Here is a 53552-nt window from a genome sequence, read left to right as displayed (position 1 = left end):
CGCTCAGCGCGGTGGCCGAACGCGTCGGCTACGGCTCCGAATACGCCTTCGCGAACGCCTTCAAACGCGCGTTCACCGTCCCGCCGGGCCAGTACCGCCGCAAGCCCGCACTTCACGCTTCGCCATCACCCCGCTGACCGCCCAGAGCCCGCTGTCGCGGCCGAAGGACTTCAGTCGGTTCTCTGCAGGCTCGTCGCGGGGCGGGGGAGCAGCTCGCGGACGGTCACCCATACAGCGCCTGACCTCCCAGGGAACCGGGCCGTCACCACGTTCACCCGCGACCATCACTGCGACATCTGGGCCGGGGCCACCGGCTGAGAGCGCTGCGGCCTCACGGGAGAGGCACGACGATGCCTCCAGCGTGACGGCCGTCCTCGGCCTCGTCCAGCATGGGGACCGACATCGTCGAGCGGCAGGCGGCGGCCACCCCGCTCGGGCGGCTGGCCGCACCGGAGGAGGTGGCGGCCGCGGCGGTCTGGCTCTGCTCGGACGCCGCGACCTACGTCACCGGGATCGCGATGTCGATCGACGGCGGGCGACGTGCCTGAACCCGGAGCCCGCCGCCGGTCAGCCGGCGGACATGCCGCAGTCGATGGCGATCGACTGGCCCGTGATGTGCCGGGACGCGTCCGAGCACAGGAAGGCGAACGTCTCGGCGACGTCCTGCGGGTCGATCAGGACGCCCGACGGGTGCAGCGCCGCCGCCTGCTCCTCGGTGAACATGCCGCCCTGGATCGCCTGGGCGAGCAGCGCGGTGCGGACCACCCCGGGGCAGACCGCGTTGATCCGGATGCCCTGCTTCACGTACTCGATGGCGGCGGTGCGGGTCATCGACACGACGCCGCCCTTGGTCGCCGAGTAGTCCGAGATGCCGAGCGGCAGGCCCACCAGCCCGGCCACGGACGCCATGTTGACGATCGTGCCGCCGCCCTGCGCGAGCATCTGCCGGATCTCGTACTTCATGGACAGCCAGACGCCCTTGAGGTTCACCGCGACGAGCTTGTCCCACGCCTCCTCGGTGATCTCGTGCAGCGCCGAGCCCTGCTCCTCGATACCCGCGTTGTTGACCGCGCAGTCGAGACGGCCGAAGGAGCGCACGGCGGCGGCGACCGCCGCCTCGACGTCGGCCCCGGAGGTGATGTCGGCCCGGACGAAGACCGCCTCGCCGCCGTCCGCCTCGATCGCGGCGACGGTCTCCTTGCCGCCCTCCTCGTTGACGTCGGCGACCACCACGCGCGCGCCGCGCGCGGCGAACAGGCGCGCCGTCGCGGCACCGATGCCCTGCGCGGCACCGGTGATCAGCGCGGACTTGCCTTCGAGCACTTCACTCATGTCGCTCTCCTTCTCCAGGGGAAGACCGGGCGGCGGATCGCCGCCCGTCCGGTACACGGGGCGGGACGGTCCCGCCGGGCGCGGTCGCTCAGGAGCGGGCCGCGGTCTGGGCCAGGACGTGCTCGACCACGGTGATCAGCACGCGCTTCGCCGACTCCCGGTCGCGCACGTCGCACATCAGCAGCGGAACGCGGTCCTCGAGGTCGAGCGCGATGCGGACGTCCTCGGGGTCCTTGCGCTCGGCGCCGTCGAAGCAGTTCACCGCGACGACGAAGGGAGTGCGGCGGTCCTCGAAGTAGTCGACCGCGGCGAAGCTGTCGGCGAGGCGGCGCACGTCGGCGAGCACCACCGCGCCGAGCGCGCCGAGCGCCAGCTCGTCCCACATGAACCAGAACCGGTGCTGGCCGGGCGTCCCGAACAGGTAGAGCACCAGGTCGTCGGGGAGCGTGATGCGGCCGAAGTCCATCGCCACGGTGGTGCTGATCTTCCCGTCGACGCCGCTGGTGTCGTCGACGCCGACGCTCCGGTCGGTGAGGATCTCCTCGGTGCGCAGCGGCCGGATCTCGCTGATCGAGCCGACCATCGTGGTCTTGCCGACCCCGAACCCGCCCGCGACGAGGATCTTCGCGGCGATCGGCCGCCGGCCGCCGGCCGGGGCCGGGTCACGGACGGCGGCGTCAGAGTGCACGTAGTCCATTGAGCAGTTTCCTTAGTACGAGCTCGTCAGGGATGTCGCCGGTGCTGGTCGGCCGCAGCGCCCTGAGCAGGTTCTCGTCGCGCAGGTCGTCGACCAGGACGCGGACGACCCCGACGGGCAGGTCGATCTCGGAGGTCAGGTCGGCGAACGTGATCGGGCGGCGGCACAGGGCCAGCAGGGTGCGGTGCTCGGGGTCCAGCCGCATCCGCCGCGACACCGGGACGCCCGTCGCCTCCAGCACGGAGATCAGGTCGAGGCCGTCCTCGCGGAACCGGGTCCTGCCCCGGGTGACGGTGTAGGGCCGCACGACCGGCCCCGCGTCGTCGTCAAGCCAGCGGTCGCTGCTCACCGGGGTCTCATCTCGTACTCGGACCCGACAGCCGGGCGATCGCCGGGGGCCGCTCGGCGATCCGCTCGGCGAGTTCGGTCATCTCGTAGGCGATCGTGCCGGCGTCCGCGTGCGGCGGGCCGACCAGGGCGAGGCACGCGTGCTCCCCGGCCGGCACCATGAACACCAGGTAGGTGTCCATCTCGATGAAGGTCTGCAGCAGCCGCCCGCCGCCGAACCTGCGGCACGCCCCGCGCGCGAGGCCCTGGACGCCCGCGACCAGCGCGGACAGGTGCTCGGAGTTCTCCCGGCCGAACCGGGTGGAGGACGCCACCAGCAGCCCGTCGTTGGACAGGACGACCGCGCCGCGCACCGGGCCGGCGCGCAGCACCATGTCGTCGAGCAGCCGCTGCACTTCCCGGTCCGTCATCGGCGCCGGCGTCATCGGTTCTCCTCACCCTCGTCGGGCCGGACGGGCCCGGACGTCTCGACCCGTCCGCGCCGCCATCCGCTCTGCATGGACGTCATGACCGAGCGGGCGCGCTCCGGCGAGCGCCCGGTGCCGCGTCCCGGCGGCCGCTGCTGCTCGCCGCTGTCGCGGGGGGACGGGGGCGTGTCGCGCAACTGCGGCGCGAGATTGGCGCGGCGGACGCGGCGCGGCATGCCCGCGTGGGTGCCGCCGATCTGCGAGCCCGGCGCGTCCGGCACCGGTCCGGGAGGCGGCGGGGCGGCGGGCGGGGGAGCGGACGGTCCCTCTCCGGGGCCCGGCTCCTCTCCGCCGAACCGGTGCCGTCCGCCGGAGTCCTGCGCGTGGCCCGGCGGGACGTGCCCGGCGACCGGCAGGGGCCCGGTCCCGGTGACCGGAATGGGGCCGGTACCCGTGACGGGCACGGGGCCGGTTCCGGTGACGGGCAACGGGCCGGTTCCGGTGAACCCGCCGGTCCCTGCGGCGGGCTGCGCCGGGTAGGCGCCCGGGTCCTGCGGCCCGGGGTGGGCGGCCGCCATGGCCGGGGCGTTCGCGTGGGCGGGGTCCGCGCCGGGCGCGTCCGCGGCGCGGGCGTCCTCGGGGGCGTCCCGGCCGATCCTGTCCGCGGGGACCACGAGCGAGTGCGGCAGCAGCACGATCGTCTTGATGCCGCCGTAGGCGTTCGGCTCCAGCACCACCCTGATCCCGTGCCGGTACGCCAGGCTGGTGACCACGAACAGCCCGAGCTGGTCGCCGTCGGCCAGGTCGAACTCCGGCTCGCGGGACAGCCGCCGGTTGATGGCCGCGAGCTTCTCGGGCGCCATGCCGAGGCCGCGGTCCTGGATCTCCACCACGAAGCCCTGCCCGACGAGCCCGGCGTCCACCTCGACCGGCGTGTTCGGCGGCGAGAAGGCGGCGGCGTTCTCGATCAGCTCGGCCATCAGGTGGATGACGTCGGCGACCGCGGCGCCGACGATCCCCTCCTGCGCCGAGGTCACCACGTCCACGCGGGAGTAGTCCTCGATCTCGCCGACGGCGCCGCGCAGCACGTCCACGATGCCGACGGGGTGGCGCCAGCCGCGGCCGGGCGCGGCGCCGGACAGGATGACCAGGCCCTCGGCCTGCCGCCGCATGCGGGTGGTCAGGTGGTCGATGGCGAACAGGTCGGCGAGCGCCTCCGGGTCGGACGCCTTGCGCTCCAGCGTGTCGAGCATGGCCAGCTGGCGGTGCAGCAGCGACTGGTTGCGCCGGGCCATGTTCTGGAACACCTGGTTGACCGCCTTGCGCAGGTCGGCCTGGCCGACGGCGGCCGCGACCGCGGTGCGCTGGACGCTGGAGAACGCGTCGGCGACGTTGGCCACCTCGGCCGTTTTGCCGACCTCGAGCGGCGGCGCCTCGACGGCCACGTCCACCTCGTCCCCGCGGCTGAGCCTGCCGACCAGGCCCGGCAGCCGCTCCTCCGCCAGCGTCCGCGCGGCGCTCTGCAGGCCGAGCAGGTCGCGGCCGATGCGGCGGGCGAACCGGATCACGAGGAACAGCGTCAGCAGGACCGCGACCAGCCCGAGGCCCCCGACGAGGCCGAGCCGCCACAGCGTCCGGTCCGAGGTCTTCTTGGCGTCGCCGGCCAGCACGGTCCGGGACTTCAGCAGCGCGCCGTCCAGCGCGCCGATGAACCCCTTCGACTCCTGCTCCCACGTGGCGGGCGGGATCGTCAGCCGGCCCTTGGGACCGGCCGCGAGGATGCGGTCCTCCACCGAGGTGAAGGCGGTGGCCGGCGGGGAGGCCAGCGCCTGCCGGAAGGGGGCGCCGTTGGCGGGCGTGAAGTCCGACAGGCTCGTCGTCTCCAGGTAGCGCCGCTCGTACACCAGCTGGTTGATCGCGGCGTACTCGGCGGGGGTCATCTTGCCGCCGCCGACGAGGACGCCGCCGACGAGCGTCGCCTCCCGGCCGCTCAGCTCGATCGCCCGCGACATGCCGGTCAGGTGGTACGCCTGCTGGTAGCCGTTGTCGGCGACCAGCAGGTAGATGAACCGGAAGTGGGAGTCGATGATGTCGTTGTAGGCGTTGAACGCGTCGAGCTTGGTCAGCGCGCCGGAGTCGACCTCGCCGCGGACCTTCGCGATCGTGTTGAGCTTGCCGATCAGCACCGACAGCCGCTGCTTCATCGGCCCGGTCAGGGTGCCGCGGAACCTGCCGGAGTCCGCGGCCTTGTTCATCTGGACGATCGTCCCGTCGACCTTCTTGCGGACGGCGTCCAGCGACGTGCGCGGCAGCCGGCCGCGGCCGGCCAGCCACACCACCGACTCCTGGCGCTCCTGGGCGACGGTCACCAGCATCGGCTGCACGGCGTCGCCGTAGACCTCGTTGGCGGTGTCGATGTTGCGCTGGTGGAGCGCTTCGGACGCGGTGCTCTGCGCCGCGAAGACCCACAGCGTGATCAGCGAGACGACCGGGACGACGAGCATGCCGTACAGCGACAACCGGAACGAGCGCCGGCGCGCGGCCCTCACTGGCCGCAACGGAGGTGAGCGGGGCGGACGCGGCTGTTCAGCTCATTCATGTTCGTTTCTCTCAAGCGTCGGTGACGGTCCGGTCGGGACGAGGTCCGTGACACCATAGCCATCACTTTGATCTTGCGCGGCGTTTTCGGGTCATATTTCACACTCTGGTGGATTTGGCTGAGGGCGGGTGCGCGGGGTGGCACGATGTCACCGCGTCAACCGCCCAGGAGGAGAAGCCACATGACACCGCGCGACGCGTCGACCGACCGGCTGGACTGGCTGATCGACGGGTTCGTCAAACGCGTACCCCAGGTGACCAGGGCCGTCGTGCAGTCCGCGGACGGCCTGCTGATGGGGGCGTCCTCCGGCATCACCCCCGACGACGCCGAACACCTGTCCGCCCTGGCCGCCGGGCTGCAGAGCCTCGCGCGGGGCGCGCGGCTCCAGTTCGGCGCGAACGAGGTCCATCAGACGATCATCGAGATGAGCGACGCCTTCCTCTTCGTCACCGCGGCCGGCGAGGGCGCGTCGCTGACCGTGCTGAGCAGCGCCGACGTCGACCCCGCCCAGATCAGCTACGAGATGACCCTCCTGGTCAACCAGGTCGGCGAGCACCTCTCCTCCAGGCCCCGCCTGAACTGAGTGGGTCATCTCATGCCCGCGGGATTCCCGGGGAGCCTCTGAGTGCGGCGGCAGGGCTTCTGGTAATGCCGTCGAATGGCCTCGGCCGAATTTCATGAGCGGCCGGGTCGGCTTGCGTGGCCTTGCCGCACACTTATCGGCGATTTTCGCCAAGGAAATGCTTGTGCGCGTCTTATCCGAGCCGAGGGGAAGACGCGAATCGGGCCGGCATGCCGTGCGGGGGGAGCGCCCCGCGTCGGATTGTCGGACCCGGATGGCAGGCTGGGCGCCTCCTGTGACGGATGCGATGGATGGGAGGGCTCGTTGGCCCGCTGGCATGAGGTCGCCGAATCGGCGCCGGAGTTCGCCGCCCAGGTCAGGGACGCTTTCGAGGCGCACAAGCACAAGACCCTGGCGACGCTGCGGAAGGACGGTACGCCGCGGGTCAGCGGCATCGAGGCGTACTTCGTCGGGGACGACCTGTGGTTCGGGTCGATGCCCGGCGCGCTGAAGGCCCGGGACCTGCAGCGCGACCCGCGCTTCGCGCTGCACGGGCCGCCGGTCATCCTGAGCGCCGACGACCCCGCGACGGCGCCGGGCGACGCGAAGGTGACCGGCCGCGCGGTGGAGGTCGCCGACCGCGAGCGGATCGGCGCGATGCTGACCGCGCGGGGGCTGGCCCCGGACTCCTTCAGCGAGTCCCACTTCTTCACGGCGGACATCGCTGAGGTCGTCCTCACCCGGATCGAGGGCCCCGCCATGGTCATGGATCTCTGGCGGCCCGACCAGGGCCTGCGGACCCTCCGCCGCGCCTGAGGGAAAGACCATCCTGGTGGACACCGGGGTCGGGAACGACCGGGAGCGCCCGCAGATCCCGCAGTTCGCCGGGCTGAGGACGGATTATCCGGCCCGCCTGCGCGAGGCCGGCGTCGCGCCGGAGGACGTCGACGTCGTCGTCAACACGCACATCCACTACGACCACGTCGGCTGGAACACCGAACTGCGCCATCCCGGCCCACTGGCCAGGGCACGGAGCCGCCGAGGTCCGCAAGGACGGTGACGGCTTCGCCATCACCGCGTGGGCCGCGTTCCCTCGCGGCTGACGCGGCGGGCCGCCCAGACGGTGCGCTCGGTGCGCACCGCCAGATCGTCCCGGCGCAGGATGCCGTGCGGGCCGCCGGTGTCGAGGAGCCGGTCGAGCGCGGTGAGGTCCTCGGGGGAGAGCGTGCCGGCGACGGCGTCGCGGATGCGCTGTAGGACACCGAGGGCGTAGCGGCCGATCACCTCGCTCCGCGCGCCTGCGATGTCCACGGTGATGGTGCGTTCGCCCTCGACCGTGAAGCCGGCGGCGGCCAGCATCGGGCCCCAGTCGGCGCCGCGGTGGGGCATGTGCTCGGCTTGGAGGCGGTCGGCGGCGGCGTGGGCGCGTTCTTCCAGGCCGGGGCTGCCCTCGGGAGCGTTCTCGGGCAGGAAGCGGGGGTGGCCGGCCAGTTCGACGACGGCGAACAGGCCGCCGGGCGCGAGGGCGTCGTGGACGGCGCGCAGCGCGTGGTCGGGGTTCGCCATGTGGTGCATCGAGGCCGACGCCCATACCAGGTCCGGTGAGCCGAGGTCGGGCCAGACGGCTTCGTCGAGGTCGGCCCGCACGGTGCGCACGCGCTCGTCGACGCCGCGGGCGCGCGCCTTGGTGTGCAGGCGCTGAAGGTGTTCGGCGGACGCGTCGACGGCGGTGACGTGCGCGTCGGGGAAGCGGTCGAGGAGGGCGAAGGTCCCCGCGCCCGTGCCGCAGCCCAGGTCCACGATGCGGCGTGGGCTGCTCCGCAGCGGCAGCCATGCGGTGATGGACGCGGTGTGTTCGGCGAGGACCTCGGCGTCCAGGTCGAGGATCTCCGCCAGGCCGTCGGATCCGTGGTCGTGGTGGTGATCGTGCGAAGGGCCATGGTGGGTGGCGTGCGTGTGTGGTCGGTTCATTCTCTTCACACTAAGACGGTCATGCGTCTCCGGCACAAAACCTTGCCGTACAGGCAAGACGTTGGCCGTTGTCGCTGCCCGAGGCGCAAGAGGCCGCCGCTGCGCAGGCCGTGACGTGGCCCCGCCATCATTCGGGAGCGCGCTGAGCGCTGCCGCCGCCGGCGTCGCGCTGGTGGCCGCGGCGGGCGTCGCGGTCGAAGATGCCCAGGATCTCGCAAGGGCCCGAGTCCGCTCCGATGGCGTGCGGCGTCATCGTGGGGAACTCGGCCGCCTGGTTCGTCTCGAGGCGGATGCGGCTGTGGCCGAGCATGAGGACCGCCGTGCCGGACAGGACGACGAGCCATTCGTGCCCCGGGTGAGCGCGCATGCGCGCCGGGTTCTCGTGAGGTGGCTCGGTCATGCGCTGCCGCACCACGCTCATCCCGGGGCTGGCCTTGATGGTCCAGCGCATCTGGTTGTGGACGCTGTCGATCGTCGGGCTGGTGACCACGTCGTCGGTGGCGGTCTCCACCAGCTGATCCAGCGTGGTGTCCAGCGCGCGGGCGAGGGTGACCAGCTGGTCCAGCGCGAGGCGGCGCCGGCCGTTCTCGATGCGGCTCAGCGAGGACTGGCTGAGGTGCGCGCGGCCGGCCAGCTCCTCCAGGGACCAGCCCTGCGCCACCCTCAAGGCGCGGATGCGCTTGCGTACGAGGCTGTCCAGATCTCCATCTTCTTGCGTCATAGGCAACATCGTATGCCTGAAATGCAAGCCGGCCTTAGCGTCGTCTGCGGACGGTCCGCGACGCCCGAGGCCATGCCCGGGCGCCGACCTCCTCCTTCGCTCGGCGACCGGCACTGCTCCGGCGCCGACTCGGCACGCCCGTTTCGAGAGGAACCCATGAGCATGAACCAGACCGCGCAGGCCGCACCGGCCGGCGGCGGAGACGTCCCCGACGCGCGCCGGCTGCGCACGATCCTGATCGCCGTGTCCCTCGCCCTGATGGCGGTCATCGCCTCGGTGACCGGGCTCAACGTCGCGCAGACCCACATGGCCGTGGAATTCGGCGCTTCCCAGAGCACGATCTTGTGGATCATCAACGTCTACACCCTCGCCCTGGCCGCGCTGCTGCTGCCGCTCGGCGCCCTGGGCGACCGGCTGGGCCGCAAGCCCATGCTCGTCGCCGGCCTGGGCGTCTTCGGCATCGCCACCGTCGTCGCGGGCCTGGCCCCGACGGCGGAGGTGATGCTCGCCGCGCGCGTGGCCGGCGGCGCCGGCGCCGCGATGATCATGCCGATCACGCTCGCCGTCATCACCTCGACCTTCCCCGAAGAACGTCGCGGCAAGGCGATCGGGGTGTGGACCGGTGTCGCCGGAGGCGGCGGCGTCCTGGGCATGTTCCTGGCCGCGCTCCTCGTCGACGTCGCCGACTGGCGCTGGCTGTTCGCCCTGCCGGCGGTCCTGGTCCTCGCGGCGCTGGCCATGACGCTGACATCGGTTCCCAACTCCCGCGAAACCTCCGCTCACCGTTTCGACACGGCCGGGGCGGCGGCCTCGGCGGTCGCCGCGGTCGGGCTCATCTTCGTCCTGCAGGAAGGCCCCGAACGCGGCTGGACCGCCCCCGCGACGCTGATCGGGCTCGCCGTCGGCCTCATCGCCGCCATCGGCTTCGTGGCCTGGGAGCTGCACCGCCGCGACGCCTCGCTGCTGGACGTGCGGCTGTTCCGGAAGAGGGGCCTGGCGGGCGGCTCGATGACGCTGCTGGTGGTCTTCGGCGTCCAGGCGGGCATCGGCGTGGTCCTCTTCCCGTTCTTCCAGGCCGTGCTCGGCTGGTCGGGCCTGCTGTCCACGGTCGCGATGATGCCGATGGCCGTCATGATGATGACGGCCTCCGGCCTGGCCCCCGCGCTCGCCGCACGTATCGGCGCCCGCGCGACCATGGCGGTGGGCATCGGGGCGGCCGGCGCCGGCATGGCGCTCATGGCCCTGTTCGTCTCCGCCGGCGGCGGCTATCCGCCCCTCCTGCCCGGCCTGCTCGCCATGGGCCTCGGCATGGGCCTGTCGATGACCCCGTCCACGGAGGCCATCACCGCCTCCCTGCCGCGCGAGAAGCAGGGCGTCGCCTCCGCCCTCAACGACGTCACCCGCGAATTCGGCACCGCGCTCGGCGTCGCGCTGCTCGGCGCCCTCGTGTCCGCCGGCTACCGCGACGCCATCGACGAGAGGCTGCACGGCGTCCCTCAGGGCGCCGCGGACACCGCCCGGCAAGGCGTCGCCAACGCCGTCGAGGCGGCGGGCAGCGCAGGTCCGCACGCACAGGACCTGATCCACGCGGCCCGGCAGTCCTTCGTCGACGGCTGGCAGCAGGCCATGTGGGCAGGCGCGGCCATCATGGGCGTCCTGTTCTTCTCCATCGCCCTTCGCGGTCCCGAGAGCACACCCGCCGCGGTCGCGGACGAGACGGAACCCGCCGAGGGCGGCGCCGCGCGATGACCGCACAGGAGCCGGGCGTCAGGTGATGGTGCGCCTCATGTCACGGTGAGCCCGCCAGGGCGCCGCACGCTGACGGGGTTCTGCTCGGGGGCCGAGGTAGCAGCACCGCGACCCGGTCCGCACGTGTGCGCGCAGCTCGGCACCGAGGGCCGGGTCGGCGGCGGCGACGCGGTCGAGGGCACGCCGGATCGCCTTCCCGACGGCGATCCGGGCTCGTTCCTCGTCGTCGGCGAACCGGCGCGTTCGGCCGCCCAGACCCGTCGCCGACGCCAGCTCCGCGATGAGCCAGTCCCGCTCGCGCAGGAGTTCTGCGGCGCGGTCCGGATCGCCGGCCAGGTCGGCACGGTCGGCCTGGTCCTGCAACTCGGCCAGCCGCTTCTTGTACTGCCGTTTCGCGGCCTCGTCCAGCAGCGGCTGTCCTGCCGGAACAGGGCTCGCCGCGCCCTGCCCGGCCGCGAGTTCGACCGCGGGTATTTCCTGGCCCGGGTTGGCCATCAGCACCGCCAAGTGCTCCAGGCCCACGCAGTGGTCGACGGTTGCGGTCCGCCCACCCAGCTCGATGTGCCAGCGCCTGCCGTCGCGCCGGCACACCACCGGCGCCGCTCGGCCGGGTGCGCCGGGTGCGCCGGGTGCGTCGGGTGCGTCGGCGGCGCCGTCCTGGAGGCGTACGGTGCCTCGTTCGGTGCCGGGCGGCAGCGGCATGTGCAGTTCCGCGGCCTCTTTCACCGCTGCGGCCAGCTCTGCGTCGGCTTCGGCCAGGTCTTGCGACCTGCCCGGGAGCGCGAGCGCCTGGGCGAGACGGGCCCTCGACAGCGCGGTGGCGGGCCGGTGCCCGAGCGACAGGTTCTCCTGGAGGGCCGCGCGCAGGTGCCCGGCGGCGGCGTCCGCGTCGCCGGTGACCAGCGCGGCCGTCCCCAGGCAGTGGTGCAGCGAGCCCAGGCAGGTGATCCCGTGCCCCGCGATCACCGGGAGGCGGGCGTACGGCGCCATCAGGGCCGCCGCCTCGACCGCGACCGCGGGGTCCCTGAGCAGCCAGGCCGTCTCGGTCACGCAGTACATCGTCAGCAGCCAGGTCGCCGCCTGCGGAAGGGCCGCCAGACCGCGGCCGCTCAGTCGGGCGAGCATGCTCGTGGCCAGGGGGCGGTCGCCTCCCGAGGCCGCGGCGAGCGCCAGGGACGCGTACGTGGAGTAGTCGGTCTCGCTGAGAGTGGGCGAGTCCACCAGGTCCGACAGCATGGGCCGGAGTTCGGCGATGCGGCCCTGGAACCAGCGGATCGTGCCGAGCTGCCCGCCGTACCACGCCCGGGCGTTGACGCCCGCGGCCGTGGCGCCGCGCTCGGCCCGCTCGTCGGCCAGGGCGCCGGCCGCCGCGAGCCGGCCCGCGCGGATGCCGAGCATCACCTCGATCACCTCCACCACGGCCCGGACGGCCCGATGGTCATGGATCGCGAGATGCTCCCGCAGCTCCGCCAGGCTGCGGGCGGCGTGCGGGTGGGCGTCGAGGAAGAGGTCGACGGTGTGCAGCAGCAGACCCACCAGCAGGTCGCCGGGACGGCCCGTCCCGGACGCCTCGCCGATCAGCTCCTGGGCCAGCTCCAGCCGCAGCGGCCCGTGCCCGGGGCCCATGGCGCAGTAGTGCGCCAGCGTGAGGGCCTCCACTCGCGCCACGCCGTCCCCGGAAGCGCGGGCCTCGGCGACCCGCGCGAGCATCGGGCCGGGCTCTCCGGTGCGGTACGCCTGCTCGGCGGTCAGCCTGATGCGCAGGCGCAGCGCCAGCACGGACCGGGGGTCCAGGCGGCCCAGCGCCGCGCGTTGCCGGGTCCGGGTCGCCGCCGCGTCCGCCACGGTGCGCTGCTCCTGCGCCCAGAGCCCGCCCAGGCCGAGCGCCGCACGGGCCAGCATCTCCGGGTCGCCGCCGCGTTCCGCCTGGCGGTAGGCCGCCGCGAAGCGGCCGCGGGCCGTCCACGGGTCGCCGTCCACCAGCAGCGCGTGTTCGGCCGCCAGTAAGGCCGCCGTCCCGGTTTCCGTACCGCCGTCGTCCAGGTCGCCGTTGCTTGCGACGACCGGACGCGGCCCTGGCGATGTCCTCACAGCCCTACCCCCGGTGCGAGACCGCTGACGTCTAGGGCACGGCGACGATCCCGCCCGGGTTCAGTCCGCGGCCCGGTCGGATGTGACCGGAACCGGCACGGGCCGGGGCGCGGCGCGCAGCGCGCGGACGTCGGGAACGCTGTACGCGGCGGCCGCGGCCAGCAGCGCGACGGCCGCGCAGCCGCCGAGGACGACCGGCGTGCCCAGCAGCTCGGCGGCGGGGCCCGCGCCGACCATCGCGACCGGCACCAGGACGGTGCCGATGAGGGCGATGAAGGACTGGACGCGGCTGATGTGCTCCTCGGGCAGCCACGCGCCCAGCGCCGACTGGTACACGACCAGTTCCAGCGTGCCCCCGGCGCCGCAGACCACGGCGGCGGCGGCGACCAGCGGGAACGGCAGCCCCGCGGCCATGGCGCCCAGCAGCGCCGCCTCCGGCAGCATGACCAGGCAGCAGACCAGGCCGGGGCGTTGCGGGCGGACCAGCACCGCGGTGATCGACCCCACGGCGAGCCCCGCGCCCAGCGCGCTGCCGAAGAGCCCCCAGGTCACCGCCCCGTCATAGCGGTCGGCCGCCCACACCGGCCCGAGCACGGTGATCGAGGCCGCCCACAGGCCCGAGGACGTCGCCGAGAGCAGCGCGATGGCCGCGACCCAGCGCAGGCCGACGAGCACCCGCCAGCCCTCGGCGATCTCGGTGCGGAAGCGGGCGGCGGGACGCGGCCGGACGGGCGGCACCGCCAGGCCGCCGAACAGCAGGCCCGACAGCAGGAACGAGGCCGCGTCCCACGCCAGCACCCAGCCGGGGCCGCTGAAGGCGATCACGACGCCGGCGATCGGCGGCCCGCCGATCGCGACCATGTTGTTCGAGATCTGCGCCAGGCCGTTGGCGTCGGGCAGCGCCTCCTTGTCCACCAGCTGCGGCAGCAGGCCCCGCGCGGCGGGACCGAAGAACGCCACGATGGCGCCTTGGAGTAGTTGCAAGGCCGCCAGCGACGGCACCGACGCCGACCCGGTCAGCACCAGGACGGCCACGGTGCCCTGGACGGCGGCGCTGGCGTACTGGCAGCAGGCCAGCACCGTCCGGCGCGGGTACCGGTCCGCGACGACGCCGCCGACCGGGGACATCGCCATGAACACGATCGGGCCGCCCACCAGGACGAGGCCGATCCCGGTGGCGCCGCCGCCGATGCCCAGCACGGCGTAGGCGGCGGCGATCGGCGCGACCGTCGACCCGGTCACCGAGACCCAGCGGGCCGCGAAGTAGCGCCTCCATGCCGGGTTCCCGCGTGCCAGGGCGAGGGCCCCGGCCAGTCGGCGGGGGAGGTGCGGGGTGGTCCTCACCGGCTGCTCCCTGGATCGGCGTTCACGGTGGTCACCTCTCTGCGCGGCGGACGTGGGAGGGCCCCGGTCCCATCGTCGCGCGATGGGACCGGGGCCGTCGGAGAACGGGCCGGTCAGGCCGACTGCAGCTCGGCGGCCGGGAGGCTGGTCCTGGTCGCTGTGCGCAGCGCGTGGTTGTCCTGCATCCCCTTGTCGCAGCTGGTCTCGGGGATGATGGCGCCGGAGCGGGCGGCCTCCAGGTAGGCGTCGACGTCGGTCTCCTCGAGGCCGAGGCCGAGCGCCGGGCCGGCCAGCCGCAGGCTGGTGGCGGCGCGTTCGGTGGGCTGTGCCATGGTGCGTTTCCTTTCTGGACGTTCGGTCCGGCGGTGTTACCGGGCCGAAGCAGCGATCGCGACGATGAGCCGCTGGCCGTTCTCCACGGGAACGACCGAGGTGGTGAGCCATCCGGGGGCGACGACCATGACGCCGCGCGCGGGGCGGGCCAGGACCGCCCGGCCCCAGGGCAGGCCGGGCACGGCCGTCTGGTCGCTGGCGGGCCGGGGGTCGGCCAGCGCCAGGCATCCCGACTCGTGGGCGGCGGGCGCCGGGGTCGCGGCGAGGTAGCACCAGCCCGCCCATTCGGCGGGCCGGGCCTCCGCGGGGACGCCGTGGCCGGCCTCCCAGACCTGCACGGTGACGTCCACCGCGCCGGCGGCGCCCGCGCGGCCGGCCGCCGCGTCCATCGCCTCGGCGAACAGCCGGGCGAGGCCGCGCGGGTCGTCCAGGACCTCGTCCGCCGCGACCTCCCGGCAGGCGGCGCCGCCGGCGGCGCCGGGCGGGGCCGCGGCCGTCAGGCCCGGCCGGACGATGCCGTCCAGGTCGACGTTGCCGACGAGGACGCTGGTCCCCCACAGCAGCCGGACGGGCGGGGAGCCGGCCGCGCCGGGCTCGATGAGCGTGGAGGCGGTCATGACATGCCCGCCCAGTCCTTGTCGTAGGCGACGTTCCAGGCGACGCAGATGCGCCGTCCGCCGCCGGTGAGGGTGGCCTGCACCGAGTGCGGCAGCCAGCCGGGGAAAGCCACCATCCGGCCGGGCACCGGCTCGACCCGGTAGACGCCCTGGGAGGCGAAGCGGGCCACCGCGGCGGGCCGCGGGTCCAGCAGCTGCAGGTACCCGGCCTCGCCGGTGTCGCCGCCGTCGCCGGACTCGACGTAGAACACCCCGGACCAGGCGGAGTCGTGGTGGGTGTGCGGGCGCAGGCTGCCGCCCTCGGCGTAGACCACCGTCCACGCCTCGGCGATCACCTCCTGGGCGACCTCGTCGGCGGCCTCGCCCAGGGTGGCGCGGGTGAGCGCGCTGACGGCGTCGACGATCCGGCCCTTGAACCAGTCCACGACGGGGTCGTCCCACTGCAGGATGTCCTGGTTGGCCTTCGTGGCGGTGATGACCCCGAAGTTGGACGCCTCGGGATCGGTGCCGGTGCGTTCCAGGATGAGGTCGCGGAAGGCGGGCAGGCGCTCGCCCGCCGAGGCGATGTCGGCGACGTAGAGCGGGCTGCCCCAGGCCGCGAACGGCGCGAAGCGCTCGGGGCGCCGCGCGGGCGCGGGCGCGGGTGCTGTGAGGGTCATGCGGTCTCCTGCAGTCGGCGGACGAACGCGCGTCCGATGTCGGTCAGGTCGGCGGCGGCCCGGTCGAGCAGGTCCAGGCAGCCGGCCCGGTACACCGCCAGGTGCGCGAGGCGGCCGGGCGGCGCGTCGCCGCACGCGCGGTACATGCGCGTCAGTGCGGTCGCGACGTGCGCGGCGCCCAGCACCTCGGCCGGCGAGCGGTCCGCGGTGCCGGACGGGAGCGTGCGGCGGGGGGCACCGGGCCGCTGGAGCCGCCACACCTCCTCGATCAGGTAGAGCCACTGGTGCGCCGTCTCGTGGAGGAGCTGCTCGCGGACCTCCAGCGGCGAGTCGAAGGCGGCGCGGGCCAGCAGGACGTGCTGCGGCCACGCCTTGGACGAGGCGGAGATCGCGCCGCCGTCGGGGTCCAGCAGCGCGTACCGGACCGGCAGGTCCAGCAGCGGCCGCCACGCCGGGACGGCGGCGGCGAGGCCGGCGCGGGCCTGCGCGACCTGGCCGCGCTGGATCCGGGTGAGCGGCCGGGCGGGCATCGCCGGCCCGTCGACCAGCGTCAGCGCCCGCGCCGGGGCGAGCCAGCCCTCCAGCGTCCGCTCCGACAGTCCCCGGGTCCGGCCCTGCCGCTCGGCCAGGACGTGCCGGGCCGCCGCGGCCGCCGCCAGCAGCCGCCGCGAGCGGAACCCGTCGTCCACGAAGGGCAGGCCGCCGAGGTCGGCGAGCGGATCGGTGCAGGTGATCGCGGGCGCGGTGCCGTTCATCGGATCTCCTCGGTGGTGAGGGCGTGGCCGGTCAGCGCGGGGTGCTCGTCCAGCGGGCGGCCGTCGAGACCGGCCACGAGGAGCCCGACGCCGGCGCGGCGGCCGACCTGGAGGCACGGCAGCCGGCGTTCGGCTCCGGGCACGGGCGTCCAGTACCGGGCGGGAGGGGGCGTCATCGCCGCGAGCACGTCCGGCCCGCAGGAGACGCCGCCATAGGCGTCGTGGCCGAACCGCGGGTGCCCGATGTCGAAGTCGTCGATGAGGACGACACCGGTGCGGATCGCCGCCAGCTCGCGCGGCAGCGGCCACGCGCCCCAGTGCGCGTCCAGGAAGTAGAGGGGCCGGTCGAACGCGTCCGCCGCGTCCGCGACCAGGGCGGGGGAGTCCTGGCAGGTGACCGTGACGTTCGGCAGGTCGCGCACCCGGTGCGCGGTGAACCGCGCGTACCAGGGGTCGATGTCGCACGTCATGACCGGCAGGCCGGGGTAGCGGCGCCCCAGGTAGGAGGCGGTGTCCCCGAGGTGGCAGCCGGTCTCGACGACCGCGTCGCACCGGTAGGCGTCGATCAGGTCGTCGACCAGCAGGGCGACGGTGACATCGAAGCCGAACGGCCCCCCGCCGCCGGCCAGCCGCTCCTGACCGGCGCGGACCGTCCGGTAGAACACCCGCAGGACGTCGTCGGTGCCGTCCGGCGGGGCCATGAGCACCCGTGCGCTCGTGCCCGCGCCGCACGGCACCGGGGCCTCGCTGCTCGGCTTGCGCGCCGACTCCGCCATGGGCTCCTCCACGGATCTCCCGATCCGGGGGCGCCTTCCCGCCGGACCTGTCACCCAGAAGGCGTTCCAGCCCGGTTCCATGACGGCGTTCCAGCCCGTTCCACCCGTGCCATGGAGCCGCTGCGAGACTCCCGCTGCTGGAGGGGTGCCCGTGCTGTGCCGGTCAGGGCCCTAAGGAGAGAGTCGGCTCAACGTCGGCGGCGCTCGCCGCTCAGCCGTCGGCGGCCTGGACCGCGGCGGCGATCGGCTCGAGCTCCGCGATCAGCTCGTCGAGTTCGTCGGCGCCGAGTACGTCGTAGGGCGGCGTCGCCAGCTCGTCGGTGAGAGCCTCGATCCGCTCTTTGGTCCGCCGGCCGGCCTCGGTGAACCCGCCGTCGGCGTCCACGAGGCCGCGCCCGCGCAGCCCGTCGACGACGGCGGCCAGGTGCGCCTTGGGCAGGTGGTGGAGCCGGCCGAACTCCTCCGCCCTCATCCCGAGGGAGAGAGCGAGGAGGACGTGGGCCTCGGTGCCGCCGATGCCATGCGCGACGAGGGCGGCGTTGTGGCCGTCCCCGCGGTGCTCCCGCAGCAGCGTCGTCGCGTGCCAGAGCCTGGGCACCGGCGCCTGGGGCACGTCGAGCGCCCGGAGCCCGGCGTACAGCACCCGGCCCTCCTTCGGCGCGCTGACCGCTGCCCGCGTGGCGAGGTCGGCGGCCCGCGCCAGGCCGGGGGAGTCGGCGAGCTCCCCGATCATCTGCCGCAGCGCGGCGGCGCTGCCGCGCTCGCGCACGGCGATCGCCTCCTGCGGGGTGGTCTTCCCCCAGACCCACGGGATGTGCCGCGCCACCTCGCCGTCGGCGAAGTTGTAGAAGACCGCGTGCACCACCTCGGCCGGCGCCAGGCCCAGCGGCGCGGCCCGGCCGGCGAAGTATCCGTCCCAGTAGTCGCGCATGCCGAGGGCGAGGAAAGCCTCGTTCGGCACCTCGGAGAAGGTGACGGTGGCGATCGGCTCGATGAGCTCGAAGATTCGGTGGACCTTGGTCTGCGGGTGCGTCATCGTCGGCATCTCCTGTGGTCGTGACTGCGCCCTCGCGGGCAGCCTCTCACCCTGGCTACGAACGACCCGGCCCGGATCCGACAACTCGTCGCCACCTGATTCTGGAATTCTGCGCGCTTCCTGATGTAGACGTCCTGTCAGCCCGGAACCAGCGTCGTGGACGATCGGGCCGGCGAACCCTCGGCGCCGCGCGGAACGGAGATCGGTCAGTGAAACTCGACGTGCAGTTGGACGGGCGGCCGGACGAGGCCGCGGAGCGCGCCCGCGCACTGATCGCCGCCGGGGTGGACGGCCTGTTCAGGCACCGGACCCCGTTTCCGCATCGACACGGCACCGCATCCGGAAGGACCCCATGCGCTGCACATTGACCGTGATCTACACCGACCGGCTCGAGGAGTGCCGTGCGTTCTACGCCGGGCTCGGCTTGCGCCTGCACCCGGAACGGCATGGTTCCGGTCCGGCCCACTACGCCGCCGTCCTGGACGACGGCATGGTGTTCGAGCTTTACCCGGCCGGCGCACGCGAGCCGACCGGCGGACTGCGCCTGGGTTTCACCACCGGGGCGACGCCGACGCTGGAGCCGGGGCGGCACGTCCTGCACGACCCGGACGGCCGCGCCGTCGAGGTGGTCGTCGCGGCCGTCCGGTGACATCCGGACCCGGCGCCGGCCTCGCCCACCTTCGGCGGGAGCCGGGGGTCACGCCGGCGGAGGGGCGAGTTTGGCGGCGACGGCGTCGAGCACCCAGTCCAGCCCGGTCGCGAAGGACGTCTCGGCGTCCACCTCCGTGCCGTCGTGCACGAACCTGGCCAGCGCCGGGAACCGGCCCGTGTCCAGCATCCTGCTCAGATGCGGGCCAGCGGCGCGCTGCCAGTCGCGCTTGGACAGGCCCGTGGCGCGCTCGGCGCGCAGGTTCGCGATCTCGCGCCTGATCGCGCCGGTGAGGTAGGCGCTGACGGTCTCGACGGAGCGCGTGACGGTGTCGAGGTCGGCGACGCCGTCGAGGGCGGCCAGCGTGGCCTCGGCCACGGCGAGGGCGTTGGGGCCCAGGGTCGGACGGCCGCCGAGCAGGTCGGCCAGCCATGGGTGGCGGAGGGCGGCCTCCCTGGTGCGGTGGGCGCGGTCGCGCAGCGCCTCCCGCCAGTCACCGGGCCGCTCCTCGGGGAGGATCTCGCCGTAGACCTCGTCCAGCATGAGGTCGAACAGCTCCTCCTTGGACGAGATGTACCCGTACAGCCGCATCGGGCCGGTGTCCAGCCGGGCGGCGACCTTGCGCAGCGACACCGCCTCCAGCCCGCCCTCATCGGCGAGCGCGATGGCGGCGGCGACCATCCGCTCCCGGTCGAGCGGGGCGGGGCGGGTCGGCGGCTCCGGGCGGTCCCACACAGTCATGCCTACACCGTACAGTTGCGATACAGCGTACGAGATCAAAACAGTGTATCGACATGAGACGCCGTATCGCCGTGGTCGGGGCCGGGCCCGCGGGGCTGACCTTCGCCCGCGTGCTGCACCGCCACGAGCACCCCGTCACCGTCCTGGAACGCGATCCCGCCCCCGACGCACGTCCCCCGGGCGGCACGCTGGACCTGCGCGAAGGACTGGGCCAGCTCGCGCTGGACAAGGCGGGACTGCTGGCGGAGTTCGAGACCCTGTCGCGTCCCGAGGGGCAGGCCATGCGCATCCTGGACACCGACGGGACCGTCCTGCGCGACTGGCGGCCCCGCCCGGACGACCGGGCCAATCCCGAGATCGACCGCGGGCAGCTCCGTGACCTGCTGCTCGGTCCCCTGGACGTCCAGTGGGGACGCCGCGTGACGGAGGTGGTGCCGGTCCCCGGGGACGGCGTGCTGGTCCACTTCACGGACGGGCGGCAGGAGACGTTCGACCTCGTCGTCGGCGCGGACGGAGCCTGGTCCCGGGTCCGCCCCGCGCTCTCGCCCGCGACACCGCACTACACCGGCGTCACCGCGGTCGAGACCTCCCTTGACGACGTCGACGCCCGCCACCCCGACCTCGCCCGCCTGGTCGGCGACGGTTCCGTGGCCGTGTACGGCGCGACCGCGCCCTCGTCGCCCAGCGCAACAGCGGCGGCCACGTGAAGGTGTACGCCCAGTTCCGCGCGCCGGTGGACTGGCACGCGGATCTGGATCCGGCCGATGTCGAGGCCCTGCGGTCGAGCCTGCTGGCTCTGTTCGACGGCTGGGCCGCTCCCGTCCTGGAGCTTCTCCACCACGGCACTGCCTTCGTCCATCGCCCCCTCTACGTCCTGCCCGCGCACCACACCTGGGGCCACGTCCCTGGGGTGACGCTCCTGGGGGACGCCGCCCACCTGATGCCTCCTCTGGGGGTGGGCGCGAACCTCGCGATGCTGGAAGGCGCCGAACTCGCCGAGGCCGTCGCCACCTGTCCCGGAGATCTGGACGAGGCCGTCCGCGCCTTCGAGGAACGGATGTGGGCACGGGCCGGCAGGTGGGCGACGATGACGATGGCCGGTCTCGAACGCCTCGTGAGCCCGGACCCCGCCGAAGCCATCGCCCTCTTCGACGAGGTCCAGCCGTCCTGACCGCCGCCCCCTCCAGAACCCCCGAAGGCGAAGCCTGCACAGGTTCCCGTCCGTCTCGGTTGACGCATGCCGATATGGGCATATGATTGCGGTCATGGCACGAGCAGCGACGACGTCGGACGTCTTCAACGCGATCGCCGAGCCGCAGCGCCGGGAGATCCTGGTGCTGCTGCGGGCGGGCGAGCGGCCGGTGACCGAGTTGGCCCGGGAACTGGGCATGACCCAGCCGGGGGCGTCCAAGCACCTGCGGGTGCTCCGGGAGGTCGGGCTGGTGCGGGACCGCAAGGCGGGCAAGCAGCGCCTGTACGGCCTGGACGCCCGCGGGCTGCGGCCGGTCCATGAGTGGACCGGCGGGTTCGAGCGGTTCTGGAACGAGAGCTTCGACCGCCTGGACGCCTACGTGCAGGACCTCAAGCAGGCAAGGCAGGAGGGGGAGTAGCGAATGACGGGACGAGGAGCGCCGGCGCGATCCGCGACGGCCGACCGCGAGGTCGTGATCTCCCGGGTCATCGACGCCCCGCGCGAGCTGGTGTTCGAGGCGTTCACCGAGGTGCGGCACCTGTCGCGGTGGTGGGGGCCGGACGGGTTCACCACCACCACGCGGGCGTTCGAGTTCCGCGTGGGCGGGGAGTGGGACTTCGTCATGCACGGGCCGGACGGGACGGACTTCCAGGAATGGATCTCCTGGACCGAGATCGCCCCGCCGGAGCGGATCGCGCTGCTGCACGGTGAGTCCCGCGGCGATCCGAACGCCTTCGAGTCGGTCCTGACGTTCGCGCCCGACGGCGCGGCGACCCGGATCGAGATGCGCACGGTGTTCCCCACCAAGGAGCTGCGCGACGAGGCGGTCGAGAAGTACCACGCCGTCGAGGGCGGCCGGCAGACCCTGGGCAACCTGGCCGCCTACATCACCGAGATCGTTTCGAAGGGAGCCGAGGACTGATGGCCGGAAAGGTGTTCTTCAGCGTCTCGATGTCGCTGGACGGGTTCATCGCGCCCGAGTCCAGCGAGGAGCTGATGGGGCGGCAGTGGATGGAGCTGCAGCAGTGGATCTTCCCGCAGCGGTTCTTCCGCGAGAACCTGAAGCTCGGCGGGGGCGGTGAGGAAGGGCGCGACAACGACATCGTGCGGGAGACGTTCGAGCGCACCGGCGCGAGCGTGATGGGCAAGCGCATGTTCGACGCCGGCGAGCGGATGTGGCCGGAGGAGGCGCCGTTCCACACGCCGGTCTTCGTCGTGACGCACGAGAAGCGCGACCCCTGGGAGCGGCCGGGCGGGACCACCTTCCACTTCGTCGACGAGGGCATCGAGACGGCGCTCGACCAGGCCCGCGAGGCCGCCGGCGACCGCGACGTCCGCATCGCGGGCGGCGGCGCGACGATCCTGCAGTACGTGAACGCCGGCCTGGTCGACGAGTTCACGATCGCGCTGTCGCCCGTGCTTTTCGGCGCCGGAATCCGCCTGTTCGAGGGCGTGGACGCCGCCCGCGTGGCCCTGGAGCAGGTCCGCTCGGAGCCCTCCGCGAAGGTGACGCACCTGACCTACACCGTCCGAAAGCGGTAACCACCTCGGCCTCAACGTTTTCGCCGAGGTCAGCGGCACGGTGACTAGGGGGCCTCGACTATCTCTCCTCGTCCCGTCGGCGGTCATGCAGCGACGGCCGGTAGATCACCTCGACGTACATGATCCGCCCGTTGACGACGTCGAGGTTGAGCATGCCCTTCGCACGAGGTCGCGCTCGCCCTCCTCCTCCAGCAAAGCCACCAGCTCGGTGACGAGCTCAGGGAAGACCTCCCGCACAAGGGGATGCTCGGCTTCCATGGCAGGGACCTTAACCCAGGCGTGAGGCCGGCGGGATCCTGCGGACGATCCGGTCACCTGCCCTGCCGGACCCGGAGCAGGATGACCAGGACGGCGGCGCCGGCGAGCGCCTCGACGACCAGCACCGGAGGCATCGCGACGAGCATCATGAGCGCCATTCTCACCGGGGGGAGCACCAGGCTCAGGGCGCAGGCCGCCAGGAACACGGACTCCCAGGCCATGATCGTGATGTGGACGCCGCGGCGCTCGGGACGCCATCGCGCGGCCAGCACGGCGCCGGGCACGGTGAGCAGGAGCAGCGGCGCCGTGTAGATCATCGGGATCAGCAGCCAGGCCGCGCTCCCGTCATGGGGGATCCCGTCCCTCACCACCACGGCGGCCACCGTCGCGTTCGGGAGCAGCCACAGCACTCCGAGCGCCGCGACCTGCGTCCACAGCAGGCGGCGGGCCCACGCCGCGGCACCGGATCGGGCCTCGCTCCACGCTTCTCGTCCGGGCCTCCGAGTCATCTCCATGCCCCCGAGAGTGGCCGACCGGGCCGAGCGGGCGCATGAGCGCTCGTACTCAGGTGCCCGCGCCCGAGTACACAGATTGAGCCGAGTTCGATGATGCGTACCTGCTCGCCACTCGGAGGGCAGCGGAGCTCGCGGGGAGGCCGGACGTGGCGCGCCTTGCGGCGATCAGCCGCTCGCCGTGCCGGCGAAGCGGCCGGCGAAGCCGCGCAGCGGCATGTCGGCGCTGGTCAGGATGCCGGGAGGTGCGTCGACGACGGCTCTGATGGCGTTGAGGGCGGGGAGCCCGGTGACGGTCATGCCGATCGAGGCGAAGGCTTCGGGGGAGGAGAAGTCGGTGCCGGGCTTGGGCAGGATCATGTGCTTGCTGTAGATCACGGGGTCGCCCTGGATCTTGGTGATGTAGCAGCCCTTGACGTCCCAGCGGGGGTCGGTGTCCGGGGTCATCTGCCATTCGAGGTGGGCCTCGATCCGCGGGACGCCGTCGACGACGCCCTGGTACTTGATGTAGCTGGCGCCCAGCGAGCCCTTGGGCAGCCGGTACCAGCCGAGGTCGACGTCCTTGGTGCAGGCGCCCATCTCGTAGGAGAAGGCGACGTCGTCGAGCCGGAGGTCGAAGCAGTCGGCCATCATGTAGATCGAGTCCGCGAACACCCGCGTGTACTTCTCCAGCATCGCGGGCAGCGCGGGGTCGTCGACGGGACGCCCGTAGCCGACCTCGACCCAGGTGGCGGCGGAGTGGTGGCAGGAGACGTCGACCGATTCGATGACGGTGACGTTCTCGATCTCGGCGACGTCGGCGGAGTGCACGACCCCCAGGATCTGGCAGAGGCCGGGGTTCATGCCCGTGCCGTAGAAGGTGGCGCCGCCGCGCCGGCAGGCGTCGGCCAGGACCTCGCTGACGGGCCGGCCCGACGGGTGCGGATGGTTCCGGTCGCGGTGGTGCCCGGTGATCCAGTCCGCTGTGGTGACGATGTCGATGCCGGCTTCCAGCACGCGCTCGTAGAGGGCCTCGTCCGGGAACACCCCGTGGAAGGTGACGACGTCCGGCGCGGCGGCGATGATCTCCTCCACCGATCCGGTCGCCACGACCCCGATCGGGTCGCCGCCCGCGAGCTCGCCGACGTCTCGCCCGATCTTCTCCGGGGTGTAGCAGTGCACGCCGATGAGCTCCAGGTCGGGATGCCTGCCGATCCGCCGGATCATCTCGGTGCCCACATTGCCGGTGGCCACCTGGAAGACGCGGATGGGCGATGTGCGATCTGAGGTCATGGCCTCTGCCTTTCATGGAGACGGAACCCGGCGCCGTCATTCGACGGGGTAGAACTGCTCGGCCCAGGCGCGGAGCGCGGTGAAGCCGGCGTGCTCGTCGCGGACGAGCCTGGCGGGGTCGGCGTAGCGCTGGTGCGACCAGATCTCGATGTCGGCGAGGAACTGGTCGATGACGCCTTGGGCGTTGCGCCGCGCCGAGGCGCGCTCGGCCGCCTCGTCCTTGCCGGGCCGGCGGGCGATCCAGACGGAGAAGCGCACGTCGCAGGTGCGGTCGTCGACCGGCGTGACCGCCGACGCGGTCCGGTTGTCGACCATTCCCCAGCTCTTGGTGACCGCCACGCCGAGCCCGGCGTTGATGGCGTGCACACCGCTGCCGGCGTCGTCGATGCTGGTCACCGAGTCGTCGAAGGTGATGGTGAAGTCGACGTAGGAGACCGGCTCGTCGAAGTCCTGGCGGGTGAACACCGGCATGATCGGGACCTTGTGCACGTACTTGAAGTGCGCGAAGTCGACGCCGTTCTCCAGGACGTACTGCGGATGGAGCTCCAGCCGATCCCGGAACAGCGTCGAGTCGGGGAACGCCGGGTGGTAGTCGTCCGCGGTGACGCCGTCGTCCCATGCGGTGAAGACGTCGGGGACGTCGAAGTGGGGCGGGCGTCCGTGGACGTCGTGCCAGACGTAGACGGCCTCATTGCGCTCGACCGTCGGCAGGGTCCGGATCCGGGCGCCGAGGTTCGGCCGGGTCTCGTACGGGATGCACGCGTTGCGGCCCTCCGCCGTCCACTCCCAGCCGTGGAACGGGCACTGGAGGCGGTCGCCGACGACCGTTCCCCCGTAGCCCAGGTGCGCGCCCAGATGCCCGCAGTAGGCGTCCATGACGGTCACCTGCCCCGACTCTCCGCGCCAGGCGACCAGGTCGCGGCCGAAGTACGTCATCCGGGTGACGTCGCCCTTCCCGATCTCGGCCGACCACGCGACCTGGAACCAGCCGGTGGGCTTCATCGACAGCGTCGGCTTCGCCACGGGGCACCTCCGGACTCGCGCCAGTAATGATTACTTCGGAAAACAGAATGGCGATTCTGCAGTCAGAGTAGCGAGACGCTACGATGAGGACAACCCCTCTGGAAACGATCCGTGCACGCGCTCGGACGGCGGACCGCGCGGTGCGCGGCGGAGCCGTACGGGCGCAGTGGAGGACCATGCACCTCGATGACAGCCCGGCCGCGGTGCCCGACATCCGGGACGCGCGCCGGCGGATGTACCAGCGGCAGATCCTCGCCGCGGCCGAGCGGGAGTTCAGCAAGTCCGGATTCAACGACGCGCGGATGGAGTCGATCGCGGCGGCGGCCGGTGTGTCCCTCGCGACGGTGTACAAGACCTTCTCGGGGAAGCTCGATATCTGGAACACCCTGCACGACGAGCGGATGCGGGCGCTCCTCGCCGAGGTCGACAGGGCGACGCGGACGGCGACGTCGCCCCTCGAACGCCTCCTCACCGGGGTCGCGACCGTCGCCCGGTTCCTGACCGAGCACGACGATTACCTCGACCTCAACCTCCGGGCCGGGTCCGGGTGGGCGAGCGGCGCGGACGGCGGCCGCGGGGTTCAGCGGACGGTCTGGAGCTCCGGCCTGGACACGCTCGCGAGCGGCGTCGAGGCGTCCATCGCCGCCGGCGAGCTGCCCGGCATCCGCCCGCGCGTGGCCGCGGGGATGATCGTCTCGGCGTTGCAGGTCTGGCTCGACGACTGGGTCCGCACGGCACGGGACCGGCAGGCCGACACGGTCATCGAGGAACTGACGACCCGTCTGCGCTGGCTGCTCACCGGCGCCGCCTCCTGAGCGCCGAGCGGTCTCGATCCCGCCGTTCGAGTCGGCCGGCGATCGATCGGCCGGCCCTGAGACCGGCTTCCAAGACCCGGCCGGCCACCGGCATCTTCTGAGGTCAGCGCACCTGGAGGACGGTCTTGCCGCGCATGCCCGTGAACTCGATGCCTCCGGCGAGGGCGCGCGGTGCCTCTTCCAAGGAGAGCGTCGCGCCGATGACGGGCCGGATGGCGCCCGCGGTGGCGAGCCTCGCCAGCTCGGCGAGCCGCTCGGGCTTGTGATCGAGCCGGTAGTCGGCGGCACGGATGCGTTCGTCGGCGAGGAGTTTCTCGTCCACGCCGAAGGCGATCGACAGCAGCGCTCCGCCGTCCCGTACGGCACCGGCCACGCTGCTGGTGAGGGAGCGGTCGCCGACGGTGTCGAGGATCGCGTCGACGCCGTCCGGCGCGAGCCTCCGCAGTGCCCGGTCGAGGGGCTCCGCACCGCGTTCGACGATCTCGGTGGCGCCCAGATCCCGCACCGCCCCTGCGACCTGCGCGGAGGCCGTGGCGATGACGCGGACTCCACGGGCGGCGGCGGCCTGGACCGCGAAGGTGCCGACGCCTCCCGTCGCGCCGAGGATCGCCACGGTGCCGCCCTCGGGCACGCGCATGGCGTCGATCGCGCCGAGCGCGGTCATGCCGGCGGTCGGCAGCGCGGCGGCAGCACCGCTCGGCAGCCCGTCGGGGACGCGCGCCAGCGCGCCGAACGCGGGCACCGCCTGCACCACCGCGACCTCCGCGAACGTGCCCGACCGCAGCGGCCGGCCCCAGAACTGCCCGAAGACGCGGTCTCCCACGCCGAACTCCGTGACGCCGTCGCCGATCGCGGTCACGGTGCCCGCGCCGTCCATGCCGAGCGTCAGCGGGAACCGGTACTCGCCGAGTGACGCCAGCGCCCCGGAGGCGATGGCCAGGTCCAGCGGGTTGGTCGACGCCGCTTCGACGGCGACCTGCACCTCGCCGCCGCCGGGCTCGGGGACGGGCGCCTCCTTGAGGGCGGGCGTATCACCGAAATGCTCGATGCCGATGGCTCGCATGCCGTTTCTCCGTTCCGCAGTGGGCCTGCCGTCGCCTCAGCCTGCGGGAGCGGCCTGGCCTCCGGGAAGGATCGATCCGGCACCGACCATGAACGAAGAGGCAGCAATAACGATGCCGATCGGGCAATAGTGTGAGATGCATGCCGGCGGAGTCCCGGGCCCTGCGCTACTTCGTCGCGGTCGCGGAGGAAGGCAACTTCACGCGCGCCGCGGCACGGCTCGGCATCGCCGGACCCGCGCTGTCACGAGCGATCCGCAACCTCGAGGGCGAGCTCGGCGTGCGGCTGTTCGAGCGCTCCACGCGAGTGGTCGAGTTGACCGAGCCCGGCGCCGTGCTCCTGGCTCATGCGCGGCCCGCTCTGGAGGCTCTCGACGCGGCGGTCCGCCGTGCCGTACGGGCGTCCGCGCCGGATCGCGGCGTGCTGCTCGCCGTCAAGGCGGACGCCGACGGCGGCCTGCTGGAGGACGTTCTCGCCGCGGCGGCCGCCGAGCCCGACGCCGGACCCGTCGCCGTCCGGCTGTGCGGATGGCGGGAGCATACGCGGCTGTTGCGCGCGGGCGAGGCCGACGCCGCGCTGATGTTCGCCCCCTACGATCCGGACGGCATCGACGCGGACGTGGTCGCGACCGAGCCCCGCGTGGCCGCGCTGCCCGCGGACCACGCCCTCGCCGGGGCCTCCCGCGTACGGCTCGCCGACCTCGGGATCGGTCCCGAGGACGTCGACGAACGGGCGGAGCGCGACATCGGCGAGCACGGCGTGCGGGACCTCGCGCAGTTGCTCGCGCTCGTCGGCCTCGGGGACGCGGTGACCCTGCTCCCGAGATCGGTCGCCGTGCGGTATCCCCGGCGGGCGGTGGCGTACGTCCCCGTCGAGGACTGTCCTCCCGCCTCGCTGGTGATCGCCTGGCCGGAGCGGTCCCGCAGCCGTGCCGTGGCCGCGCTGGTGCGCGCGGCGGTGGCCGTCGCCGAGTCGCGGGGGATGAGCGCGGACTAGAGGAACATCCATTGGGTGCGCCGAACGGTAGAGAAAGATCCATGGCCGTGCGGGTCTGGCCGGTGGTGTGCTTGCGGCATGGAGCTGACGACAGAGCGGACGGTCGTGCCCGCCGGGGAAGGCCGGGCGGTCCGCGTGGCCGCCGGGCAGCGGGTGCGGGTGGTGGACCTGGAGGGCGGGCAGGTCGGCGACCTGTTCGCCTTCGCCGCCGACGATCCGCGCGAGCGGTTGAGCGCCGCGCACACCCGCAGCGGGACGAGCCGGCTCTTCCCGGAGATCGGGGAGCCGTTCGTCACCGATCGGCGGAGGCCGATCCTCGTCCTGGCCGACGACACCTCGCCGGGCTCGCACGACATGCTGATCGCCGCCTGCGACCCGGCGCGCTACGCGGCGCTGGGCGTGCCCGGCCACCGCTCGTGCGCCCGGAACCTGGAACTGGCGCTGGCGGAGCTGGGCCTCGACGTCGCCGTCACGCCGCAGCCGGTCAACGTGTTCATGCGGATACCCGTGCAGGAGTCGGGACGGCTGCGGTGGCTGCCGGCCGAGAGCCGGGCCGGGGACGCGATCACCTTCGAGGCGGCCATGGACTGCGTGGTCGTGGTGTCGGCGTGCCCGCAGGACATGGTCGGCATCAACAACGGCCGGCCGACGCCGTTGGCGATCGACGTGTGGTGACGCCCCGGCGCATCGCCGGGAAGCGGCCGTGACACCGAGAGATGAGAGGAAGAGCGATGAACGTTCAGGGAAGCCATCCCGCGCTGGAGCCGGGGCGCATCGGAGACCTGCGGACGGCCAACCGGCTGGCGGTGTCGCCGATGACCAGGGTGTCGGCCGGGCCGGAGGGCACGCCGACGCCCGAGATGGCCGCCTACTACACCGAGTTCGCGCGAGGCGGGTTCGGCCTCGTCCTCACCGAGGGGATCTACACCGACGCGGTCTACAGCCAGAGCTATCTCAACCAGCCGGGGCTGGTGTCGGCGCGGCACGTGGCGGCGTGGCGCGACGTCACCGAGGGGGTCCACGAGGCCGGGAGCCTCATCGTGGCGCAGTTGATGCACGCGGGCGCGCTGTCGCAGGGCAACGCGCACCGCGATGACACGATAGGCCCGTCGGCGGTGAGGCCGCTCGGTGTGATGATGCCCGAGTACGGCGGGACGGGCCGATGGCCGGTGCCCAGGGAGATGGGCTCCGCCGACATCGAGGAGGCCGTGGCCGGGTTCGCCGCGGCGGCGGTGAACGCCCGCGAGGCCGGGTTCGACGGCGTGGAGATCCATGCCGCCAACGGGTACCTGCTGGACCAGTTCCTCACCGACTACACCAACCTGCGCGAGGACTCCTACGGCGGGCCGGTCGCCAACCGCGTGCGGCTCACGGCGGAGGTCGTCGAAGCGATCCGCGCCGAGGTGGGCCCGGACTGGTGCGTCGGCGTGCGGCTGTCGCAGACGAAGGTGAACGACTTCCAGTACCGCTGGCCGGGCGGCGTCCACGACGGGGAGGTGATCTTCGCCGCGCTGGCCGAGGCGGGCGCGACGTACCTGCACATCGCCAGCGAGGGCCGCAACTGGATCGAGACGGCGGAGCTGGAGGGCGGGCTCACCATCACGGGCCAGGCCCGCCGGGTGACCGGGCTCCCGGTGATCGCCAACGGCGGGATGCACGACGCGGAGCTGTCGGCGCAGGTCATCGGGGACGGGCACGCCGATTTCGTGTCCGTGGCCCGCGGCGCCCTGGTCAACCCGGACCTGCCGCGCCGCCTGGCGGAGGGCACGGAGCTGGAGCGCTTCGACCGTACGCTTCTGGAGCCGATGGTCACGCTGGAGAACGTCCGGAGCAAGCGCCGAGTGCTCGAGGCGAAGGTCTGACGGAGCAGCCGGCGGCCGGGCGCGGACGAGAGACGGATACGGACATGGACGAGGTCATGGGCGGAGACGGGGCCGGAAGCTGGCATGGCGGCGCTGCGGCGGTGGCGACGCTGACCTTCGACGTGGACGCCGAGACGCCGATCCTCGCCCACGGCGGACGCTACGCCCGGCACGCGAGCACGATGTCGCACCAGTCCTACGGCCCGGACGTGGGGCTGCCCCGCATCCTGGACCTGCTGGACGAGATGGAGGTGCCGGCGACGTTCTTCGTGCCGGGCTGGGTGGCCGAGCGCCGTCCCGGCCTGGCCGCGTCGATCGTCGAGCGCGGCCACGAGGTGGCGCACCACTCCTACGCGCACCGCCCGCCCACGTCGATGAGCCCGGACGAGGAGCGCGCGGACTTCGTCCGGGCCCTGGAGGTGTTCGCGGCGCAGGGCATCGAGATCACCGGATTCCGCGCGGCGCTGTGGGAGGCGTCCTGGCTGACGACGGACCTGGTCGCGGAGTACGGGCTGCGCTACGACTCGTCCCTGATGGGGGACGACCGGCCGTACCGGGTCGGGACGGCGGCCGGGGAGATCGTCGAGCTGCCGGTGCACTGGTCGCTGGACGACTGGGAGCAGTACGCCTACCTGCCCGAACCGAACATCGGGTCGGTGATCGAGTCACCGCGCAAGGCGCTGGAGCTGTGGCGCGCGGAGCTGGACGGCATGCGCGCCTACCGGTGCCTGTTCAATCTGTGCTCGCATCCGTTCCTGTCGGGACGTCCCGGGCGCGCGCTGGCGCTGCGGCACCTCATCGAGTACGCCCGCGAGTGCGCGGATGTGACGTTCGCGCGCTGCCGGGACGTCGCCGCGGCGGCCCTCGCCGACCCGGCGGTCCGGGTGCGCCCGCACGAGCGGCCCAAGGTCGACCCGGAGGTCCACCCGGACTGAGCGGCGCGACCCGGGAAGCGCGGCCGTCACTTCATGCCGGCGGCCTGCAGGGCGAGGAACAGATCGACGCGGTCGGCGGTGCGGGTCACGTCCCGGCCCGTCAGCTCGGTGATCTTGGCGAGCCGGTTGCGCAGCGTGTTGACGTGGACGTGCAGGGCCGCGGCGGTGGCCGACCAGTGCCCGTCGTGGTCCAGGAAGGCGCGCAGCGTGGCCTCCAGGTCGGCGCCCCGGCCGGCGTCGTGCTCGCGCAGCGGGGCGAGCACGCCGTCGGACAGGGTCCGCAGGGTCTCGGCGTCCTGCATGCCGAGCAGCAGCCGGTGCGCGCCGAGCTCGGCGAACGTCTGGACGGCGCGTCCGGGACGGCCCTGCCGCAGGGCCCGGCACGCCTCCCGGGACCGGACGAGGGACTCGCGCAGCCCGTCCGAGTGGTGGACGACCCCGCCGAGGCCGACCACGGGCCGGTGCCCGGGAAAGCGGCCGGTGACCGTCGCGACGAGCCGTTCGGCCAGCGGCGCCGATTCCCGCTCGCCGTGCCGCCACGCCAGGACGGCCACCACGTCCTGCGACCCGCCCGCCACCACGGCCGGGACGCCCGCGGCGGCGAAGAACTCGCCGGCCGCCTCCGCGAGCCCGGGCAGGGTCGCTTCGGCGCCGGCGAACGCCAGCGCCCACACCGCCAGCGGCCCGTCGGCGTCCACCCCGAACGCGCGCAGCCGGCCGGGGACCTCTGCCGCGCGGCTGCCGCCCGACAGCACCATCTCCAGCAGCTCCCCGGCGAATCGCTGCTCGATCGCCTGCATCGCCTGCTTCTTCGCGACCTCCAGGCTGAGGAAGCGGGCCGCCTGCTCCAGGGCGTCCTGCTCGACGCGCGCGAGGTCGGCGACCGGGCGCAGGCACACCAGTGCCGCGTCGGCCTCGCCGACCGCCCCGACCAGGTACAGCGCGGCCCTGCCCGCGGCGCCGAGGTCCAGTTCCAGAGGCGGCGGGCGGCGCGCCAGACCGGTGGCCACCGTGTGGAGCTGCGCGGGCTCCAGCTCGGCTCCGGCCGACGCGAGCAGGCGGCCCATCCGGTCGACGACCGCGAGCGGCAGCTCGTGGTCGCGGCGCAGCACCCGCAGCACCCCGGAGGCGCCCGCGCCCTGGGAGATCGCCGTCGCCAGCGCCTCGCCCCGGCGGACCAGCCCGACGAGCGCGCCCTGCCGCTCCTCGGTGTAGTGGGCGGCCACCGCCTGCGAGATCGCGGTGAACGGCACCGCCGCGGAGATCTCCAGCAGCGGCACGCCGGCCTCCTCGCAGGCGCGGACCAGGTCGTCCGGCGTCACGGGGCACTCCGGCCGCAGGCCGAACACCAGGCCCGCCGGCTCGGCGCGCCGGACGCCGGCGACGAACTCGGCGGCGGTGACGCGGTCGCTCCACAGCCCGTTGGTCAGCACCAGCTCGCGCCGGCGCACGTAGCGCGACGGGTCGGGCAGCTCGGTGTTGTGGACCCAGGCGGCCGGTTCGTCCAGCGCGCCCGGAGGTCCTGGGACCAGGACCCGCAGTTCCAGGGTCTCGTCCGCCAGTAGGGACCGCAGAGTGAACATGGTGTGAATCTATACAGTCGGAGCCCTCATCAATAGAGGTTCCTCCACTTCGCATCGTCGGGGCTCGGTGCTTTTGTGTGTCACATCACGGACGGAGGAACCATGTTCGACAACGATCCGGCACAGAGCGTCCGGCCCGAGGCGGTCCGCTTCGACGAGCACGGCATCGACCCCATCCCCGCGTCCTCGCGCGACTCCACGCCATGGCAGCAGTTCTGGATCTGGTGCGGCGCCAACATCGCGCCCATCAACTGGGTGCTCGGCGCGCTCGGCGTCACCCTCGGCCTCAGCCTCGTGGAGACGCTGACGGTCATCGCCCTCGGCAACGTGGTCGGCTGCGCGGTCTTCGGGCTGTTCAACGTGATGGGCCACCGCACCGGCGTCAACCAGATGGTCCTCGGCCGCGGGCCGTTCGGCCGGCGCGGCGCCCTCGTCCCCGGCCTGGTGCAGGGACTGCTCACCACGGGCTGGGTCGGCGTCAACACCTGGGTGGTGCTCGACCTGGTCATCGAGATCCTCGGGCAGATCGGCGTGCACGGCGGCACCGGGCTGAGGTACCTGGTGGCCGGGCTCATCATGGCCGTCCAGCTGACCTTGGCGCTGTACGGGTTCTACGCCATCCGCACCTTCGAGAAGTACACCGTCCCGGCCACGGTGGTGGTGATGGCGGTCATGACCGTCCTCGCGCTGGCGCACTCCGACCCGCACTGGACGGCCGCGACCGCCACGACCACCGGCGGCAAGGTCACCGCCGTCACCCAGCTGCTCACCGCCATCGGCATCGGCTGGGGGATCACCTGGCTGCCGTACTCGGCCGACTACAGCCGCTTCGTCCGCACGGGCGCCTCCGACCGGTCGGTGTTCTGGTCCACCGCCCTCGGCATGTACGTCCCGACGGTGTGGCTGGCCGCGCTCGGCGCCTGCCTGGCCGGCGCGGGCGGCGGCAGCGACCCCTCCAGCCTGGTGACCGGCACCTTCGGGGTGATGGCGGTGCCCGTCCTGCTGCTGATCATGCACGGGCCGGTCGCGACCAACATCCTCAACCTGTACTCCTGCTCCCTCGCCGCGCTGTCGATCGGCATCCGGGCCGCCCGCTGGAAGGTGACGCTGGCGGCGGGGACGGTCGCCTCCCTCGTCCTCGCGGTGTTCCTCCAGGCCGAGAGCTTCGCCCAGGCCTTCGACAACTGGATGTCGTCCATCCTGGTCTGGATCAGCCCGTGGGCGGCCGTGTGCCTGGTGGACTTCTTCGTCCTGCGGCGCGGCCGCGTCGACGTGGCCGCCCTGTACCGCGGCGGCGGCCGCGGCGGACCGGCGCTGGTCAGCCTGGCACTGGGACTGCTGGCCGGATGGGCGTGGCAGTTCGGCATGGTGCCGGCGCTGCAGGGACCGCTCGCGCGGACGCTGGGCCACACCGACTTCTCCTGGCTGTCGGGCGGCCTCGTCGCGGGCGGGCTCTACTACGCCCTGGCCGTCCGGACGCGGCGGCAGGCCGCGGCCGACGCGGCGGTGGCGGCCGAGGCGGTGTCCTGATGGGAGTTCTGCCTCCCGGGCGGACCGTGGTGCTCACCGGTGCCCAGCGGCACGCGTCCGCACCGGACGCCACGGTCTCGTCGTCCAGGCGCTCGGTACGGGCAACCCCACCCCCGGCGTCCTCGCCGAGATCCGGACCTGCCTCACCCGGGGCATCCCGGTCCTGGTCACGTCGCGCTGCGCGGAGGGACCGTTCATGGCCGCGCTCGCCGCCGAGGGCGGCGCCGAACAGGCCCTTGCCCGCCTGCGCCCGCACCTGCCCGCATGAGACGGCACCCACCGCCCGCCCGCGCCGGGCTAGGTGTCGCAGCCGATGCCGTCGCCGTCGCGGTCCAGGTCGTAGATGTCGCTGCCGATCACGCGGACGGGGCCCTGGACGTAGGCGGGCCCGTCGCCGCTGCCGCCGGCGCAGTCGACGTCGCTCGCGATGGGCACGCACGCGCCGCTGTAGTTGGGGTCGCACGTCGACGTGGGCTTGGCGCCAATGGCGATGATCTTCGAGACCGGGGTCTTGGTGGTCTCTTCGTGAAGCAGTTTCCTGCTGATCTCCACACCGTCGCGGAGGGTCACTTCATAGGTGAGGGTCTTGACGCCGGTGACGCCATGCCGCTTCACCTTGGTGGTTCCCTTGGCGAGGGATGGATCGCGCACCTTCCGGGTGGTGAAGGGGATCTTCCGGGTCACGGTGACCTTCTTCTTCTCGGCCGGCACCTTGGGCGTCGCCGATGTGGATGCAGCCGGGGAAGCGGAATTCGCCGGGCTCGATATCGGCGAGACCGCTGCCGAAGGCGAGGGGTCCGCCTTGCAGGCGCTGAACGTGAGCAGGCCGCTTACGGCCAAGGCAACCAGCGTGAAGTGTCGCATGAGTCCCTCCGTAGGGACTGGATCATGCTGACCGTTGACACGGCCGGTCAAGGGAACTGCCCGGCTCAGGCCATGTTCAGCGTGAAGTACCGGGTAAATACGGACCGGGCCGCGGTCACCGCGCCGGATTGCAGAAGGCGGTGACCGGACCGCAGTTCCTTTGACGCGTTACGGGAGTTGCAGAGGGAAGGCCGCCGCTCGGGCGTAGAGTTTGTAGAGCTTGAACGGCCCCGCGAAGGACAGCCCGCAGGCGTTGTTGAGCATTCCGGTCGCCTTCTGGTTGCTCAGCGTGGTGCCGCGCGCGCCCGGATGGTCGATCTGGCCGCCCATGAACACCGCCATCCTGGCCAGCATGTGGTCGCGCTGACCGGTCGTCATCTCCTCCCAGGAATGGCAGGTCATCGCGGCGAGCATCGCGTCGTCGAGTTCGCTCGTCCCGGGGTCGTGGGGGTCGCCGGCGGACGCCGTCCTGTTCGCGGCCGGGGCGGTGGCCCCCGGGGTCTTGAACCAGGGGCACGGGCCGCCGGGCTTCAGGTTGGACATGCAGGTGAGCAGTTCGAGTTCGTTGCCCAGGTTGCCGAACCCGATGCTGAGGAAGGGCGCCTTGCCGTTCAGGCAGTCCGGAAGGTTGCCGGGTGAGGTGGTGACGGCGCCGTTGGAGTACCAGCAGTTGCCGGAATTGCCGGGGAAGGCGTCCCACCAGAAGTCCACGCCGTTTCCGGTCATCTTGTTGCCGTAGAACTGGTTGCGGTGCGAGGTGGACAGCTTCAGCGGGTCGCAGCCCGTCATGGGCTTGTCGGCGCAGACGAACGCGTCCGGGACGGCGAACAGCATGGCCCCGCGCCGCCGGTTGTCGCGGAAGGTGTTGTTCCGGACGACGTTGTCGTCACCGCCGGCGATCCACATCCCGCTCCCCACGGGGACCGGCACGGTCGGCACGACGTCGCTGTCCGCCAGGTACGGGTTGAAGTTGTTGGAGGAGAAGTCGTTCTTCTCGACGAGGTCGCCCTGCTGCGGGAAACCCGGATGCCCGGCGGCGGTGAACACGTCGGTGGTGAAGCCGAGGGCGTTGCCGTAGAAGTTGTTGTGGTGCACCCACGTGGCGCTGCCGTCGGTGCCCGAATAGCCGCTGGTGTTGTGGTGCGAGTCGCAGTAGCGGATCTCCTGGCTGTAGCGCGCGGCCGGGTAGACGCTCTCGTCGCGTCCCGCCCCGGTCTTCGCGCCCGACCCGGGATACAGCCCGGAGTCGCCGTTGCCGGCCGCCTCGCAGTTCTGGATCACGCCGTGGTCCTCGACGAACGTGAGCACGCCGTACTCGCCCGCGTAGAAGGTCTTGAAGCTGTCCAGCAGGTACCCGTTGCTCTCGAGGACGTAGATGTCGTGCTCGTTGGCGTGCCGGACGGTCAGGTTCCGCAGCACGAAACCATCGGCCCGGTCGGCGCGGATGCCCACGTCCTTCGCCGAATTGCGGGGGCCGCCGTTGCCGGACGACGGGTCGCCGGCGTCCACGACCACGTCGTCGGCGCTGACGCCGGCCCCTTCGAGCTGGAGGTTGCAGCGCACGCACGCGCCCCGGTTGGGGATGCCGTGCCGGTCGACGAGCGGCGGGTCCGGGTCCTTGCCGGTGCCGGGGGACCGGCCGAGCACGGCGATCAGGTTGGCGTCGTTCTGGCACGTGTACTCGCCGAGGTAGGAGTACGCGCCCGTGCTCAGCTTGTACTGGTCGCACGCGGGGTCGTGGGTCGGCTTCTTCCGCGCCGTGGGCTCGGTGTAGACGCCCGGCAGCACCACGACCCGGTCGTTGTTCCGCGAATCGGTCACCGCGGGCTGGATCTCGCTGTACCGGCACCGGTCGAACAGCGTCCGGTTGATCCGCTGCAGGTTCTTGGCCTCGGTGGCGCCGAGCGTCCGGTGGTCGTGGGGGCGGACGTTGTAGCCCGACTTGAGCGCCCGCTTGATCGAGGCGTCCAGCCGTTTCAGCGAATCCGGCTGGCACACGACGCGGGTCGTGCTCCGCGGGACCGTCTCGACGGCCGACGCGAGGCTCCGGGGCGTCGGCACCTTGCCGCCCGCGCACGGGCTGACGGAGCAGTCGGGACCGGGAGAGGGCCAGTACGACGGGCGTTCGATGTGCGCCTGCGCCGCCTGCGCCATGCCGAGGACCAGCACGGCCATGGCCGCCAGGGGCGCCCACCATCTCCCGAGAAACCGCAGGCCCATCCGGTGCTCCCTCGCTCGGCGCCTGACCTTGATCCCCCGAACGCTTGCTCGGTGTCATAGAAGCACGATCATCAAATCCGAGGAAGTCTCACAACAAGACTGGTATCGATCTTCAGCTCACGAGACCGCTCGCACCCGGCGGCGCCCGCCGGGCCGTGGTACTCGGTCCCTCTCGGCGGCGACGGCGGAGGCGGACACGAGCGTCGCGGCGGCGAGGCCGCCCCAGAGGGCGACCGGGCCGAGGGCGGCCAGAGCGGTGATGACCGCCGGTGAGACGGCGAGGCCGAAGCCCGTGGAGAGCTGGAAGCGGGCGAGGGCGCGTCCCAGGACGCGGGCCGGTGCGAGCGCGGTGACGAGCGCGGTGGCGCTGCCGGCATAGATGATCTCGCCGATCGTGCAGACCACGGACACCGCGGCGACGGCCGGGGTGCCCCGGCCGTGCCCGAGCGAGGCGGCCGCGAGGAAGCCGAGGTAGGACGCGGCCAGGACCACGCCCGACAGCGCCAGTACGGTCCGCCGGGAGAAGCGGGACATCAGGACGGTGACGGGCACCTGCAGGGTGACCACCAGCACCGTGTTGGCAACGAAGACCGCTGCCGGCCACACGGGGGACGCGTGGAACCGCGTCACCAGGACCAGCGGTATCGCGATCTCCGGGACGTTGAGGCAGAAGACGTAGACCACGTTGGCGGCGAGGAGGGCGAGCATCCGGGGCGCGGGCTCGTCGTCCCGGTCCTCGGCCGGGACGGCCTTCGCCGGATGTGCGTGCACGTGGACCGACCACGCCAAGGCCGCTGCGGCGAGGTACGCGAGCGCGGTGACGGCTGCGAGCGCCCGCAGCGCGGTGGTGCCGCCCGCCAGGCATGCGGTGGCGAGCAGTGCCCCCACGCCCAGGGCGGCGTTGCGCAGGGCGCGGGCGGCCGCGAGGGCGGTGTCGCGTTCTCGGCCGTGGGCGACCGTTGCCACGAGTGCGGCGTGGGCGGCAGGCCATGCCTGATTACCGATGCCGAGGAAGAGCGCCGCCGCCGCGAAGAGCCAGACGTGCCCCGCCGGGGCGGCCAGAAGCAGTGCCACGCCCAGCACCCGCACCAGCATCGCCGCCGCCACGACCGTGCTGCGTGCGCCGCTGTCCAACCATCGGCCCACCGCGGGCATGCACACCAGACCCGCGACGATGCCGACGGTCATGGCGGCGCCGGTGACCGTCGCGGACAGCTTCAATACCGTCACGCCATAGAGCAGCAGAAAGGGCCGCAGCAGGCCGGTGCCCAGCGCGTCCACGGCCAGCGCGACGGCATAGCGGGGGCCTCCGGAGGCGCGGACGAGGGCGCGGGGTCGGATCCTGGTGATGGTCGCCATGGCGTCAGACGGTGCGTCCGGCCGCCGGGCTGGAGCACGCCGGTTGACGCTTATCGTCAATCGACGCCGTGGCCGCGTCGTCCGGGCGGTGATGATGGGGGTATGACGCTGAGGATCGACATCAGCGGCCTGCCGTCCGAGCGGGTGCGGTTCGCCGCCTCCCCGCTGGCCGAGCTGACCGCGATGCTGCACGTGCTGGCCGAACCGGGGCACCATCCGCGGTTCGCCGGCTGGGCCGCGGACGTCTGGTCCGGGCTGCGGCCGGAGCTGGCCGAGCGGCTCAGGGAGGCGGAGTTCCTCTGGCGTTCCTCACAGGCCGACTTCCTGATCCCCGGACGGCCCCGCCCGACCCTCGCCGAGGAACTGGACGACGTCGACCGGATCGACGACGAGACGTACGTGACCGCCGCGCTCGTCACCACATGCGGCAGCAACCGGGTCCATTTCCCCGGGACGTCGCCGCTCACCGACACGACCGCGCGCGAGCGGGCCCTGGACGTGGCCCAGGCCCGCGGCGCGCTGCAGGAGGCCTTCGCGGAACGGCTGCTCGCGGACCCGCCCGCGGTGCGGGCGCGGGTGCGCCGCACCCTCGAAGAGTGCGCCGAGGCGTTCTTCGACGCCGCCTGGGCGGACGTCGCGGCGCGGCTCGCCACCGATCTGCGCCTGAAGAACGAGCTGCTCAGGCGGCAGGGTGCCGGGGCGGCGCTCGCCTCGGTCTCCGGCGCGGTCGCCCTGGCACCGGACGGCGACTGCATCATCGTGGACAAGGTGCAGGACAAGGCGACCGCCGCCCGCGGCGCCGGGGTCACCTTCATCCCCAGCGTCTTCGGCCGCCCGCACCTGGTGGCGGTCCACGCGCCCGGGTGGCATCCGGTGGTGCAGTACCCCGTCGCCGAGCCGGATCCGGAGGAGCCGGTCTCCCTGGAGACGGTCACCCTCCGGCTGGACGCGCTCGCGCATCCGGTGCGGCTGCGGCTCCTGCGGACACTGGCCCGAGGCCCGCACACCACCGGCGAGCTGGCCCACTTCTGGGAACTCTCGCCCCCGGAGGTGTCCCGTCACCTCGCCGTCCTGCGCCGCGCGGGCCTGCTCACCGCCCGGCGGGACGGCCGTTACGTCCGCTACACCCTCAACCTGGCCGACCTGACGTCGCTGGGCGCCGACCTGCTGGCGGCCGTACTGCGCTGAGCGGCTCCGGTCCGTGCCGCCGCGCGAGCAGTGCGGTCCTGCGTTCCGACGCTGTCTCGCGGCGGACGGCGCGGGATAGGGTCGGGGCGAATCGTGGGTCCAGCGGGCTGCCTGGGGGTGCGATGTCGGACGGGGAACGCCGGCGCGGGCTGGCGCAGGTGATCGCGTCCGCCGTCCTCGGGCTCGTCGTCCTGCCAGTGGTGACCAACGTGGCGACCGGCGGCGACCCGCCGTGGTGGGCGATCCCGTCGGTGCTGCTGGTGGGGGCCCTCGTGACCTGGCTGACGGTCGTGCAGTACCGCGCCCAGAGCCGGGCACCGGCGACCGGGGACTTCCCGGCCGAGTTCCGGCGGCGGGCGCTGCGCCGGGCGCGCGCGGTGCTGGACGCGCGCCTGGCCTACCGTCCCACCACATGGGCGCGCCTCGACCTGGCGGACGCCTCCGACCAGATCCGCGCTCCGGACGATCTGACCGTGACCGACGAACCGCGGCGCCCGCCGGGCTCGGTGCCGGCCGCGTTCGACGCGTCCGGCCGGTCGCTGCTCCTGCTGGGCGCGCCGGGCGCGGGCAAGACCACCCAGCTCCTCGATCTCGCGGACCGGCTCCTCGCCGACGCGGAGTCGGGCGCGGAGCAGCCGATCCCCGTCGTCGTCGACCTGGCCTCGTTCCGCTCCGCCGGGCCGACGGGCCGCTGGCCGAGGCAGCGGGCGCTGGCGCCGTCCGACCGTGAACGGGACACGCGCTGGCTGCTGCGGAGCCTGCGCCGCGAGTACGGCCTCGGCCGGCAGGTCGCCGAGCGATGGCTCGCGGCGCACCGGATCGTGCTCCTTCTGGACGGCCTGGACGAGGTCCCCGGCGTTCACCGCGCGGCGTGCCTGCGATGGATCAACTTCCTGCAGCGCCGCTACGGCGTTCCCCCGATGGCGGTGTGCAGCAGGGAACGCGAGTACGCCGGCCTCGGGGAGAAGCTCGCCGTGCAGGGCGCCGTGCTCATCGCGCCGCTTCCTCGGGAACGCGTCATGGCGTGGCTCGGGGAAGGCGGCCCGGTCCTGGACCATGTCCGCCAGGCGATCGAGGACGATCCCACCCTTCTGGACCTGCTGGACGCTCCGCTTTGGCTGGACGTCCTGGCCGCCGTGTCCCGGCCATCCCGGCAGGTACGGCGCGGGCGGCCGCTGGATAGGCGGCGGCGGGCGCTCCTCGACGCCTATGTGGACGAGGCGATTCGGCGCGGTGACCAGTCGGCCGGATACACGCGCGGGGACGTGGCCCGGTGGCTCGGGTTTCTCGGGCGGGCGGCGGTCTCCGTGGTCGCGAGCCGGCGGCGCTTCGGCCTGGTCGCCGTGGGCGCCGGATTGCCGGACGATGCCGTCCCACCGGTGAAGGCATGGATCGCCGCCCCGGTGACGGTGCTGGTGACGGTCGCCGGAGCGGCGGTCCTGTGGTGGCATGCGGGGGCCGCTGCCGCTGTGTCGGGCGCGGCGGTCGCGGCGCTCTCGGTGCTGCCTTGGCGGGTGGCCCGCGCGATGGCGGAGGACGGTTCCGGCGATTCCGGTGACGGGCCGGATGACCGGGCCCTCGCCCGGCCGATCATCCGGCCGCGTCCCGGCAGGCTCGCGGCGCTCGCCGCGGTGGTGACGCTCGCCGCGGCGGGCCTGGCCGGGGCCGCCCTGGGCGTGGCCGAAGCGCTGGCCGCGCTGGTGGGCCTGCTGCCCCGCGTGTCCGCCCACGCCCACTTCTGGCCGGTCGGACGCTGGATCGCCTTCCTGGCGGCCGTTCTGATCGTGGCGTTCTGCTTCGGGGTCGTCATGGCCGCCATCGCGACGGTACGGTCCCGGCACTCCGTCCGGACCTCCGGACACTGGCTGGGCCGGTTCCTGCTCGCGGCACTGGTGGACACCCTCATCGGGCTGGTGGCCTGCGCCGCCGCCATCTACGTGCTGGGGCTGGCGTACCTTGCCCTCGCCTCGATTCCCGACCGGTACCTGTTCACCGGCACCATCGCGCTGGCCTTCTTCGCGGCCGGGGGCGTGGTCGGCTTCATGACCGACACGATGGCGGGCGGCCGGAGCGGCTTCGGCTCGCCGCAGGAGTACTGGGTGTCCCTCGTGGGGCTGGAGGCGATCGTCGCCGGGTTCGCCCTCGTGTTCGCGTACCGGCACGGATGGGTCTCGCAGGCGCTGCTCTTCCACCTGGCGGCCATCGGCGTCGGTGGCGGCGCCGGGCTGTTCCTCGCCGCCCAGGCCCGCTGGTGGAGCGCGCGCTCCGGGGAGTTGACGGCCCTGTGCCTGTCCTCGATCGGGTACCTGCCCTGGCGTCTGGGTCGTTTCCTGGACTACGCCGCCCGCCGCGACCTGCTGCGGCGAGAAGGCCCGGACTACCGGTTCCGGCACCAGTTGTTCGCCGAGCACTTCGCCCCGTCCGACCAGTGACGTCCTTCCGGCGGAGGTGAGCGCCGAGATGACGGCGACGGTGACCGGTGCGCGCATGAGGGTCCTCCCCTCGAAGCCGGGATCATCCCAGTAGACACTGGTGTTTTTTTGGCGGTCGTTGGATAGTGCTCCCATGAAACGTGTCATCGCGGTCATCTCCACCGTCGCCGCCCTCGCGTCTCTTCCCGCCCCCGCCCTCGCGGCCGGCCACGAACTCGGCACGGTCTCCCTGCCCTTCCTGTGGCCGACGGCCCGGCTCTACGACGTCACCGCCGACGGCGCGGGCGGTGTCTGGGTCGGCGGCGTACAGGGCAAGTACTGCGTCCGCTGGGGCGACCTGTGCCCGGTGTACAACGACGGGAACCCGGTCGTGCGGCGTCGGGTGGGCTCCTCATGGAAGGAGTATCCGATCAACGGCTGGGCGGGCCAGGGCGAGATCGCGCGGATCGCCTCGGGTGCGGGCGAGACCTGGATCGCCGGCGGGCCGAGCGCCAGCGGGAGTTCGAGCACGTACATGGCGCGCTTCGACGGCTCGGCGTTCCAGCAGGTGGCGGCTCCGGCCAAGTACGTCACCACGCTCGTCACCGGCGCGGCGGGCACCTTCGCCAGCGCCTGGGACTTGGATTCCGGGAGTGGGCTGTTCAAGCGCACCGGCGATACCTGGACCGCGGTCGACGTGCCCGGGGTCGACTACGTCGCCGACCTTCAGGCGCTCACCGCGTCCGACGCATGGGCGGTCGGCTACAAGGACGGCCTGCAGCAGGTGCCCGCCGTCGCGCACTTCGACGGCGCCGCCTGGAAGAGCGTCCCGCTGCCCGCGGTCACCGAGAACGATTGGTTCCGCAAGGTCGTCCCGGTCGCCGCGAACGACGTCTGGGGCATCACGGCCAAGCGTCTGGCGCACTGGAACGGCACCGCGTGGACCTACATCGCCGCCCCGGCAGGGCTCCCCGACTTCGGCGACCTGACCGTGGACTCGTCGGGGACCCCCTGGGTCGTGGCGGAAGCGTCCGCGCCGCCCGAGGAGCCCCCGTACCGCTACAGCGGCGGCAAGTGGGAGGCGGTGACGATCCCGGCCGGGACCGAGGTGCACGACCTCGCCGCCGTGGCCGGCGGCATCTGGGGAGTGGGCACGCGAGGAGACGGCCCAGCGGCCTTCAACGGGTCGTGACGCCCGGCTGAGCGACGGCCGCCGGGTGGGCGGATCCCGGACGCTTCGGACTCGCCATGCTCGTGTGTCCCAGGTCACCGTTCCGGTTCGCGGCGCGGCCGACGGATTCTCCGTCGGCCGCGGGTCTGGATGTCGACCGAACTCGACCACGACACGAGGAGTGTCTGATGTCCGATTCTTTCCACACGGCGGTCGTGACCGGTGCCGGCCGCGGCTTCGGGCGGGCGATCGCCACCGCGCTCGTCGCAGCCGGCACCGGTGTCGTCGGCATCGCCCGCGACGAGCGGGAACTGCGTGCCGTCAGCGAGGAACTGGGGGAGGGCTTCACCCCGGTCGCGGCCGACGCCACCGGCGAGGCGCTCGCTCGGAGCGTGATCCGCGAACACCGGCCGGACCTGCTCGTCCTCAACGCCGGAGTCATGCCGCACATGGCGCCCCTGCACGAGCAGACCTGGGAGACCTTCAGCCGCAACTGGCACGTCGACACCCGGCACGTCTTCACCTGGACGCGGGCGGCGCTGCTCGAACCGCTGGCCCCGGGCAGCGCGGTCGTCGCGATGTCCAGCGGGGCGGTCGTGGCCGGGTCCCCGCTCAGCGGAGGGTATGCCGGCGCCAAGGCCGCGATCCGGTACATCAGCGGTTACGCCGCCGAGGAGTCGGACAGGGCCGGGCTCGGCATCCGCTTCGTCGCGCTGCTCCCGCAGCTCACGCCGGCGACCGGCCTCGGGGCGGAGGCGGTCGCCGACTACGCGGCGCGTCAGGGCGTCGACCGGGACGCCTTCACCCGCGGTCTCCAGCCGGTGCTCACCCCGGAGCAGGTCGCCAAGGCGGTCATGGACGTCGCCGGCGACCGCGACGGCGCCCCGGCCTACCTGGTCGCCGGTGCCGGGACGCGCCCGCTCGACTGAGCGTCTGCTGAGCAGCAGGGAGAACGAGCCTTGATGGGCGGATTCGACGGCTGCGCGCCCGGTCGGCGGGAGGAGCCGACCGGGCACCGCGGGGACGCCCGATCTCAGGCGGCCTTCTTCCACTCGATGATCTGGAGGTAGTTCCCGTCCGGGTCGGCGAACGTGCCGAACCTGCCCTTCTCCCGGTCCTCGACCGAGATCCATTTCACGCCGGCCGCGTTCAGCTGGGCCTCCACCGCGTCGAAGTCGTCGACGTGGAAGTTGATGATCGTGCGGCCCGGCTGGTCGTTCTCCGCCTCGACGTCGTCGCGCCCGTCGATGACCAGCAGGAAGCCGCCCAGGTCGATCGCGCCCTCGCCGGCGGACTCCGGCGCCAGCGCCTTGACGTACCATTCCCGCAGTTCGGCGGGACGGGTCGTGCCGAGCAGCATGCTGCCGGGTTTCAGCGTTGCCATGTCGAAACTCCTCGTCATGTGATCACGCATTGCGGTAAGGGCCGTCGCCATTCGACGCGTCCCGCGCGGCGGGCGCTCATGCTCCGGTGTTCGCCGACTTGACCTCGACGAGGATCACGTTCACCTCGCCCGCCAGCAGCTCCCAGGCGTGTTCGAAGGCGTTCTCCTGCCAGACGACCGCGCCGGGGTTCAGATCCACGATCTGCTTCGTCCCGTCCGCCCAGGTCACCTTCTGCCGCCCGGAGCCGAGGTTGACCACGAGCATCGGGAGGTGCGAGTGCATCTCGTTCTTCCAGCCGTGAGAGGCCCGCGCCTGGATCACCCGAACGTGCTCGTTGTCGAACAGGACTTGATGCGCATCGGGATCGACGATCGTCGCATGGTGGTACCGCTCGGCCGTGGCCGGGCCCTCGTCCTGAAGTGCATCGCTCATCGCAGGCTCCTGTCTGCCGGATTGCGCTCGTCGCGCGACCTTGGCGCCCCTGAACCTCGCTGGTTCCGGCAGGTCGCCCGCCAACCATAGCCACGGCAGGTTGTAAAAAACAACTAGTGAAAGTTGTTTTTCAGAACCAAGGCTAGGATCGGAGCGGAGACAAGGAGGGGGTGGCCGTGCCGACCAGCCGCAGTTATCGGGACTCATGTGGGATGGCCCGGGCTCTCGACGTCGTCGGAGAGCGGTGGGCGCTGCTGGTCGTCCGGGAGCTGCTCCTGGTGCCTCAGCGCTTCTCCGAGCTGCGGCACGCTCTGCCCAACGCCAGCTCGAACCTGCTCGCCGACCGGCTCCGGGAACTCGAGCAGCACGGGGTGGTCCATCGCCGCAGGCTGGGGGCGACGTCGGGCCCGCAGGTCTACGAGCTGACCGAGTGGGGCCGCAGGCTGGAGCCGGTCGTCCTGGCGCTGAGCGAGTGGGGGATCGACGCCCCCAGCCCGCCGGAGCCGAGCTCCCTCAGCGCCACCTCGGTGCTGCTGTTCCTGCGCGTCGGCGTTCGTCCCGACCCGGCGGCGCCGCCGATCGTCTGCCGCCTCGATCTCGACGGCTCGATCTGGACGGTCCGCGTGGAGTCCGGAGAGGTGCACGTGCAGAGCGGCGAACCGGCCAGGGCCGACATCTCGCTCCGCACGGACCCCAAGACGCTCGGCGGCCTGCTGGCGGACCCGGCCTCGCTCGACGCGGCGCTCGCCGAAGGAAGACTGGCCTTCGTGGGCGATCTTCCGACCCTCAACCGGCTGCTGTACGGAGACGCCGCCCGCGCTGACCGCCCATGACATTGGAGTCCGCACGGGCGGTCGGCGAAGCTCGGCGCGTGCGAGGAGTTCAGGTGTTTCCTGGGCCGGGATTCGTGCCGGCCGCGCAGGCCGTGCCGTAGCCGGGCAGGTCGCCGCCCAGGGCCGCCGCCGCCAGGAAGCGTTCGGTGACCGCCCGGTGCTCGCCCGGCGCCGGCCGGAACCGCGGGCGGCGCCCTCGGACGTGCCGCCGGGCCCGGTACGCCATCTGCTGGACCGCCCGTTCGGTGCGTCCGACGATGGCCGCGATCTCCGCGTGCGCGAAGCCGAACACGTCGTGCAGCAGGAACACCGCGCGCTCGGTGGGGGACAGGGTCTCCAGGACGACCAGCAGACCCGCCGCCACCGCGTCGACCGGGCGCGGCTCCCCGGAGGCGCCGTTCGGCGGGCCGTCGGGACGGTCCTCGTCGAGGGTCACTTCGCGCCGCGCCCGTATCCTGCGGAGTTCGTCGATCGCCTGCCGGGTCACCAGCCGGAACAGGTACGCGCCGGGGTCGGCGACCGCGCCGTGGTCCACCCGGCTCCAGCGAAGCCATGCCTCTTGAAGGACGTCGTCGGCATCCGCCCGGTTTCCGAGCATCCGGTACGCCGCCGCCCAAAGCGCGGCCCGGCGCCTCTCGAACAGTTCGCCCGCCGTGTCCATCGCGCCCTCCCGTCCAGGTCCCTCACCAGCAAGACGGTTCGGCGGGCGCCGACGTCACGCGTGACGCCAGGGGATTTCCATCCGTCGTACCGAGTGGACATCGCCCGGCGACCCGAAAGGCGTGACATGACATCGACCCCACTCTCCGACCAGAACCGGCGGTTCGTCCTGGAGGCCGTGTCGCGGTTCGGCGCGGGCGACATCGCCGGATTCACCGAACTGCTCGGCGAGGATTTCGTCTCGCACAACCCCCGCGTGGCGCACGATCCCACGGCGCGGTCCGGGCGCCAGGCGTTCGCGGACTTCCTGAGCGGGCCCGGCGGCGCGCACCTGCGGGACGCGACCGTAGCGGTCGAGCACGTCCTCGCCGACGGCGACCTGGTCGCCGTGCACACCCACGTGGCCACCCCGCAGGGCGACCTCGCGACCGTCGACATCTTCCGCGTGGACGCCGGCGAGATCGTCGAGCACTGGGACGTCGTCCAACCGGTCCCCGACGAGGTGCTCCACCCGCACGGGATGTTCTGACCGCCGCCGGGGATCGAACCGGACGCGAGGCCCTCGCCTCCCGCAGGCCGCTCCCTACAAGGAGCCGAGCGCGTGGCCCGTCGTCGCGTCGACGTGGTCCGGGACGGCCTCATGGCGGTCGCCGACCGAGGGCGTCCCCGACGGCTCGAACAACAGGATCGCGGCCCCGCCGGGAGCGGACGGCTTGTGCTCGGTGCCGCGCGGGACGGTGAAGACCGCGCCCCGGGGCAGCCGGACCGTCCGCTCCCCGTCGGGGCCGCGCAGGGCGATGTGCAGTTCCCCGTCGAGCACCAGGAAGAACTCGTCGGTGTCGTCATGGACGTGCCAGATGTGCTCGCCCTCGACCTTGGCGACGCGCACGTCATAGTCGTTGACGCGCGTGACGATGCGAGGGCTCCACAGCGCGTCGAAGGAGGCCAGGGCCTGGGCGAGGTCGATGGGTCCGTTGCTCATGCATCGCATCCTGGCGGTCCGGGCGCCCCCGGCGTGAGTGCTAGGAATAGCACATGGCGCAAGGATCCTCGCAGGCCCGCGAAACGGCGGCCCCGCACAAGGTCGTCGTGATCGTGGACGAGAACTCCAACCCCTTCGAGCTGGGCTGCGCGACCGAGGTCTTCGGCCTGCGCAGGCCGGAGCTCGGCCGCGACCTCTACGACTTCCGGCTGTGCTCGCCCGAGCCCCGCACGCCGATGCGGGACGGGTTCTTCACCCTCACCGGCGTCGCCGGCCTGGACGCGGCCGAAGCGGCGGACACCGTGATCGTGCCCAACCGTCCCGATGTCGAGGTGCCGCGCCGGCCCGCGGTGCTCGACGCGATCCGGCGGGCACACGCGCGCGGCGCCCGCCTGGTCGGCTTCTGCAGCGGCGCGTTCACGCTGGCCGAGGCCGGGGTCCTCGACGGGCGCCGCGCCACCGCGCACTGGCAGTGGGCCGAGGACTTCCGTGCCCGGTTCCCGTCCGTCCGGCTGGAGACCGACGTGCTGTTCGTGGACGACGGCGACGTCCTCACCGCCGCGGGGAGCGCCGCCGCGCTCGACCTCGGCCTGTACATCGTCCGCCGCGACCACGGCGCGGAGGTCGCCAACGCGGTGAGCCGGCGGCTGGTGTTCGCCGCGCACCGCGACGGCGGGCAGCGGCAGTTCGTGGAGCGGCCCGTGCCCGACGCGCCCGACGAGTCCCTCGCGCCCGTCCTGGCCTGGGCCCAGGAGCGGCTGGACGCCCCGCTCACGGTGTCCGATCTCGCGGCGCGTGCCGCGGTCAGCCCGGCGACGCTGCACCGCCGCTTCCGGGCGCAGTTGGGCACGACGCCGCTCGGATGGCTGACGGGGGAGCGGCTCGGCCTGGCGTGCCGCATGATCGAGCGGGGCGAGTCGCGGTTCGAGAGGGTCGCGCGGTACAGCGGGCTGGGGACCGCCGCCAACCTGCGCGCGCTGATGCGCCGCAAGATCGGGCTCACCCCGCTGGAGTACCGGCGCCGCTTCGGCCCCGGCACGGGCGCCGACGCCGGCGGCGCCCCGTCGACGACGGAGGCTCAGCCGCGGCTCTCGAGGTAGCCGGCGATCGACTCGGCGAGGACGGCGCGCGCCTCGTCGATGTCGGTCCAGGTGCTCAGGTTCTGCTCCAGGTAGAGGCCGTGGACGGCGGCCGGCAGGAGGTGGCGAACGCGCTCCAGCCGGTAGGCGTCGACGACGAGCCCGCGGAAGGCCCGCGCGTAGGCGCGCCGCCAGTGACGGTCCCAGAGCGCGAGCTGCGCGGTCGTCCGGGGATAGGCGTCGGCCAGCTCGGCGGTGTTGCGGGGCAGCAGGCCGCGCAGCGTCGCCACCGCCCGGCCGGGGGTGGAGTCGAGACCCGACCAGAGGGCGTCGACGATCCGGGTCATCCGTTCGGTGACGGACCCGTCGTCCATCTCCTTCCACGGCAGCATCTCGCCCCGGCCCGCCAGTTCCTGGAGGACCGCGGCCCAGAGCCCGTCGACGCCGCCGAACTGGTGCTGGACCGTGCCCCAGGTGACGCCCGCGCGTTTCGCGACCAGGTTGGCGCTGACCTCACCGCCGCGCTCCCCGTCGGCGAGCACGTCGATCGCGGTCCCGATCACCCGGGCGCGGGTCTCCAGGCCGCGCCGGTTGAGCGGGGCCCCTCTCGCGTTGACGGGCGTGCCGGTGGCGCCGCGGCTCGCCGGGTCACCCGCCTCCGCCGCCCTGTCGGTCGAGGGCTCGGTCACGAGGCGATTGTAGATCGGACGGCGTGGCCGGCGAGGCCGCACCGGCCAAAGAAGCATAGATGTATCTATGTGATCCTTGTTGGCGCTCGTGCTTCCGGTATACGGTCGGCGCATGACGAGCCGCCGTTCCTTTCCCGAAGAATCCGCGGTGGGCGTCGGCGGCTTCGTCCGCGAGGACACGCCGACCGCCGAGGTGGACCGCCGGGAAGCGGTGATGGCGTCGCTGACCGGGACCGTGCGCGAGCTGATCGACGCCACGATCCGGACGACCGTCGACGACGACGAGGTGCACCGGATCCGCGACGACCTCGCCGCGCTCGTCGCGCGGCTGCGCACCGCCCAACTGCCCGGTCCCGCCGGCATCCGGTACAACGGCGAGCTCCGGTCCTGGAACTGGGGCAATGCCGTGATGGGCGCGGCGAACGCGATCGCCCCGCCCCTGCGCGTGGTGCACGATTCGTCGGGATGCCACGCCGACGTGGTCCTCGGTGCGGCGTACGAGGGGCCTCCCGGGCTGGTGCACGGGGGAGTCTCCGCGATGCTTCTCGACCACATCATGGGGGAGGCGGCGTCCGGGATGCGCCGCACGGCCTTCACCGGGACGCTCACCATGCGCTACCGGCGCGGGACTCCGCTCGGCCCGCTCCGCCTCGAAGCGGGCATCGTCCGCGAGGAGGGGCGCAAGGTGTTCGTGGCCGGGTCGATCTCGGACGCCGGCGGGGTGACCGTCGAGGCCGACGGGGTGTTCATCCAGCCGGTGGGGGCGCCGACGGCTGACGGGCGCTAGCTCATCGAGCCAGACCAGTACATAGAGGTGACTATGTCTCCTGCTGCCGGTGGTTCCCGCAGTGAGTTCTCCGGAGGAGGGGCTCCATGAGGTCGCTCGCGGAGGGGAGTGTCGCCGTCGTCACCGGGTCGTCCCGCGGCATCGGGCTGGAGGTGGCCCGCGCGCTGGCGGGCGCGGGAGCGTCCGTCGTGATCAACGGACGCGATCCGGCGGCCGTCGGCGATGCCGTCGCCGAGCTGGGCGCATCGGCACGGGCCGTCGGCGTGGCCGGTTCCGCCGCGGACCCCGGCGTGGTCGAGTCGCTGGTCCGTGCGGCCCGGGACCTCGGCACCCCCGACATCCTCGTCAACTGTGCGGGCACCGCCGAGCCTCCCGGGTCCTCGATCCTGGACATCTCCGTGGAGGCCTGGCGCGAGCTCATCGATGTCCACCTCCACGCGACGTTCCTGACCTGCCGGGCGTTCGCTCCGCTCATGGTCGGGGCGGGACGGGGCTGGATCGTGAACACCAGCTCGCACGCGTTCACCGGGGCCTTCGGAGGGACCGGCTACCCGGCGGGAAAGGGAGCCGTGAACAGCCTGACCTACGCGCTGGCGGCCGAGCTCCGGGAACACGGCGTCCGGGTGAACGCGGTCTGCCCCGGGGCCGAGACGCGCCTGTCGAGCGGCGCTGACTATGAAGCCGGCATCGAACGGCTGCACCGGCGGGGCATCCTGGACGACCTCATGCACTCCGGAGCGCTGGCGCCGCCTCCCGCCGAGTACGTCGCCCAGCTCTACGTCTTCCTCGCGAGCACCGAGTCGCCCGACGTCACGGGGCGGGTGTTCGTGGGTGCAGGGGGGTACATCGGGGAGTTCCCGCGTCCGGTCGAGCGGTACCTCACCTGGCGGGACCATGGCACCTCCCCGCCGTGGACCCCGGACGAGATCGCCGCGACGGTGACCGGGGATCAGTGAAGGCGGCTCCGAGCGGCGGGTGTTGGCGAACGCCGAGCGCGCGCGGGCCGCTTGTGGGCGGGGCTGGGCTCAGGCGACCGGGTCGATAACGGATCGCGCGAGGCGGTCGCCCGCTGGCACGCTGCCCCTATGGAACGCGCGGAAGTACTCCTCATCGGAGGACGAGCCGGTGTCGGCAAGACCACGGTGGGGTGGGAGGTCTCGGCGCTGCTGCGCTCCGAGGCGGTCGCTCACGCGATCATCGATGGTGACTTCATGGGCCAGGTGCATCCGGCTCCGGAAGGCGACCCGCACCGCGAGGAGATCACCGAGATCAACCTGACCGCCGTGTGGGCCAACTTCGCCCGGCGCGGCTACCGGCGCCTGGTCTATACGAACACCGCGAGCGTGCTGCCGGAGGCGACGGGCATGTTCGAGCGCGCCATGGGGGCCGGAGTGCGGATCGTGCGGGTCCTGCTCACCGCCTCCGACGAGACCGCACGCGAACGGCTGGTGGGACGGGAACTCGGCTCGGAGCTGGAGCAGGAGCTGGAAGGGAGCGTCCGCAAGGCCCGGGTCCTGGACCGGCGAGCCCCCGCGGGGACCGTGCGGGTGGCGACGGACGGGCGGCTCGTCGCCGACATCGCGCGGGAGGTCGTCGCCGCCACCGGATGGGCCGGACCTCACGTCGCTCGCTGATCGTTGGCGGACCGGTCCGGAAACGGCACGGCCACCCGTGACCACCAGTGGGCGGAGGCGTCTAGCGCGCGAGGAGATCGCCTTTCAGGACGCGGTCCAGCGCTGCCCGGCCTGCGGGTCCCCATGCCGGCTTGCCGCCGGGAAGGCCCTGGTCGCCGTTCCGGCCCATCAGCATGAGGAACAGGCTTTTCAGGGCGGCCAGCCCGCGGGCGCGCCGGATCGTCGCCCCGTCGGCTCGCGCGTACGCGTCGAAGAAGCGTGCGGCGGTGCCGGCGGGAAGGATCACCCATGCGGCCGCGAGGTCCCACGCCGGGTCGCCGGCGAACATGGCGTCGAAGTCGATGACGCCCGAGAGCGTCCCGTCCGAGACGACGACGTTGGCGGGATGCAGGTCGCCGTGCACCCAGACCGGCGGACCGTCCCACTCGGGCGCCGCGACGGCGTCGTCCCAGACGGCCCGGACGCCGTCGGCGAGGCCGTCGGGGACGACGGCGTGGAAGAAGCGGTCGAAGCCGTCCGTGCACTTCTTGGGATGGTCGCCGCGGTCCTGGCTGATCGGTGCGTCTTCGGGCGCCTGCGCGTGGAGCGCCTTGAGGAAGCCCGCCAGGGCGTCGGCCGCGTGATCGCCGCGGCTGATCGAGCCCTGGTCCAGCGGCTCGCCGGGGACCCACGTCATGATCGTCCAGGGCTTGGGGAAGCGGGCGGACGGTTCACCGATCCGGACAGGGACCGGGACCGGGAGCGGCAGGCGCGGGGCCAGGACGGGCAGCCACCGGCACTCCTTGCGCAGGAGTTCCGGGGCACCTGCTGTGCGCGGCATGCGCACGGCCAACTCGTCCCCGAGGCGCCACATTTGGTTGCCCCACCCGCCCGCTACTTCGCGGACGGTCAGCCCTGAGAGGTCCGGATGCTGCTCCCGCAGCAACTCACGCACCACGTCTGCGCTGATCTCGATCTCGATCCCGGAGTCGGCCACAGAGCCACGGTACTGGCGCAGCCACCGGCTCCGGCAACGCGCAGTCGGTCGGCCGCCAGGCCGGACGGGGGGAGGGGCGGGCGGCGCTGGCGAACACCGTCCCACCGCCCTGACCTTCCGCGCCGCCGTCCGTCACCGCAGGGCGTGACCGCTGCGGCGGCTCTCCGCCGGCTCATTCGGCTCCGCGTGACCGTCGTTCTCGGCGGCGCGGGCGATGCCTTCGCACATGCCGCCGAAGACGCGGTCGTGGAACGGTTTGAACGCCCACCAGTAGCAGTGCCCGAGCAGGCCGCGGGGGTGGAACAGGGCGCGCTGTGTGTAGCGGACGCGGCCGTCGCGTTCGGACACGGACAGCTCCAGCCAGGCCAGGCCGGGGACGCGCATCTCGGCGCGCAGCCGCAGGAGTCGGCCGGGCTCGATCTCCTCCACGCGCCAGAAGTCGACCGCTTCCCCGATCCGGAGCCGGCGCGGGTCGCGGCGGCCGCGCCGCAGGCCCACCCCGCCCGCGAGCCGGTCCAGGACGCCGCGGGCGCGCCAGGCCAGGGGGAAGGAGTACCAGCCGCGCTCGCCGCCGATCCCCTCGATGACGTCCCATAGGCGCTGCGGCGGCGCGTCGACGGTGCGGGACCGCTCGTCGGTGTAGAGGCTGCCGCCGGCCCAGGCCGGGTCGGTGGGCAGCGGGTCACTGGGAGCGCCGGGGACGCTCGCCGACGACCAGCGGGTGGCGACGTCCGCCTCGCGGACGCGGCGCAGCGCCAGGGACACCGCCCGCTCGAACCCGATGAGGCCCTCGTCCGGCGGGGGGATGTAGCGGGCGATGTCGTGCTCGCGGCAGATCACCTCGTTGCGCAGCGACTCCACGAGCGGGCGCGCCAGGCGGCCCGGGACCGGCGTGATCGCGCCGACCCACAGG

59 protein-coding genes (2 of these 59 only partly in view) are annotated in these 53552 nt (G+C 72.9%); 28 read left to right on the top strand and 31 right to left on the bottom strand.

What is annotated here, in order from left to right:
* Both amrb99_RS05555 and amrb99_RS05550 read left to right on the top strand, forming a co-directional pair.
* Positions 1-137: the 3' end of a cupin domain-containing protein gene (locus amrb99_RS05555; protein ID WP_190853106.1), read on the top strand. The gene continues 805 nt to the left of window position 1, outside the view; the window shows 137 of its 942 coding nt (coding positions 806-942); the start codon falls outside the window, past its left edge; it ends in the stop codon at positions 135-137.
* Positions 138-389: 252 nt separating this feature from the next.
* Positions 390-548, top strand: coding sequence for an SDR family oxidoreductase (locus amrb99_RS05550; RefSeq protein WP_206699798.1), 159 nt, complete (start codon positions 390-392; stop codon positions 546-548).
* A 19-nt stretch (positions 549-567) separates the two neighbouring features.
* On the opposite strand, the gene amrb99_RS05545 is transcribed toward amrb99_RS05550, so the two are convergent.
* From amrb99_RS05545 to amrb99_RS05525, 5 genes are all read right to left on the bottom strand, one after another.
* Positions 568-1332 carry a glucose 1-dehydrogenase gene (locus amrb99_RS05545; RefSeq protein ID WP_190853104.1) on the bottom strand — a complete coding sequence of 255 codons (765 nt, stop codon included), beginning with the start codon at positions 1330-1332 and terminating at the stop codon, positions 568-570.
* Positions 1333-1420: 88 nt separating this feature from the next.
* Positions 1421-2029, bottom strand: coding sequence for an ATP/GTP-binding protein (locus tag amrb99_RS05540; protein WP_190853102.1), 609 nt, complete (start codon positions 2027-2029; stop codon positions 1421-1423).
* The gene (locus amrb99_RS05535) at positions 2010-2378 is read right to left on the bottom strand and encodes a DUF742 domain-containing protein (RefSeq protein WP_190853100.1); all 369 of its coding nucleotides are present in this window, start codon (positions 2376-2378) and stop codon (positions 2010-2012) included. Before amrb99_RS05535 ends, amrb99_RS05540 begins: the two co-directional genes overlap by 20 nt.
* 7 nt (positions 2379-2385) lie before the next feature.
* Positions 2386-2802 carry a roadblock/LC7 domain-containing protein gene (locus amrb99_RS05530; RefSeq protein ID WP_190853098.1) on the bottom strand — a complete coding sequence of 139 codons (417 nt, stop codon included), beginning with the start codon at positions 2800-2802 and terminating at the stop codon, positions 2386-2388.
* Complete coding sequence (locus tag amrb99_RS05525; RefSeq protein WP_190853096.1) at positions 2799-5333, bottom strand: nitrate- and nitrite sensing domain-containing protein; 2535 nt, start codon at positions 5331-5333, stop codon at positions 2799-2801. The genes amrb99_RS05530 and amrb99_RS05525 overlap by 4 nt, the downstream gene beginning before the upstream one ends.
* 231 nt (positions 5334-5564) lie before the next feature.
* On the opposite strand from amrb99_RS05525, the gene amrb99_RS05520 reads away from it, so the two are divergent.
* The 3 genes from amrb99_RS05520 to amrb99_RS05510 all read left to right on the top strand — a co-directional run bounded on the left by amrb99_RS05520 (position 5565) and on the right by amrb99_RS05510 (position 7005).
* The gene (locus amrb99_RS05520) at positions 5565-5966 is read left to right on the top strand and encodes a roadblock/LC7 domain-containing protein (RefSeq protein ID WP_190853094.1); all 402 of its coding nucleotides are present in this window, start codon (positions 5565-5567) and stop codon (positions 5964-5966) included.
* 303 nt (positions 5967-6269) lie between these two features.
* Complete coding sequence (locus amrb99_RS05515) at positions 6270-6761, top strand: pyridoxamine 5'-phosphate oxidase family protein (RefSeq protein WP_190853092.1); 492 nt, start codon at positions 6270-6272, stop codon at positions 6759-6761.
* A gap of 16 nt (positions 6762-6777) precedes the next feature.
* Entirely contained in the window at positions 6778-7005 is a 228-nt protein-coding gene (locus tag amrb99_RS05510; RefSeq protein ID WP_347256546.1) for an MBL fold metallo-hydrolase, read from the top strand.
* A gap of 11 nt (positions 7006-7016) precedes the next feature.
* On the opposite strand, the gene amrb99_RS05505 is transcribed toward amrb99_RS05510, so the two are convergent.
* Together amrb99_RS05505 and amrb99_RS05500 are read right to left on the bottom strand one after the other, a co-directional pair.
* Positions 7017-7916, bottom strand: coding sequence for a class I SAM-dependent methyltransferase (locus amrb99_RS05505; RefSeq protein WP_190853090.1), 900 nt, complete (start codon positions 7914-7916; stop codon positions 7017-7019).
* A gap of 127 nt (positions 7917-8043) precedes the next feature.
* Positions 8044-8637 carry a helix-turn-helix transcriptional regulator gene (locus tag amrb99_RS05500; RefSeq protein ID WP_206699796.1) on the bottom strand — a complete coding sequence of 198 codons (594 nt, stop codon included), beginning with the start codon at positions 8635-8637 and terminating at the stop codon, positions 8044-8046.
* A 156-nt stretch (positions 8638-8793) separates the two neighbouring features.
* On the opposite strand from amrb99_RS05500, the gene amrb99_RS05495 reads away from it, so the two are divergent.
* Positions 8794-10386 carry an MFS transporter gene (locus tag amrb99_RS05495; protein WP_190853085.1) on the top strand — a complete coding sequence of 531 codons (1593 nt, stop codon included), beginning with the start codon at positions 8794-8796 and terminating at the stop codon, positions 10384-10386.
* Positions 10387-10404: 18 nt separating this feature from the next.
* Here amrb99_RS05495 and amrb99_RS05490 read toward each other — a convergent pair whose 3' ends face one another.
* The 8 genes from amrb99_RS05490 to amrb99_RS05455 form a co-directional block, all read right to left on the bottom strand.
* Positions 10405-12477 carry a hypothetical protein gene (locus amrb99_RS05490; RefSeq protein ID WP_190853083.1) on the bottom strand — a complete coding sequence of 691 codons (2073 nt, stop codon included), beginning with the start codon at positions 12475-12477 and terminating at the stop codon, positions 10405-10407.
* 60 nt (positions 12478-12537) lie between these two features.
* Positions 12538-13821, bottom strand: a complete 1284-nt coding sequence (locus tag amrb99_RS05485; protein ID WP_190853081.1) for an MFS transporter — start codon at positions 13819-13821, stop codon at positions 12538-12540.
* 113 nt (positions 13822-13934) lie between these two features.
* Complete coding sequence (locus amrb99_RS05480) at positions 13935-14153, bottom strand: hypothetical protein (protein WP_190853079.1); 219 nt, start codon at positions 14151-14153, stop codon at positions 13935-13937.
* Between the two features lie 36 nt (positions 14154-14189).
* Positions 14190-14771: a hypothetical protein gene (locus tag amrb99_RS05475; RefSeq protein ID WP_190853076.1), complete on the bottom strand. Its 582-nt coding sequence runs from the start codon at positions 14769-14771 to the stop codon at positions 14190-14192.
* Entirely contained in the window at positions 14768-15430 is a 663-nt protein-coding gene (locus tag amrb99_RS05470; protein WP_190853074.1) for a putative 2OG-Fe(II) oxygenase, read from the bottom strand. The genes amrb99_RS05475 and amrb99_RS05470 overlap by 4 nt, the downstream gene beginning before the upstream one ends.
* Positions 15427-16185, bottom strand: a complete 759-nt coding sequence (locus amrb99_RS05465; RefSeq protein WP_190853071.1) for an HEXXH motif-containing putative peptide modification protein — start codon at positions 16183-16185, stop codon at positions 15427-15429. The genes amrb99_RS05470 and amrb99_RS05465 overlap by 4 nt, the downstream gene beginning before the upstream one ends.
* A complete protein-coding gene (locus amrb99_RS05460) occupies positions 16182-16961 on the bottom strand; it encodes a hypothetical protein (RefSeq protein ID WP_190853068.1) in 780 nt (259 codons plus the stop codon). The genes amrb99_RS05465 and amrb99_RS05460 overlap by 4 nt, the downstream gene beginning before the upstream one ends.
* Positions 16962-17172: 211 nt before the next feature.
* Positions 17173-17997 (bottom strand): MarR family transcriptional regulator, encoded by an 825-nt coding sequence (locus amrb99_RS05455; protein ID WP_190853066.1) that lies wholly within the window; start codon positions 17995-17997, stop codon positions 17173-17175.
* 352 nt (positions 17998-18349) lie between these two features.
* On the opposite strand from amrb99_RS05455, the gene amrb99_RS05450 reads away from it, so the two are divergent.
* Positions 18350-18646 carry a glyoxalase/bleomycin resistance/dioxygenase family protein gene (locus amrb99_RS05450; RefSeq protein ID WP_190853063.1) on the top strand — a complete coding sequence of 99 codons (297 nt, stop codon included), beginning with the start codon at positions 18350-18352 and terminating at the stop codon, positions 18644-18646.
* A 48-nt stretch (positions 18647-18694) separates the two neighbouring features.
* Here the strand turns inward: amrb99_RS05450 and amrb99_RS05445 are convergent, their stop codons facing one another.
* Positions 18695-19387 carry a TetR/AcrR family transcriptional regulator C-terminal domain-containing protein gene (locus tag amrb99_RS05445; RefSeq protein ID WP_190853060.1) on the bottom strand — a complete coding sequence of 231 codons (693 nt, stop codon included), beginning with the start codon at positions 19385-19387 and terminating at the stop codon, positions 18695-18697.
* Positions 19388-19440: 53 nt separating this feature from the next.
* Between amrb99_RS05445 and amrb99_RS50640 the strand changes: the two genes are divergently transcribed.
* From amrb99_RS50640 to amrb99_RS05425, 5 genes are all read left to right on the top strand, one after another.
* Entirely contained in the window at positions 19441-20094 is a 654-nt protein-coding gene (locus tag amrb99_RS50640) for an FAD-dependent monooxygenase (protein ID WP_241755269.1), read from the top strand.
* A complete protein-coding gene (locus amrb99_RS50635) occupies positions 20091-20558 on the top strand; it encodes a hypothetical protein (protein WP_241755268.1) in 468 nt (155 codons plus the stop codon). Before amrb99_RS50640 ends, amrb99_RS50635 begins: the two co-directional genes overlap by 4 nt.
* Positions 20559-20652: 94 nt before the next feature.
* On the top strand, positions 20653-20997 hold the full coding sequence (locus amrb99_RS05435; RefSeq protein WP_190853057.1) for a metalloregulator ArsR/SmtB family transcription factor: 345 nt from the start codon (positions 20653-20655) through the stop codon (positions 20995-20997).
* A 3-nt stretch (positions 20998-21000) separates the two neighbouring features.
* Entirely contained in the window at positions 21001-21501 is a 501-nt protein-coding gene (locus amrb99_RS05430; protein ID WP_190853055.1) for an SRPBCC family protein, read from the top strand.
* Positions 21501-22121: a dihydrofolate reductase family protein gene (locus tag amrb99_RS05425; protein ID WP_190853053.1), complete on the top strand. Its 621-nt coding sequence runs from the start codon at positions 21501-21503 to the stop codon at positions 22119-22121. The genes amrb99_RS05430 and amrb99_RS05425 overlap by 1 nt, the downstream gene beginning before the upstream one ends.
* A 311-nt stretch (positions 22122-22432) precedes the next feature.
* Here the strand turns inward: amrb99_RS05425 and amrb99_RS05420 are convergent, their stop codons facing one another.
* The 3 genes from amrb99_RS05420 to amrb99_RS05410 all read right to left on the bottom strand — a co-directional run bounded on the left by amrb99_RS05420 (position 22433) and on the right by amrb99_RS05410 (position 25186).
* On the bottom strand, positions 22433-22894 hold the full coding sequence (locus amrb99_RS05420; protein ID WP_190853050.1) for a hypothetical protein: 462 nt from the start codon (positions 22892-22894) through the stop codon (positions 22433-22435).
* A gap of 165 nt (positions 22895-23059) precedes the next feature.
* Complete coding sequence (locus amrb99_RS05415) at positions 23060-24163, bottom strand: dihydrodipicolinate reductase (RefSeq protein ID WP_190853048.1); 1104 nt, start codon at positions 24161-24163, stop codon at positions 23060-23062.
* A 36-nt stretch (positions 24164-24199) separates the two neighbouring features.
* Entirely contained in the window at positions 24200-25186 is a 987-nt protein-coding gene (locus amrb99_RS05410) for a Rieske 2Fe-2S domain-containing protein (protein WP_190853045.1), read from the bottom strand.
* Positions 25187-25362: 176 nt separating this feature from the next.
* On the opposite strand from amrb99_RS05410, the gene amrb99_RS05405 reads away from it, so the two are divergent.
* Entirely contained in the window at positions 25363-26001 is a 639-nt protein-coding gene (locus amrb99_RS05405; protein WP_190853043.1) for a TetR/AcrR family transcriptional regulator, read from the top strand.
* Between the two features lie 103 nt (positions 26002-26104).
* On the opposite strand, the gene amrb99_RS05400 is transcribed toward amrb99_RS05405, so the two are convergent.
* A complete protein-coding gene (locus tag amrb99_RS05400) occupies positions 26105-27064 on the bottom strand; it encodes an NADP-dependent oxidoreductase (protein ID WP_190853040.1) in 960 nt (319 codons plus the stop codon).
* Positions 27065-27204: 140 nt separating this feature from the next.
* Here amrb99_RS05400 and amrb99_RS05395 point away from each other — a divergent pair, with 140 nt between their 5' ends.
* From amrb99_RS05395 to amrb99_RS05380, 4 genes are all read left to right on the top strand, one after another.
* Positions 27205-28059 carry a LysR family transcriptional regulator gene (locus amrb99_RS05395; protein ID WP_190853038.1) on the top strand — a complete coding sequence of 285 codons (855 nt, stop codon included), beginning with the start codon at positions 27205-27207 and terminating at the stop codon, positions 28057-28059.
* A 78-nt stretch (positions 28060-28137) separates the two neighbouring features.
* On the top strand, positions 28138-28734 hold the full coding sequence (locus amrb99_RS05390) for an urea carboxylase-associated family protein (RefSeq protein ID WP_190853036.1): 597 nt from the start codon (positions 28138-28140) through the stop codon (positions 28732-28734).
* A 56-nt stretch (positions 28735-28790) separates the two neighbouring features.
* A complete protein-coding gene (locus tag amrb99_RS05385; RefSeq protein ID WP_190853035.1) occupies positions 28791-29921 on the top strand; it encodes an NADH:flavin oxidoreductase in 1131 nt (376 codons plus the stop codon).
* Positions 29922-29965: 44 nt separating this feature from the next.
* On the top strand, positions 29966-30856 hold the full coding sequence (locus amrb99_RS05380) for a polysaccharide deacetylase (protein WP_241755267.1): 891 nt from the start codon (positions 29966-29968) through the stop codon (positions 30854-30856).
* A 26-nt stretch (positions 30857-30882) separates the two neighbouring features.
* Here the strand turns inward: amrb99_RS05380 and amrb99_RS05375 are convergent, their stop codons facing one another.
* On the bottom strand, positions 30883-32439 hold the full coding sequence (locus amrb99_RS05375; protein ID WP_190853033.1) for a helix-turn-helix domain-containing protein: 1557 nt from the start codon (positions 32437-32439) through the stop codon (positions 30883-30885).
* 102 nt (positions 32440-32541) lie between these two features.
* Between amrb99_RS05375 and amrb99_RS05370 the strand changes: the two genes are divergently transcribed.
* Entirely contained in the window at positions 32542-33969 is a 1428-nt protein-coding gene (locus amrb99_RS05370) for a cytosine permease (protein ID WP_190853031.1), read from the top strand.
* Positions 33970-34266: 297 nt separating this feature from the next.
* On the opposite strand, the gene amrb99_RS05365 is transcribed toward amrb99_RS05370, so the two are convergent.
* From amrb99_RS05365 to amrb99_RS05355, 3 genes are all read right to left on the bottom strand, one after another.
* Positions 34267-34833, bottom strand: a complete 567-nt coding sequence (locus amrb99_RS05365) for a G5 domain-containing protein (protein WP_190853029.1) — start codon at positions 34831-34833, stop codon at positions 34267-34269.
* 168 nt (positions 34834-35001) lie between these two features.
* Entirely contained in the window at positions 35002-37053 is a 2052-nt protein-coding gene (locus amrb99_RS05360; RefSeq protein WP_190853027.1) for a right-handed parallel beta-helix repeat-containing protein, read from the bottom strand.
* A 117-nt stretch (positions 37054-37170) separates the two neighbouring features.
* Positions 37171-38412 (bottom strand): MFS transporter, encoded by a 1242-nt coding sequence (locus amrb99_RS05355; RefSeq protein WP_190853025.1) that lies wholly within the window; start codon positions 38410-38412, stop codon positions 37171-37173.
* Between the two features lie 102 nt (positions 38413-38514).
* Here amrb99_RS05355 and amrb99_RS05350 point away from each other — a divergent pair, with 102 nt between their 5' ends.
* The 4 genes from amrb99_RS05350 (at position 38515) to amrb99_RS05335 (ending at position 44111) form a co-directional block, all read left to right on the top strand.
* A complete protein-coding gene (locus amrb99_RS05350) occupies positions 38515-39600 on the top strand; it encodes a helix-turn-helix domain-containing protein (RefSeq protein ID WP_190853022.1) in 1086 nt (361 codons plus the stop codon).
* Positions 39601-39722: 122 nt separating this feature from the next.
* The gene (locus tag amrb99_RS05345; RefSeq protein ID WP_190853020.1) at positions 39723-42032 is read left to right on the top strand and encodes a hypothetical protein; all 2310 of its coding nucleotides are present in this window, start codon (positions 39723-39725) and stop codon (positions 42030-42032) included.
* A gap of 133 nt (positions 42033-42165) precedes the next feature.
* Positions 42166-43203 carry a hypothetical protein gene (locus tag amrb99_RS05340; protein ID WP_190853018.1) on the top strand — a complete coding sequence of 346 codons (1038 nt, stop codon included), beginning with the start codon at positions 42166-42168 and terminating at the stop codon, positions 43201-43203.
* Between the two features lie 167 nt (positions 43204-43370).
* Entirely contained in the window at positions 43371-44111 is a 741-nt protein-coding gene (locus amrb99_RS05335; RefSeq protein ID WP_190853016.1) for an SDR family oxidoreductase, read from the top strand.
* 104 nt (positions 44112-44215) lie between these two features.
* Here the strand turns inward: amrb99_RS05335 and amrb99_RS05330 are convergent, their stop codons facing one another.
* Together amrb99_RS05330 and amrb99_RS05325 are read right to left on the bottom strand one after the other, a co-directional pair.
* Positions 44216-44566, bottom strand: coding sequence for a VOC family protein (locus amrb99_RS05330; protein WP_190853014.1), 351 nt, complete (start codon positions 44564-44566; stop codon positions 44216-44218).
* Between the two features lie 76 nt (positions 44567-44642).
* On the bottom strand, positions 44643-44999 hold the full coding sequence (locus amrb99_RS05325) for a hypothetical protein (RefSeq protein WP_190853011.1): 357 nt from the start codon (positions 44997-44999) through the stop codon (positions 44643-44645).
* 212 nt (positions 45000-45211) lie between these two features.
* On the opposite strand from amrb99_RS05325, the gene amrb99_RS05320 reads away from it, so the two are divergent.
* Complete coding sequence (locus tag amrb99_RS05320; RefSeq protein ID WP_194736587.1) at positions 45212-45832, top strand: winged helix-turn-helix transcriptional regulator; 621 nt, start codon at positions 45212-45214, stop codon at positions 45830-45832.
* 49 nt (positions 45833-45881) lie between these two features.
* Here the strand turns inward: amrb99_RS05320 and amrb99_RS05315 are convergent, their stop codons facing one another.
* On the bottom strand, positions 45882-46493 hold the full coding sequence (locus amrb99_RS05315) for a sigma-70 family RNA polymerase sigma factor (RefSeq protein WP_190853006.1): 612 nt from the start codon (positions 46491-46493) through the stop codon (positions 45882-45884).
* A gap of 126 nt (positions 46494-46619) precedes the next feature.
* Between amrb99_RS05315 and amrb99_RS05310 the strand changes: the two genes are divergently transcribed.
* Positions 46620-47021 carry a nuclear transport factor 2 family protein gene (locus amrb99_RS05310; RefSeq protein ID WP_190853005.1) on the top strand — a complete coding sequence of 134 codons (402 nt, stop codon included), beginning with the start codon at positions 46620-46622 and terminating at the stop codon, positions 47019-47021.
* A 54-nt stretch (positions 47022-47075) separates the two neighbouring features.
* Here amrb99_RS05310 and amrb99_RS05305 read toward each other — a convergent pair whose 3' ends face one another.
* A complete protein-coding gene (locus amrb99_RS05305; protein ID WP_190853003.1) occupies positions 47076-47474 on the bottom strand; it encodes a cupin domain-containing protein in 399 nt (132 codons plus the stop codon).
* Between the two features lie 53 nt (positions 47475-47527).
* Here amrb99_RS05305 and amrb99_RS05300 point away from each other — a divergent pair, with 53 nt between their 5' ends.
* The gene (locus amrb99_RS05300) at positions 47528-48574 is read left to right on the top strand and encodes a helix-turn-helix domain-containing protein (RefSeq protein ID WP_190853001.1); all 1047 of its coding nucleotides are present in this window, start codon (positions 47528-47530) and stop codon (positions 48572-48574) included.
* Here amrb99_RS05300 and amrb99_RS05295 read toward each other — a convergent pair.
* Complete coding sequence (locus amrb99_RS05295) at positions 48553-49242, bottom strand: TetR/AcrR family transcriptional regulator (protein WP_206699795.1); 690 nt, start codon at positions 49240-49242, stop codon at positions 48553-48555. The two genes, amrb99_RS05300 and amrb99_RS05295, sit on opposite strands and share 22 nt — an antisense overlap.
* Positions 49243-49354: 112 nt before the next feature.
* Between amrb99_RS05295 and amrb99_RS05290 the strand changes: the two genes are divergently transcribed.
* The 3 genes from amrb99_RS05290 (at position 49355) to amrb99_RS05280 (ending at position 51663) form a co-directional block, all read left to right on the top strand.
* Positions 49355-50029: a PaaI family thioesterase gene (locus tag amrb99_RS05290; RefSeq protein ID WP_190852999.1), complete on the top strand. Its 675-nt coding sequence runs from the start codon at positions 49355-49357 to the stop codon at positions 50027-50029.
* Between the two features lie 86 nt (positions 50030-50115).
* On the top strand, positions 50116-50985 hold the full coding sequence (locus amrb99_RS05285) for an SDR family oxidoreductase (protein WP_190852997.1): 870 nt from the start codon (positions 50116-50118) through the stop codon (positions 50983-50985).
* A gap of 129 nt (positions 50986-51114) precedes the next feature.
* Positions 51115-51663: an AAA family ATPase gene (locus tag amrb99_RS05280; protein WP_190852996.1), complete on the top strand. Its 549-nt coding sequence runs from the start codon at positions 51115-51117 to the stop codon at positions 51661-51663.
* 61 nt (positions 51664-51724) lie between these two features.
* Here the strand turns inward: amrb99_RS05280 and amrb99_RS05275 are convergent, their stop codons facing one another.
* Both amrb99_RS05275 and amrb99_RS05270 read right to left on the bottom strand, forming a co-directional pair.
* The gene (locus amrb99_RS05275; protein ID WP_190852993.1) at positions 51725-52639 is read right to left on the bottom strand and encodes a phosphotransferase; all 915 of its coding nucleotides are present in this window, start codon (positions 52637-52639) and stop codon (positions 51725-51727) included.
* A 132-nt stretch (positions 52640-52771) separates the two neighbouring features.
* On the bottom strand, positions 52772-53552 hold the 3' portion of the coding sequence (locus tag amrb99_RS05270; protein WP_190852991.1) for an SDR family oxidoreductase. Its footprint extends 758 nt past the window's final position; the window shows 781 of its 1539 coding nt (coding positions 759-1539); its start codon lies beyond the right edge, outside the window; its stop codon occupies positions 52772-52774.

Source organism: Actinomadura sp. RB99, from assembly GCF_014706005.1.
Taxonomy (GTDB): domain Bacteria; phylum Actinomycetota; class Actinomycetes; order Streptosporangiales; family Streptosporangiaceae; genus Spirillospora.
This window is presented reverse-complemented; position numbering and strand designations above follow the sequence as displayed.

Coding starts and splice junctions, on each gene's coding strand:
- amrb99_RS05550 (WP_206699798.1), top strand. CDS start 390: ATGGGGACCGACATCGTCGAGCGGCAGGCGGCGGCCACCCCGCTCGGG.
- amrb99_RS05545 (WP_190853104.1), bottom strand. CDS start 1,332: ATGAGTGAAGTGCTCGAAGGCAAGTCCGCGCTGATCACCGGTGCCGCG.
- amrb99_RS05540 (WP_190853102.1), bottom strand. CDS start 2,029: ATGGACTACGTGCACTCTGACGCCGCCGTCCGTGACCCGGCCCCGGCC.
- amrb99_RS05530 (WP_190853098.1), bottom strand. CDS start 2,802: ATGACGCCGGCGCCGATGACGGACCGGGAAGTGCAGCGGCTGCTCGAC.
- amrb99_RS05520 (WP_190853094.1), top strand. CDS start 5,565: ATGACACCGCGCGACGCGTCGACCGACCGGCTGGACTGGCTGATCGAC.
- amrb99_RS05505 (WP_190853090.1), bottom strand. CDS start 7,916: ATGAACCGACCACACACGCACGCCACCCACCATGGCCCTTCGCACGAT.
- amrb99_RS05500 (WP_206699796.1), bottom strand. CDS start 8,637: ATGACGCAAGAAGATGGAGATCTGGACAGCCTCGTACGCAAGCGCATC.
- amrb99_RS05495 (WP_190853085.1), top strand. CDS start 8,794: ATGAGCATGAACCAGACCGCGCAGGCCGCACCGGCCGGCGGCGGAGAC.
- amrb99_RS05480 (WP_190853079.1), bottom strand. CDS start 14,153: ATGGCACAGCCCACCGAACGCGCCGCCACCAGCCTGCGGCTGGCCGGC.
- amrb99_RS05475 (WP_190853076.1), bottom strand. CDS start 14,771: ATGACCGCCTCCACGCTCATCGAGCCCGGCGCGGCCGGCTCCCCGCCC.
- amrb99_RS05470 (WP_190853074.1), bottom strand. CDS start 15,430: ATGACCCTCACAGCACCCGCGCCCGCGCCCGCGCGGCGCCCCGAGCGC.
- amrb99_RS05465 (WP_190853071.1), bottom strand. CDS start 16,185: ATGAACGGCACCGCGCCCGCGATCACCTGCACCGATCCGCTCGCCGAC.
- amrb99_RS05460 (WP_190853068.1), bottom strand. CDS start 16,961: ATGGCGGAGTCGGCGCGCAAGCCGAGCAGCGAGGCCCCGGTGCCGTGC.
- amrb99_RS05455 (WP_190853066.1), bottom strand. CDS start 17,997: ATGACGCACCCGCAGACCAAGGTCCACCGAATCTTCGAGCTCATCGAG.
- amrb99_RS05450 (WP_190853063.1), top strand. CDS start 18,350: ATGCGCTGCACATTGACCGTGATCTACACCGACCGGCTCGAGGAGTGC.
- amrb99_RS05445 (WP_190853060.1), bottom strand. CDS start 19,387: ATGACTGTGTGGGACCGCCCGGAGCCGCCGACCCGCCCCGCCCCGCTC.
- amrb99_RS50640 (WP_241755269.1), top strand. CDS start 19,441: ATGAGACGCCGTATCGCCGTGGTCGGGGCCGGGCCCGCGGGGCTGACC.
- amrb99_RS05435 (WP_190853057.1), top strand. CDS start 20,653: ATGGCACGAGCAGCGACGACGTCGGACGTCTTCAACGCGATCGCCGAG.
- amrb99_RS05430 (WP_190853055.1), top strand. CDS start 21,001: ATGACGGGACGAGGAGCGCCGGCGCGATCCGCGACGGCCGACCGCGAG.
- amrb99_RS05425 (WP_190853053.1), top strand. CDS start 21,501: ATGGCCGGAAAGGTGTTCTTCAGCGTCTCGATGTCGCTGGACGGGTTC.
- amrb99_RS05420 (WP_190853050.1), bottom strand. CDS start 22,894: ATGGAGATGACTCGGAGGCCCGGACGAGAAGCGTGGAGCGAGGCCCGA.
- amrb99_RS05415 (WP_190853048.1), bottom strand. CDS start 24,163: ATGACCTCAGATCGCACATCGCCCATCCGCGTCTTCCAGGTGGCCACC.
- amrb99_RS05405 (WP_190853043.1), top strand. CDS start 25,363: ATGCACCTCGATGACAGCCCGGCCGCGGTGCCCGACATCCGGGACGCG.
- amrb99_RS05400 (WP_190853040.1), bottom strand. CDS start 27,064: ATGCGAGCCATCGGCATCGAGCATTTCGGTGATACGCCCGCCCTCAAG.
- amrb99_RS05395 (WP_190853038.1), top strand. CDS start 27,205: ATGCCGGCGGAGTCCCGGGCCCTGCGCTACTTCGTCGCGGTCGCGGAG.
- amrb99_RS05390 (WP_190853036.1), top strand. CDS start 28,138: ATGGAGCTGACGACAGAGCGGACGGTCGTGCCCGCCGGGGAAGGCCGG.
- amrb99_RS05385 (WP_190853035.1), top strand. CDS start 28,791: ATGAACGTTCAGGGAAGCCATCCCGCGCTGGAGCCGGGGCGCATCGGA.
- amrb99_RS05380 (WP_241755267.1), top strand. CDS start 29,966: ATGGACGAGGTCATGGGCGGAGACGGGGCCGGAAGCTGGCATGGCGGC.
- amrb99_RS05375 (WP_190853033.1), bottom strand. CDS start 32,439: ATGTTCACTCTGCGGTCCCTACTGGCGGACGAGACCCTGGAACTGCGG.
- amrb99_RS05370 (WP_190853031.1), top strand. CDS start 32,542: ATGTTCGACAACGATCCGGCACAGAGCGTCCGGCCCGAGGCGGTCCGC.
- amrb99_RS05365 (WP_190853029.1), bottom strand. CDS start 34,833: ATGCGACACTTCACGCTGGTTGCCTTGGCCGTAAGCGGCCTGCTCACG.
- amrb99_RS05360 (WP_190853027.1), bottom strand. CDS start 37,053: ATGGGCCTGCGGTTTCTCGGGAGATGGTGGGCGCCCCTGGCGGCCATG.
- amrb99_RS05355 (WP_190853025.1), bottom strand. CDS start 38,412: ATGGCGACCATCACCAGGATCCGACCCCGCGCCCTCGTCCGCGCCTCC.
- amrb99_RS05350 (WP_190853022.1), top strand. CDS start 38,515: ATGACGCTGAGGATCGACATCAGCGGCCTGCCGTCCGAGCGGGTGCGG.
- amrb99_RS05345 (WP_190853020.1), top strand. CDS start 39,723: ATGTCGGACGGGGAACGCCGGCGCGGGCTGGCGCAGGTGATCGCGTCC.
- amrb99_RS05340 (WP_190853018.1), top strand. CDS start 42,166: ATGAAACGTGTCATCGCGGTCATCTCCACCGTCGCCGCCCTCGCGTCT.
- amrb99_RS05335 (WP_190853016.1), top strand. CDS start 43,371: ATGTCCGATTCTTTCCACACGGCGGTCGTGACCGGTGCCGGCCGCGGC.
- amrb99_RS05330 (WP_190853014.1), bottom strand. CDS start 44,566: ATGGCAACGCTGAAACCCGGCAGCATGCTGCTCGGCACGACCCGTCCC.
- amrb99_RS05325 (WP_190853011.1), bottom strand. CDS start 44,999: ATGAGCGATGCACTTCAGGACGAGGGCCCGGCCACGGCCGAGCGGTAC.
- amrb99_RS05320 (WP_194736587.1), top strand. CDS start 45,212: ATGGCCCGGGCTCTCGACGTCGTCGGAGAGCGGTGGGCGCTGCTGGTC.
- amrb99_RS05315 (WP_190853006.1), bottom strand. CDS start 46,493: ATGGACACGGCGGGCGAACTGTTCGAGAGGCGCCGGGCCGCGCTTTGG.
- amrb99_RS05310 (WP_190853005.1), top strand. CDS start 46,620: ATGACATCGACCCCACTCTCCGACCAGAACCGGCGGTTCGTCCTGGAG.
- amrb99_RS05305 (WP_190853003.1), bottom strand. CDS start 47,474: ATGAGCAACGGACCCATCGACCTCGCCCAGGCCCTGGCCTCCTTCGAC.
- amrb99_RS05300 (WP_190853001.1), top strand. CDS start 47,528: ATGGCGCAAGGATCCTCGCAGGCCCGCGAAACGGCGGCCCCGCACAAG.
- amrb99_RS05290 (WP_190852999.1), top strand. CDS start 49,355: ATGACGAGCCGCCGTTCCTTTCCCGAAGAATCCGCGGTGGGCGTCGGC.
- amrb99_RS05285 (WP_190852997.1), top strand. CDS start 50,116: ATGAGGTCGCTCGCGGAGGGGAGTGTCGCCGTCGTCACCGGGTCGTCC.
- amrb99_RS05280 (WP_190852996.1), top strand. CDS start 51,115: ATGGAACGCGCGGAAGTACTCCTCATCGGAGGACGAGCCGGTGTCGGC.